At 60.7% G+C, this 55,224-nt stretch carries 52 protein-coding genes and 2 pseudogenes; 28 read left to right on the plus strand and 26 right to left on the minus strand.

Features of this window, described 5'->3' with window-relative positions:
* Nucleotides 1-674 precede the first annotated feature (674 nt).
* The 9 genes from mobC (at nucleotide 675) to QRN11_RS12635 (ending at nucleotide 10,758) form a co-directional block, all read left to right on the plus strand.
* Nucleotides 675-1,067 carry a plasmid mobilization relaxosome protein MobC gene (mobC, locus tag QRN11_RS12595; protein WP_285251246.1) on the plus strand — a complete coding sequence of 131 codons (393 nt, stop codon included), beginning with the start codon at nucleotides 675-677 and terminating at the stop codon, nucleotides 1,065-1,067.
* Nucleotides 1,067-2,626, plus strand: a complete 1,560-nt coding sequence (locus QRN11_RS12600) for a relaxase/mobilization nuclease domain-containing protein (protein WP_285251247.1) — start codon at nucleotides 1,067-1,069, stop codon at nucleotides 2,624-2,626. Before mobC ends, QRN11_RS12600 begins: the two co-directional genes overlap by 1 nt.
* A 17-nt stretch (nucleotides 2,627-2,643) precedes the next feature.
* Nucleotides 2,644-3,585 carry a hypothetical protein gene (locus QRN11_RS12605; protein WP_285251248.1) on the plus strand — a complete coding sequence of 314 codons (942 nt, stop codon included), beginning with the start codon at nucleotides 2,644-2,646 and terminating at the stop codon, nucleotides 3,583-3,585.
* 69 nt (nucleotides 3,586-3,654) lie between these two features.
* Nucleotides 3,655-3,903, plus strand: coding sequence for a helix-turn-helix domain-containing protein (locus QRN11_RS12610; RefSeq protein ID WP_285251249.1), 249 nt, complete (start codon nucleotides 3,655-3,657; stop codon nucleotides 3,901-3,903).
* 344 nt (nucleotides 3,904-4,247) lie between these two features.
* The gene (locus QRN11_RS12615; protein WP_285251250.1) at nucleotides 4,248-4,640 is read left to right on the plus strand and encodes a hypothetical protein; all 393 of its coding nucleotides are present in this window, start codon (nucleotides 4,248-4,250) and stop codon (nucleotides 4,638-4,640) included.
* A gap of 73 nt (nucleotides 4,641-4,713) precedes the next feature.
* The gene (locus QRN11_RS12620; protein WP_285251251.1) at nucleotides 4,714-5,451 is read left to right on the plus strand and encodes a vWA domain-containing protein; all 738 of its coding nucleotides are present in this window, start codon (nucleotides 4,714-4,716) and stop codon (nucleotides 5,449-5,451) included.
* A gap of 170 nt (nucleotides 5,452-5,621) precedes the next feature.
* Entirely contained in the window at nucleotides 5,622-6,446 is an 825-nt protein-coding gene (locus QRN11_RS12625; protein WP_285251252.1) for a protein phosphatase 2C domain-containing protein, read from the plus strand.
* Nucleotides 6,446-7,309, plus strand: coding sequence for a hypothetical protein (locus QRN11_RS12630; RefSeq protein ID WP_285251253.1), 864 nt, complete (start codon nucleotides 6,446-6,448; stop codon nucleotides 7,307-7,309). Before QRN11_RS12625 ends, QRN11_RS12630 begins: the two co-directional genes overlap by 1 nt.
* A gap of 89 nt (nucleotides 7,310-7,398) precedes the next feature.
* Entirely contained in the window at nucleotides 7,399-10,758 is a 3,360-nt protein-coding gene (locus QRN11_RS12635) for an NACHT domain-containing protein (protein WP_285251254.1), read from the plus strand.
* A 149-nt stretch (nucleotides 10,759-10,907) separates the two neighbouring features.
* Here QRN11_RS12635 and QRN11_RS12640 read toward each other — a convergent pair whose 3' ends face one another.
* The 3 genes from QRN11_RS12640 to QRN11_RS12650 form a co-directional block, all read right to left on the minus strand.
* A complete protein-coding gene (locus tag QRN11_RS12640) occupies nucleotides 10,908-11,597 on the minus strand; it encodes an RES domain-containing protein (protein WP_285251255.1) in 690 nt (229 codons plus the stop codon).
* 19 nt (nucleotides 11,598-11,616) lie between these two features.
* Nucleotides 11,617-12,009 carry a hypothetical protein gene (locus tag QRN11_RS12645; RefSeq protein ID WP_285251256.1) on the minus strand — a complete coding sequence of 131 codons (393 nt, stop codon included), beginning with the start codon at nucleotides 12,007-12,009 and terminating at the stop codon, nucleotides 11,617-11,619.
* An 83-nt stretch (nucleotides 12,010-12,092) separates the two neighbouring features.
* Nucleotides 12,093-12,686 (minus strand): hypothetical protein, encoded by a 594-nt coding sequence (locus tag QRN11_RS12650; RefSeq protein ID WP_285251257.1) that lies wholly within the window; start codon nucleotides 12,684-12,686, stop codon nucleotides 12,093-12,095.
* A 338-nt stretch (nucleotides 12,687-13,024) separates the two neighbouring features.
* On the opposite strand from QRN11_RS12650, the gene QRN11_RS12655 reads away from it, so the two are divergent.
* The 3 genes from QRN11_RS12655 to QRN11_RS12665 all read left to right on the plus strand — a co-directional run bounded on the left by QRN11_RS12655 (nucleotide 13,025) and on the right by QRN11_RS12665 (nucleotide 14,867).
* Nucleotides 13,025-13,252, plus strand: coding sequence for a hypothetical protein (locus QRN11_RS12655; protein ID WP_285251258.1), 228 nt, complete (start codon nucleotides 13,025-13,027; stop codon nucleotides 13,250-13,252).
* Nucleotides 13,253-13,299: 47 nt separating this feature from the next.
* Complete coding sequence (locus QRN11_RS12660) at nucleotides 13,300-13,521, plus strand: hypothetical protein (RefSeq protein ID WP_285251259.1); 222 nt, start codon at nucleotides 13,300-13,302, stop codon at nucleotides 13,519-13,521.
* Nucleotides 13,522-13,967: 446 nt separating this feature from the next.
* A complete protein-coding gene (locus QRN11_RS12665; protein WP_285251260.1) occupies nucleotides 13,968-14,867 on the plus strand; it encodes a DNA/RNA non-specific endonuclease in 900 nt (299 codons plus the stop codon).
* A gap of 339 nt (nucleotides 14,868-15,206) precedes the next feature.
* Here the strand turns inward: QRN11_RS12665 and QRN11_RS12670 are convergent, their stop codons facing one another.
* A complete protein-coding gene (locus QRN11_RS12670) occupies nucleotides 15,207-15,368 on the minus strand; it encodes a hypothetical protein (RefSeq protein WP_285251301.1) in 162 nt (53 codons plus the stop codon).
* A gap of 509 nt (nucleotides 15,369-15,877) precedes the next feature.
* Here QRN11_RS12670 and QRN11_RS12675 point away from each other — a divergent pair.
* Complete coding sequence (locus QRN11_RS12675; RefSeq protein WP_285251261.1) at nucleotides 15,878-16,501, plus strand: cysteine hydrolase family protein; 624 nt, start codon at nucleotides 15,878-15,880, stop codon at nucleotides 16,499-16,501.
* A gap of 45 nt (nucleotides 16,502-16,546) precedes the next feature.
* Here QRN11_RS12675 and QRN11_RS12680 read toward each other — a convergent pair whose 3' ends face one another.
* Entirely contained in the window at nucleotides 16,547-17,077 is a 531-nt protein-coding gene (locus QRN11_RS12680) for a MarR family winged helix-turn-helix transcriptional regulator (protein ID WP_285251262.1), read from the minus strand.
* 271 nt (nucleotides 17,078-17,348) lie between these two features.
* Here QRN11_RS12680 and QRN11_RS12685 point away from each other — a divergent pair, with 271 nt between their 5' ends.
* A complete protein-coding gene (locus QRN11_RS12685; RefSeq protein WP_285251263.1) occupies nucleotides 17,349-18,212 on the plus strand; it encodes an FUSC family protein in 864 nt (287 codons plus the stop codon).
* A gap of 281 nt (nucleotides 18,213-18,493) precedes the next feature.
* Here QRN11_RS12685 and QRN11_RS12690 read toward each other — a convergent pair whose 3' ends face one another.
* From QRN11_RS12690 to QRN11_RS12705, 4 genes are all read right to left on the minus strand, one after another.
* Entirely contained in the window at nucleotides 18,494-19,282 is a 789-nt protein-coding gene (locus tag QRN11_RS12690; RefSeq protein ID WP_285251264.1) for an ABC transporter permease, read from the minus strand.
* On the minus strand, nucleotides 19,267-19,932 hold the full coding sequence (locus tag QRN11_RS12695; RefSeq protein ID WP_285251265.1) for an ABC transporter permease: 666 nt from the start codon (nucleotides 19,930-19,932) through the stop codon (nucleotides 19,267-19,269). The genes QRN11_RS12690 and QRN11_RS12695 overlap by 16 nt, the downstream gene beginning before the upstream one ends.
* Nucleotides 19,933-20,078: 146 nt before the next feature.
* Nucleotides 20,079-20,921, minus strand: coding sequence for an ABC transporter ATP-binding protein (locus tag QRN11_RS12700; protein ID WP_285251266.1), 843 nt, complete (start codon nucleotides 20,919-20,921; stop codon nucleotides 20,079-20,081).
* A 41-nt stretch (nucleotides 20,922-20,962) separates the two neighbouring features.
* Complete coding sequence (locus tag QRN11_RS12705) at nucleotides 20,963-22,042, minus strand: ABC transporter substrate-binding protein (protein WP_285251267.1); 1,080 nt, start codon at nucleotides 22,040-22,042, stop codon at nucleotides 20,963-20,965.
* Between the two features lie 364 nt (nucleotides 22,043-22,406).
* Between QRN11_RS12705 and QRN11_RS12710 the strand changes: the two genes are divergently transcribed.
* The 3 genes from QRN11_RS12710 to QRN11_RS12720 are packed head-to-tail and all read left to right on the plus strand — an operon-like array spanning nucleotide 22,407 to nucleotide 25,914.
* Nucleotides 22,407-23,345 carry a PaaX family transcriptional regulator gene (locus QRN11_RS12710; RefSeq protein WP_285251268.1) on the plus strand — a complete coding sequence of 313 codons (939 nt, stop codon included), beginning with the start codon at nucleotides 22,407-22,409 and terminating at the stop codon, nucleotides 23,343-23,345.
* A 5-nt stretch (nucleotides 23,346-23,350) separates the two neighbouring features.
* Complete coding sequence (locus tag QRN11_RS12715; protein WP_285251269.1) at nucleotides 23,351-24,508, plus strand: CapA family protein; 1,158 nt, start codon at nucleotides 23,351-23,353, stop codon at nucleotides 24,506-24,508.
* Nucleotides 24,508-25,914: an MmgE/PrpD family protein gene (locus QRN11_RS12720; protein ID WP_285251270.1), complete on the plus strand. Its 1,407-nt coding sequence runs from the start codon at nucleotides 24,508-24,510 to the stop codon at nucleotides 25,912-25,914. The genes QRN11_RS12715 and QRN11_RS12720 overlap by 1 nt, the downstream gene beginning before the upstream one ends.
* A gap of 21 nt (nucleotides 25,915-25,935) precedes the next feature.
* Here the strand turns inward: QRN11_RS12720 and QRN11_RS12725 are convergent, their stop codons facing one another.
* Nucleotides 25,936-26,697 (minus strand): N-acyl homoserine lactonase family protein, encoded by a 762-nt coding sequence (locus tag QRN11_RS12725; RefSeq protein ID WP_285251271.1) that lies wholly within the window; start codon nucleotides 26,695-26,697, stop codon nucleotides 25,936-25,938.
* Between the two features lie 95 nt (nucleotides 26,698-26,792).
* Here QRN11_RS12725 and QRN11_RS12730 point away from each other — a divergent pair, with 95 nt between their 5' ends.
* The 4 genes from QRN11_RS12730 to QRN11_RS12745 all read left to right on the plus strand — a co-directional run bounded on the left by QRN11_RS12730 (nucleotide 26,793) and on the right by QRN11_RS12745 (nucleotide 30,998).
* Nucleotides 26,793-27,716, plus strand: a complete 924-nt coding sequence (locus tag QRN11_RS12730) for a transporter substrate-binding domain-containing protein (protein ID WP_285251272.1) — start codon at nucleotides 26,793-26,795, stop codon at nucleotides 27,714-27,716.
* Between the two features lie 6 nt (nucleotides 27,717-27,722).
* Nucleotides 27,723-28,646 carry an amino acid ABC transporter permease gene (locus QRN11_RS12735; RefSeq protein WP_285251273.1) on the plus strand — a complete coding sequence of 308 codons (924 nt, stop codon included), beginning with the start codon at nucleotides 27,723-27,725 and terminating at the stop codon, nucleotides 28,644-28,646.
* Nucleotides 28,643-29,443, plus strand: a complete 801-nt coding sequence (locus QRN11_RS12740) for an amino acid ABC transporter ATP-binding protein (protein WP_285251274.1) — start codon at nucleotides 28,643-28,645, stop codon at nucleotides 29,441-29,443. Before QRN11_RS12735 ends, QRN11_RS12740 begins: the two co-directional genes overlap by 4 nt.
* 61 nt (nucleotides 29,444-29,504) lie before the next feature.
* Nucleotides 29,505-30,998, plus strand: coding sequence for an MFS transporter (locus QRN11_RS12745; RefSeq protein WP_285251275.1), 1,494 nt, complete (start codon nucleotides 29,505-29,507; stop codon nucleotides 30,996-30,998).
* A gap of 14 nt (nucleotides 30,999-31,012) precedes the next feature.
* On the opposite strand, the gene QRN11_RS12750 is transcribed toward QRN11_RS12745, so the two are convergent.
* Nucleotides 31,013-31,450, minus strand: coding sequence for a PaaI family thioesterase (locus QRN11_RS12750; protein WP_285251276.1), 438 nt, complete (start codon nucleotides 31,448-31,450; stop codon nucleotides 31,013-31,015).
* A gap of 105 nt (nucleotides 31,451-31,555) precedes the next feature.
* Between QRN11_RS12750 and QRN11_RS12755 the strand changes: the two genes are divergently transcribed.
* The 5 genes from QRN11_RS12755 (at nucleotide 31,556) to QRN11_RS12775 (ending at nucleotide 37,305) form a co-directional block, all read left to right on the plus strand.
* Nucleotides 31,556-32,683: a CapA family protein gene (locus QRN11_RS12755; protein ID WP_285251277.1), complete on the plus strand. Its 1,128-nt coding sequence runs from the start codon at nucleotides 31,556-31,558 to the stop codon at nucleotides 32,681-32,683.
* Nucleotides 32,684-32,727: 44 nt separating this feature from the next.
* The gene (locus QRN11_RS12760) at nucleotides 32,728-33,912 is read left to right on the plus strand and encodes a 2-hydroxyacyl-CoA dehydratase subunit D (RefSeq protein ID WP_285251278.1); all 1,185 of its coding nucleotides are present in this window, start codon (nucleotides 32,728-32,730) and stop codon (nucleotides 33,910-33,912) included.
* Nucleotides 33,909-35,207, plus strand: coding sequence for a 2-hydroxyacyl-CoA dehydratase family protein (locus tag QRN11_RS12765; protein WP_285251279.1), 1,299 nt, complete (start codon nucleotides 33,909-33,911; stop codon nucleotides 35,205-35,207). Before QRN11_RS12760 ends, QRN11_RS12765 begins: the two co-directional genes overlap by 4 nt.
* Nucleotides 35,208-35,295: 88 nt before the next feature.
* Nucleotides 35,296-36,579, plus strand: coding sequence for a CaiB/BaiF CoA transferase family protein (locus QRN11_RS12770; RefSeq protein ID WP_285251280.1), 1,284 nt, complete (start codon nucleotides 35,296-35,298; stop codon nucleotides 36,577-36,579).
* A 45-nt stretch (nucleotides 36,580-36,624) separates the two neighbouring features.
* Nucleotides 36,625-37,305 carry a GntR family transcriptional regulator gene (locus QRN11_RS12775; RefSeq protein WP_285251281.1) on the plus strand — a complete coding sequence of 227 codons (681 nt, stop codon included), beginning with the start codon at nucleotides 36,625-36,627 and terminating at the stop codon, nucleotides 37,303-37,305.
* A gap of 95 nt (nucleotides 37,306-37,400) precedes the next feature.
* On the opposite strand, the gene QRN11_RS12780 is transcribed toward QRN11_RS12775, so the two are convergent.
* The gene (locus tag QRN11_RS12780; RefSeq protein ID WP_285251282.1) at nucleotides 37,401-38,315 is read right to left on the minus strand and encodes a zinc-binding dehydrogenase; all 915 of its coding nucleotides are present in this window, start codon (nucleotides 38,313-38,315) and stop codon (nucleotides 37,401-37,403) included.
* A gap of 320 nt (nucleotides 38,316-38,635) precedes the next feature.
* Nucleotides 38,636-39,826, minus strand: coding sequence for a cytochrome P450 (locus QRN11_RS12785; protein ID WP_285251283.1), 1,191 nt, complete (start codon nucleotides 39,824-39,826; stop codon nucleotides 38,636-38,638).
* A 152-nt stretch (nucleotides 39,827-39,978) separates the two neighbouring features.
* Here QRN11_RS12785 and QRN11_RS12790 point away from each other — a divergent pair, with 152 nt between their 5' ends.
* Nucleotides 39,979-40,875 carry a PaaX family transcriptional regulator gene (locus QRN11_RS12790; RefSeq protein WP_285251284.1) on the plus strand — a complete coding sequence of 299 codons (897 nt, stop codon included), beginning with the start codon at nucleotides 39,979-39,981 and terminating at the stop codon, nucleotides 40,873-40,875.
* Nucleotides 40,876-40,994: 119 nt separating this feature from the next.
* Here the strand turns inward: QRN11_RS12790 and QRN11_RS12795 are convergent, their stop codons facing one another.
* The 4 genes and pseudogenes from QRN11_RS12795 to QRN11_RS12810 all read right to left on the minus strand — a co-directional run.
* The gene (locus QRN11_RS12795) at nucleotides 40,995-41,606 is read right to left on the minus strand and encodes a cysteine hydrolase family protein (RefSeq protein WP_285251285.1); all 612 of its coding nucleotides are present in this window, start codon (nucleotides 41,604-41,606) and stop codon (nucleotides 40,995-40,997) included.
* Between the two features lie 14 nt (nucleotides 41,607-41,620).
* Nucleotides 41,621-42,733 carry an alcohol dehydrogenase catalytic domain-containing protein gene (locus QRN11_RS12800; protein WP_285251286.1) on the minus strand — a complete coding sequence of 371 codons (1,113 nt, stop codon included), beginning with the start codon at nucleotides 42,731-42,733 and terminating at the stop codon, nucleotides 41,621-41,623.
* A 206-nt stretch (nucleotides 42,734-42,939) separates the two neighbouring features.
* A complete protein-coding gene (locus tag QRN11_RS12805) occupies nucleotides 42,940-43,713 on the minus strand; it encodes an IclR family transcriptional regulator (protein ID WP_285251287.1) in 774 nt (257 codons plus the stop codon).
* Between the two features lie 96 nt (nucleotides 43,714-43,809).
* Nucleotides 43,810-43,959: pseudogene (locus QRN11_RS12810) on the minus strand (NAD-dependent succinate-semialdehyde dehydrogenase); the annotation flags it as partial.
* Nucleotides 43,960-44,141: 182 nt separating this feature from the next.
* Between QRN11_RS12810 and QRN11_RS12815 the strand changes: the two are divergent.
* Nucleotides 44,142-44,575: pseudogene (locus tag QRN11_RS12815) on the plus strand (DDE-type integrase/transposase/recombinase); the annotation flags it as partial.
* Between the two features lie 343 nt (nucleotides 44,576-44,918).
* On the opposite strand, the gene pntB reads toward QRN11_RS12815, so the two are convergent.
* The 9 genes from pntB to QRN11_RS12860 form a co-directional block, all read right to left on the minus strand.
* Nucleotides 44,919-46,394, minus strand: coding sequence for a Re/Si-specific NAD(P)(+) transhydrogenase subunit beta (gene pntB / locus QRN11_RS12820; protein WP_285251288.1), 1,476 nt, complete (start codon nucleotides 46,392-46,394; stop codon nucleotides 44,919-44,921).
* Nucleotides 46,391-47,944, minus strand: coding sequence for a Re/Si-specific NAD(P)(+) transhydrogenase subunit alpha (locus QRN11_RS12825; protein ID WP_285251289.1), 1,554 nt, complete (start codon nucleotides 47,942-47,944; stop codon nucleotides 46,391-46,393). The genes pntB and QRN11_RS12825 overlap by 4 nt, the downstream gene beginning before the upstream one ends.
* Before the next feature lie 639 nt (nucleotides 47,945-48,583).
* Nucleotides 48,584-48,874: a hypothetical protein gene (locus tag QRN11_RS12830; protein ID WP_285251290.1), complete on the minus strand. Its 291-nt coding sequence runs from the start codon at nucleotides 48,872-48,874 to the stop codon at nucleotides 48,584-48,586.
* A 152-nt stretch (nucleotides 48,875-49,026) separates the two neighbouring features.
* Nucleotides 49,027-50,391: an MFS transporter gene (locus tag QRN11_RS12835; RefSeq protein ID WP_285251291.1), complete on the minus strand. Its 1,365-nt coding sequence runs from the start codon at nucleotides 50,389-50,391 to the stop codon at nucleotides 49,027-49,029.
* Between the two features lie 25 nt (nucleotides 50,392-50,416).
* Entirely contained in the window at nucleotides 50,417-51,466 is a 1,050-nt protein-coding gene (gene dmpG / locus QRN11_RS12840; protein WP_285251292.1) for a 4-hydroxy-2-oxovalerate aldolase, read from the minus strand.
* A complete protein-coding gene (locus QRN11_RS12845) occupies nucleotides 51,463-52,407 on the minus strand; it encodes an acetaldehyde dehydrogenase (acetylating) (RefSeq protein WP_285251293.1) in 945 nt (314 codons plus the stop codon). The genes dmpG and QRN11_RS12845 overlap by 4 nt, the downstream gene beginning before the upstream one ends.
* A complete protein-coding gene (locus tag QRN11_RS12850; protein WP_285251294.1) occupies nucleotides 52,404-53,234 on the minus strand; it encodes a 2-keto-4-pentenoate hydratase in 831 nt (276 codons plus the stop codon). The genes QRN11_RS12845 and QRN11_RS12850 overlap by 4 nt, the downstream gene beginning before the upstream one ends.
* Nucleotides 53,235-53,283: 49 nt before the next feature.
* Nucleotides 53,284-54,231 (minus strand): 3-carboxyethylcatechol 2,3-dioxygenase, encoded by a 948-nt coding sequence (locus QRN11_RS12855; RefSeq protein WP_285251295.1) that lies wholly within the window; start codon nucleotides 54,229-54,231, stop codon nucleotides 53,284-53,286.
* 9 nt (nucleotides 54,232-54,240) lie between these two features.
* A complete protein-coding gene (locus QRN11_RS12860) occupies nucleotides 54,241-55,155 on the minus strand; it encodes an alpha/beta fold hydrolase (RefSeq protein WP_285251296.1) in 915 nt (304 codons plus the stop codon).
* Nucleotides 55,156-55,224: the final 69 nt, after the last annotated feature.

Raw genomic sequence — 55,224 nt, forward strand, 5'->3', positions numbered from 1 at the left:
CATCCCGACGCCGGCTGCGCCGGACGCGCCCATCCTGGCATGACACGTCTGAGGCAGCCGGAGGATCTTGTGCGAGGAGGTGGGCGTTGCGGGGATCGTTGAACCAGTCCCTCAGATAGTCGTCGGAGTAGCTGACGGTTCGTGCTGTGAACTGGAAGTATTCGGGGCCGATGCCGCGCCGCCGCCATTGCCGCAACAGTGTCGGGGAGACTCCGTATTGCCTGGCCACTGTGGTAGGTGAGATGAGAGCCAAAACTGTACCTTTCGCTTGCCCTATGCCGCGTTCCTTTCGGCACGCTTGCCGAAACTTGGCCGGTGAAGGAATTGGCCAGTCGGAGCGGCCGGACCGTGGAATACCGGAGCGGAGCGAGGATATGCCGCGAAAGCCGGCTGCGGAGACTTGCCAAGGAAGGACCGGGCAGTAGCCTCAACCAGCCGAAACGGAACGACGCAGTCGTTGTGAACAAGTCAGACGCGCAGCGTCCTGCAGGGCAGTGCCCAGGAACCACCAAGGCGCCATAACCGGGCGCAGGTGATTTTCCGGAGCAAGCTATGCGGTTATGTGCCATAATCCGCGTGTTGATCCGCGGCCTGCGGCCTTGGATGCGGCACACTCGTCAGTGTGGCCCGGAGATTCCGGGGCGCTGCGCTGGGCATTGGGGGAGGGGGCCGGGATGACTGCAGAGCCGAAGTCGCCGCGCCGGTTGTCCCGCCGCCGCCGCGCGAACATTGACGGTGACACCCAGTACGTGCGCGTGTCGATGTCGGAGTTCGAACGCGCTCAGTTGAAGGTGCTGGAGGAGCGGACCGGGCGCAGCCCGTCGGAAATCCTTGTCAGTGCTGCCCTGTACGCGGAGAACTCGGAGTCGCTGGCCGAGCGGCGGGCGGTGGCCGTGGAATTCATTGCGGCCCGCCGGTACCTTGCTGCACTGTCGAACAACGTCAACCAGCTCGCCCGGCACGCGAACGCCACGGACGAATTCCCCGAAGCTGCCCGCACCGCGTTGACCCGGGTTCGGGCGGTCGCTGACCGGATCAATACGATGCTGGATTCGATGGTGCGCTGATGATTCCCAACATCACCAAGGGCACCCGCATGCACGGGCTCATCGCGTACCTTGCCGGTCCCGGCCGGGCGAACGAACACACCGACCCGCACCTTGTCGCTGGCTCACCGTCGATCATGGCCTGGCACATCGACGATGAACTGAACGCCGACGCGGCGCAGGCCATTGCCAAGGAATTGGACCGTGCCAGGAGCGTCCTGGGTGTTGAGATTCCCGGCGGTCATGTCTGGCACTGCTCCCTGTCACTGCGTGCCGAGGAAGGCGATCTGACCGATCAGAAGTGGGCTGACATTGCGCAGGACTTCATGGATGAAATGGGGTTCACTGAAGCCAGCGGTCGGGCGCCGGCCCAGTGGGTGGCGATCCGTCACGGCCACAGCAAAGCCGGAAACGACCACATCCACATCGCTGCCTCCATGGTCCGCGAGGACGGCACGAAGTGGAGCAGCTGGCGGGACTTCCCCCGGGCACAACAGGCCGCCCGCGAGCTTGAGAAAAAGTACGGCCTGGAAGAACTTTCACCCACGCATTCCACCCGTGGCCTCCGGCCCGGTGAGCGCGAAGCATCCGAACGGCGCGGAGCCCCGGAACCGGAGCGCCGGTCCCTGGAACGCAAGGTCCGTGCCTGCGCGACTTCGGCCCAGGATGAGGCCGAATTCATTCGACGCCTGCGCCGCACCGGTGCCCTGGTCAGGCCGCGGTACGCATCCGGACGTGACGACGTCGTGGTCGGCTACAGCGTGGCAGAACGTCCCCCCAAAGGTGGCCGGCCTGTCTGGTTCGGTGGCGGTCACCTCGCCAAAGACCTTGCCTTGCCCAAGCTCCGTGCCGAGTGGCCTGACAGCCCGCAAGGTGCCGCCGAGGCGGTCGCAGAATGGCAGGCAGCTGCGCGTGGACGCCGCCCGGTCACGATCGGCCGCGAGGGCAACGAGCCGGACCCGCAAATGTGGGAGCAATACAGCGACGAAGTTGCCCGGCTCCGCGAAACGCTGCGCTCCGTCCCGCTGGACGATCACGCGACCTGGGCGCACGTTGCCCGCGAGACATCCGGCGCCTTCGCAGCCTGGTCCACGGCAACCGAGGCAACGCCAGGACCACTCGCAGCAGCAGCGGACGAGCTGTCCAAGACAGCACAACTGCGGCGCTACCCAGTGCGCCCCATCCGCAGCGCAGGACCATCTGCCCGCGGAGCCTCGCTCATGCTCATGGCAGCTTCGATGGGCGGCACCGGAACCGCCGCGCAGGCAATCATGCTGCGCCAGCTCCTCAACGTCGCCAAGGCCGTCCACGACATGCACAAGGCCTCAAATGATCTGCGCAGAGCACGCCAGATCAGCCACATGGTCAAGCACCACCTGAGCCAGGTCGCTGCCGCACTACCCAGCGTCCCAGCGGCCACGCCCACAGCGGACAGCGAAGCTGCCGCCGCGGTACGCGCGAGTACAGCCGGGCAGGTTGCCGGTCGGCCCGCGGGCTCCGTGCTGCCGCCCAAATACGTGCAGGCACGCACCCACGCGGGTACCCGAAGCGGGAGTACCCGCCCAGACATTGAGAGATAACACCAAGGAGGGGAACCATGAGCGAATCTGACGGCATTGATGAGGCTCTTGAGGGAATGTCGCGCGTTGCGCTGACCGTCGCCGGCCGGCTCGGGGAGCAACTGGCCAGGGCACGCGAGCAAGAGCTGCGCCGCGCCCAAGCGGGCGAGGAACAACAGGCTCGGGAACTGCAGGCCCGGTTCGATGCGGAACGGGCAGCGGCCCGTGCACAGCTCGCCCCCGTCATGGACAACCGGTGGTGGGACACAGCCACCGGCCGCGACATCGAAAGGGTCCATGAGGCGGCCACCGCGTGGAAAGACCACGACCCGGCGGCACGCGACGCCGCAGAAGTGATCCGCGACCAGGTGCAGCGCCGCTACGGCTTGGACGTGGACAACCTCGGTGCCAATGAAGCAACGGTGGCGGCGGCCCTGGCTAAAGCCGAGCGGGACCGCGAACAGGCAGAACAGGAACGCCGCGCCGGCGGTGATGAAAGCGCCCAAGCTGTGCAACTGCTGGCCGAGGCCGACCGGGAAGACGTGAAACGCGCGGAGGCCGTTGATCGGCCCTCAAAGGAAGACTTGGACGAAGCGCTGGCCTGGCTCCGGGAGACCAAACCCATCGAGGCACACAACTGGGAACAGCGGCACAATTTTGCGGACAGCGTGACCGAGGAGAAGGACATGGAGAGCCGGCTGATCACAGACTGGACAGCCGCCCGTGCCGATCACCGCCCAGAGCAGTTGCGTGACGAAGCAGGAGCCAAATACGACTCAGCCGAGCGCCGACAGGAACTGGCGGCCAACCTCGAAGGGGTTGCTGACCGCGAGGCTGTACAGGCACGCCTCAATGCCGACCAAGATCAAGCCACACCGCCCAGCGCAGCCGTACGCAAGGGATCAAGACCTGCAAATGCCCGCAAGACGCGCGGAGCCAACGGCCCGACAAAGCTCCTTCAAAAGGGCATGAGCCGGTAAGCCCTTCACCGGTTGGCCGGGGCCCCCAAACTGGCTCCGGCTCGGTGCTGCTCACATTAGGATGTCCGGGTGACCGCTGAACACGGCAAGCGCCGCTTTCTGACCATCGAGCAGGTCGCCGAAGAATTGAACTCCAAAAGCAGCCTTATCCGCAACCTCATTCATACTGGAGAGCTTCGCGCTTTTCAGGTTGGAGCCCGGGGGCTCTGGCGCGTCGGCCGCCAGGATCTCGAGGACTATATCGCAGATGCTTACCGGCGCACTGCGGAGCGGATCGCCGCGGGCGAACTGGGGGACGACGTGCCGGAAGGGGAATAGGGACACTGGAGGGGCGGAAACTCCTGCGCTCCGGGGCGGTCCGGCGTCGCTCCAGGCGTCCTACGCTGTCGTGCGCTCGTCCGCGGACACAGCCTCCCAACGTTTCTGGGCACCCTGCCGGCTGATCCCGAAGGCCCTGCCGATCTTTTTCCAGGAGACACCTCCACCGTTGCGGTGGCCACGGCTTCATCGAGCTGGGCATCGAGTTCCAGACTGAGCCTGACGTTCTTGCGGAAATGCGCCAGAACCTCCAGCAGGCAAGCCAGCAGACTCGAGTCGGCGTAGACGGTGCGGAAGTAGCCCCGTAGGGGACCGCCACCTGTGGGCGACGGTCCCTTACTAGCTTGCGGCTCTTACCCGGCGAGCTGTCGTTCGATGCCACGTATGGCAGTGAGTGTTTTTTCGGCCTCGTCGGTGCTGCGCTTGGCGTCGCGGCGCGCGTTTTCTGCACGTCGGTCGCACGCCGCAGCGTGTTCATAAGCCCGAGTCGGGTCCGTAGGGTTTCCTCGTTCGCGGACTGCCTGGTCGACTTGCGCTCTGGCGTCGTCAGCGGCTTCGAGATAGCCGCGCCTGATCGCTTCGAGTTCGGCTTTCCTGTGCTGGAGGTACTTCTTATCGTCGGCCATTTCTTTGCCTTTCGTTGGGCCGGCGCTCCTCATTTGGCCGGCATTGAAGGCGACTTTTTCACCTTCTCGCTGCCATTGGGAGAGGGCTTTCAGGGACTTGAAACCCTGTGACACCCCTGCCCTGCAGCTGCTGAAGTAAGGCTCAGATCCGGTTGAATGCGCCGGCCCTAGGAAAGGAATTGCAATGACTCAGGAAGCTACTGCTTACAAGGCTCCTCAGGATTCCGCGGTTACAGCGATCGTGCCGATTCTCGTAGTCTCTGATGTCAGCGCCTCAATGGGCTCAGGCCCTGGGACGATCTCTCCTATTGACGTTGTCAACACGGGAATCGAGTCGCTGATCAACACGCTCAAGGTACACCCCGAGGCGGCCGACTGCGCCTTGGTCGGGATTGCCAAGTTCTCAACAGCAGCCGAAATGGTGATGCCGTTCACACATATTGGCGCCGCCGCTATTCCCCCACGGATGCAAACCGAGGGTTCTACGGAGTTCGGCAATGCTTTTAGCCTTGCACGTCGAGAGCTGGAAGCCATGGTGACCTTCCAGAAGGCCTCTGGAGCCACGGTCTATCGTCCCACCGTGTACATGATTACTGATGGCGAACCTACCGATAACGGGCGTTGGGAAGCTGAGCTGGACGCCCTGGGCACCAGCTCTTACGCGCCTAACATCTGCGTGTTCGGAGTCGCGGGGGCAAGTGAGGGGACGTTGCGCAAAATTGCTCGTCGTGACAGGGGGCATGTGTGGTTGGCTGACCAGGGGACAGACCCTGCGTCGGCCTTCGCCGCGCTATTCCCTGCGTTGGTCAGAAGTGTGATGATGTCCGCGTCGGCGGCGGCAGCAACCCCAGGTGAGCATGCTGCTGTACCAGCACCCATTCCAGTTGCCATTCCTGGCATGACAACGCTGGACCCGATGTGAGCGCCTCTCATAGCCGCGCTGCGGTAGCTGATACTTCTGGCACTCCTCGAATCATACAAAGAGTGTTCGGACGGGCGTCCGCCGTCCCTACTGTTCCCCTCGCCCCTGCTCGTAAATCTCTGAGTCAGCATGCCATCGTTGCTGACAGTGGGACCTTCGTGGAGGGTGACGTGGCATTCTGTGCTGCAAGCGTGCAGGGACTCTCACACCAGACTGATGCTACGACGAGGCAGGACAACTACTCCTTCGGTGCCGAGGCGGGACGCATTGCGGTGGCGGTCGCCGACGGTTTGGGATCTGCTCGCCTTTCGCACATGGGGTCGGAAATTGCGGCCCAAACCGCTGTCGCCGTAGCTCTGGACGGTGGCGGTACAGCGGAGGTATCTGCGGCTGTCTCCGCTGCCCTCCAGCTGGTAGCCGATCATCATGGCCAGCCCGTCGATCAGTATGCGACCACGCTCTGCGTGCTCGTAGTTGATATTGGGGAACCGGCGGAGCCGTGGCAGGTTAGGACTGCCGAATGGGGAGATACACGAGCATCCGTTTACAGGCCGGGAATCGTTAAAGATGGACACCCTGAATGGGAAAGACTAACAGTCCTTGCCACGGAGGAGATGTACGCAAATTCCGTCCGGCCGCTGCCGCACTTCAGGAAACCAGGTGCCGGCGGCAGCTATGAGTGGATGCCAGGCGAGATGCTGATGCTGGCAACGGATGGCATAGACGGGCACCTTGTCACAACAAATCCTGTCGGGCACGGTTTGGCGACCGCTTGGGAGTCGTTGCCAACGATTTGGCAGTTTATTGCTGACGTCGGTTTCGACCGGGCAGGAGCACGGGATGACCGTACGGCCTTCTGTCTCTTCCGCTCCGAGGTGGCCGAACGTCGTTGCCGAGCGGCGGACGAGGCCCACGAATTGGGCGGTCGCCAGATGGTTGATGGTGAAAAGCCCAAGCGGCGTGCCTCGGTCAGAAGCGGAGAGGAAAATCCCTGATGCTCATTCTGCGCCCTGGTGTTGCAGTACGCTCGTCAGCACTCTTTTTCCAGTCCCTGCCTGCGGTTGCCGCGGCGCAGGGGCTGGAAGGGGCAGTGGTAGCGTGCTCAAACACCCCATACTTGTGCAAGCTTCTGACCCAGCCTCTGTCACCGCACGAGGCTGATGCTGTTCAATCCCTTATCGACTTTAGAGAATGGGCAGTTGTCGGTCCTGACAGGGAGATTTTGCGGACCTTTTTTAGCTGGCCCCTGCACAGGGTTATCGATGATGCCTCTGGCCTCACGGTCGGAGTACTCATTCCACGGGCAGAGCATCGCTTTTATTATGCGCATGGCGGTTCCTACCACCTTCGTGAAGGACAACATTTGCCGCGGCCGGAGAGCGCTGCCGGTTATTTTTCTCTCAGGGAACGCCTTGGTGTTCTGCGCGACCTCGCACGTGCAATGGATGTACTAGCCCGGCACAATTATGTCTACGGAGATATTAACTCACGCAATCTGGCATTCAGTCCTGATGGAGTGCCTGCGGTATTTCTTTTAGATTGCGATGGAATCCGCAGAGAAGGCGATCTGACCTTGAAACCTCGCCATCAGCAACGTTGGTCAGACCCGCACAACCCTGGAGTGAACTCCCTCGCCACCGACCAGTACCTCCTGGCACTGTGGATTTTGCGAGTACTAACCTCTTCCATGGCACAACCCCCAGTCGGGGCGTGTGTTGATTGGGGACAAACGTCTATCCCACTTGCAACCCACACTGAATTACAGCGGCTGCTGACGGCGGGGCTGGGTCCCTCCTTCGGTCGCCCAAGCCCAGCTGACTTCCTGCCGATTCTGACAGCCCTGCATCGCGTGGCATGAGAACCCTCGTCTGAACCTCGGTTCGTTTCGAGTCGCAAACTGAATGTCCTTTTGCTGTATGCCTCACCACCGCTGCATACTTCGTTGCTATGGGAAGTACCAGCGAGTACCGCGAGGAAAATCACCCGGAGGTGCGTCGATCTAATGCTGCTGAGCAGTTCGTCGCTTTGCTTCTTGTCCGGCATGCAGACACGCTAAAGGAGATAGCGGCTGCTGGCCGGAGAAGACGGCCCGGTTTTCCCTTCCCCAGCCATTGGATACCTACGGCAAGTTCACTTGCCGTCATCGTCTTGGCAGGGCGTGAGGAGCTCTCAATCAGCGAGGCGCTCAGCGAAACTCGGATCGTCAAAGGAAAGAAGTCCCGGCTTTCGAAAGCGATGGAAAACATCGCTAGTGAGATAGCGGAGGCCTTAGAGGGAGAGGCTCCCTTTAGCGCCAATTGGCTCTACCACCTGGTTAAAGGTTTGAAAGCTACCGGGGAAGAGGCTCGGGAGCTCCGGAGCTTCCAAGGACATACCAGTGAGGGACCCCTGAGCGCACGTGGACTGAAAAGTGCGTTGCGTCAGGCCTACGACATTGATTCAAGACAGCGGAACAACATTTTGATGGAGCATCTATCGAAAGCTGCTGAGAGCTTGCGCCACCTTCCTCCCTACTACCCGAAGCACCTCGAGATCCAAAAGTTAGCAGAGGTCCTAAAAGCCGGGGAAGTCCTCCGCTCGTCCTTGGTCACTCAAGGACGAGCGGAGGGACTTTACGCGGACGGGGGACCCCAACTCGGTGAACTTCAACCGGCCTTGGCGATGGCGGGGGGACACAGGCGCTGCGTGATCTTGGGAGATCCTGGCCAGGGTAAGACCACAGTTCTTGCGGCGTTGACGATGAACCACGTAATTCGTGAAAGCAAGCCAGGTTTGTTCACGCGGCTCGATGACGTGGGCAAAATCGCGGTTAAACGGCCACCTTCCAGCGTCCAGGAAGCAGTCGAGGTAGTAAGCATTGCTTCCGACGCTCGGCTAACTTTTTTCTGCCCCCAGGAGGCAAAGCCGGATTTGCTGCGTAGTGCAATTGAAAGTCGGGACTTCCTTTTCGCGTTCGATGGACTAGACGAAGTGTCCACACCGGAGCGCCGGGCCGCGGTTGAAAGGGTCATGCATATTCTTGCTGAATCCGTAGCGGGAGCGCTCGTTCTTACGTCGCGCTACGCCGGGTACTCGCGCCCTGCTGGAGTGGACTTAGAACTTGGTCTCGCCCCCATGTATGCGTGTGAACAGTTCGTTGAAGATTGGTTTCACGGGGGGTCTCTTGAAGCCAAGGATCGAGCTCTCGATGCGGTTCGCTCTTCAAACATCACGGAGCTGGCACAGATACCGCTGATCGCGGGTTTCATTTGCTACGTAGCTGAAACTGAACCGGTCCGCCTCACTAAGCATGGGGTTTACACACAGTACATTTCCCTATTCTTGGCACAGAAGTGGAAAGCGAAACAGCTCTGGCGGAACCGTTCCCGCATTTTGGAGCGCGAACGAATTGCGGCGGACTTGGCGTGGTTCATGGCTACGCGCCCAGATCTGTCCGCCAGAACAAGCACATCGGCGCCATTACCCCACCCCACGTGGGAATTCACCGTAACCATTAGGGATTGGGCCCGCGAAATCGATGTTTCCGACGAGATGAGTAGCTTCCTGGAAGAAGAGGGACTTCTCGTCCCCCACGGCTCTAGCCGGTCAGCCGATGACTTGGAGCAGCCCTATCGTTGGCTGCATCGCACTATCCAGGAGCACTTAGCCGGTAGGGCGTTAGGGCAAAGGATCGAAAAGCAGCCGGAAACTGCCTATAAATATCTAAAAGCGGCCCTCCTGCGACCGAAATGGGCGGTGGTTCTTGAACACGCGGCTGGCTATCTAGATGAACGCGCCGCCCTTCCGGGCATCGTTGACGAACTTCTTTGTTTCGTGGACGAAGGAGACGCAAAAGGCACCCTGCTTCGAGCGGTGGCAAGACTGCACGCGTACGACCATACTAACCATCGTCGCAGCGAGATAATGAAAAGACTTGTTGCTCAAATGTCTCTCTACGAAGCATTTGACCTGGATCACGTTTCACTTATCCGGGTTCTTGAAGATGCGATGCTTTCAATGTCGTACGATGAGCTCCAAACGGTGGCTTGGGCGACTAATGCTTGGCTACATGATGAAACGTTTGATGAGCGATGGATGTCTATTGTAGAAAGGCTGAATGCAAGCGGTTTGGGTAAACCGGCCTATTTGGCGCTTCTAGCAAAACGAGATCACAATGCGGCAGAACAGGAGGCAGTGGAACTGATCAAACAAAACCCTTATAAGTTTATGCCGCATGAGGCGGCAGGAATCCTTAAGAACGCCAGCCGAGCAACGGTAACCTCTCTCATCGAAGCAGTCAAAGAAGACTCGGGAAGTCCTCTTAGGCAGTATGAACTCCTGAGCGCGGCGCAGATGGCTAGACTGCCAGACTTTCCAGAAATCGTTCGATCTATTTTCGCTGAGCAAGAAGCGCCCAACGATGTCTGGCTCTACTTTACCCATCCAGATACACAGCACCCTTGGGACTACAGGGACCTCCCTTCCAAGGCGGTTTCTATTGCTCTTCATGATCCGATGGTTCCGGCGGAGGTCGCTTCACTTACGGCTGCTACTTGTCCTCCTACAGCTCTTCAGCCCTATGATTCCCTGTCGCCTTGGGCCCGTGTAGGAGCATGGAAGCGGAAACCTGAAGATTTAGGGCGTCCGGACTTTCCCGCCGGATGGACCGGGGAGCGTGCCAAGAGACTCCTCGTGCAACTCCATAATCGCAAGGACGAACCTGATATATCCGTCCAGGAGATTGAGGAGTACCATATTGCCCTGCAATGGGGAATTCATTTCCCCGGCGATGTGCCGGCGAGCCTCCTTTTAGGTGCCCTCGCCTTGAATGATACGATAATATATCCCCGATACTGGTGGATCGACGGTTTTCACTGGGTATCAGCGCATATAGGAGCCTCTTTTCCGGTTCCTTTTATAGTTGCCATGCTTGAGGAAGAATTTCCTAAGCAGGGAGACTACAAGTACCCCGTGAGCTCAGTAATATCCGAGGTTGTTTCTAAACGATCTGTTGCCGACATAGATGCAGTGTTATCCACCGTTTTGGAATTGCTTGCTAGGCATCCGGCTGACGACTCTCCTGTTCCGTCCTGGTACCGCCCTAACAACAAACAGCAAGCAATATTATGGGCCACGAAGTTCATAAACTTTGCCCTTACTGAGCCTGTATCGTTGCCGCTTTGTTCCGACTTGCTAATGGTCGCAGTTGGTTGGCTTCAATCTCATGACTCGTTACCTGCATATTGGGAGCATTGCTTGATGCTTTCCTCTAAAATCCGTTCCCTTAAAACAACCCCTGTGGAGGGGGAGAACATGGCAGAGCTTTGAGCTCGTTTGGTGCAGCCTGACAGCCGGAGGCCGGGTTTGCATCCTTTGGAGGGACCGTCTGGAGAGGAGGTACCCAGCTGGACCCGCCGCGAGGGGCGGTGATCCATGGACGAAGGATGGTTCGTGCAGATAGTGTCTGCAGGTTCTTTTTAGTCGTTCTCCCATTGGATGCCGAGGAGTTCGAATGCGGTGAGGAGTGCCGGGCTGTCGTGCTGCAGATCCTCGACCTCCACGTCCTGAATGTTGGGAGTGACAGTTGGGTCTTCGGGGCGTTCGAACACTGCCCAGAGCTGCAGATCATCGCCGTGCCGGGACGCGAATGTCACACCGTCGAAGTCTGTCGTCTCATAGAGCCAGGAGGCAACCGCCTGGGTCAGGCGCCGCGGCCGTGCGTCCTTCAGCGCCGCGGCGTCAAAATCGTCGAGCCCCAGGCTCAGTGCCAGGCCAATGAAGTGTGGGTGCAGGGCAGCGATAGTGCTGGAGGCTGTCACCGCGCAGTACCGGCCGGACAGTTCAGCGGAAGCTGCCATGCGTTCATCAAGCCATTCCTTGGGAACGCTGCCCGGTGTGATGGTGGGATGCAGGACGTTGTCCTCATCGTCCTCGACGATGTCATCGAGTTCCAGACTGAGCCTGGCGTCCTTGCGGAAATGCGCCAGGACCTCCAGCAGGCAGGCCAGCAGACTCGAGCCGGCGTAGACGGTGCGGAAGTTGCCGTGCAGATCATCCCAGCGGCCCGGGAACCGGCCGTCGGTGGCCCATTCCCAGCCGCTCCACGCCCACGGTTCCGGGCGGAATCCGACACGCCAAACCCGTCCCGCGGCTGCCTGCGCGGTCAATTCACTAGAAACCACCCGATCAGCCCGCCGCGGCAAATGCCCGGGCGGCGGCCAGGACCAGGGGGCCTGCGTCCTCGAGTTGTCCTTCGCGGAGTAACCGCGCCGGAGGGGCATCGTCCAGCTGCGGGTTCATCCCCTGGAACCAGGCCTGCACGACAGCCCGTGAATCACGCTCCGCGAGCAGGGCAGCCACATGGTAGGCGGTCCGAAGCCGCTGCATGACCTCCGCGGAGGGTTTCCGTTCCCCGTCCGCCCACTGCCGGACCGCGCGCGTTTCCTTCACGGACCCGATATAGGCGACGAGCTTCGCTCCTAACAGATCCCGCAAATCGCGGACCAGCTCCGGCTCGGACAATCGGATCGAGTCCTGATGGGCCTTCAGCCCGCCCCGGGCTCCTGTCACTGCAGTCATACTTCATTCTTACGTGCGCAACACCAAATATCAATGCTCGGAACACGGGTAGGATCACATGCCGAATCCCAATCTGCGGGTATTCAGTTATCTTCGGACCGGCTGGCCGCAGCGGCGGACACAGTTTCCCAGCGCTTCTGGGCTCCTTGCCGGCTGATCCCGAAGGCCCTGCCGATCTTGTCCCAAGAGACGCCCGCCGCCCTGGCGGACGCGACGGCGTCGTCGAGCTGAGCTTCGAGATCCTTCAGACTCCGGCTCAGGGTGCCGATGGTGTGCAGCGACAGCTCCGGGGCAATATGCCGGTGCCAGACGTCCAGGAACGCGGGCTCAAGGTCCTCCCGGTCGCTTATGTCAGCGGCGTCGGCGCTGGCCGGTGGCCCGGCGTAGATGCGCCCCGCGGCTACGTCCTCATCGGCCGGATCCCAGACCCGTGTCCACAACGGGTCCAGGATGACATGCTCCCGGAACGGAACACAGCTGCAGGCAACCCGCCAGCCAACCACCTGCGACGGCGGCCGCCACGCCTCGCGGGTTGGATCCTCCTCATGCCCGACCGGCCGCCCGTCGGGCGACATCAGGTTGACCTCCATCCACCTGCCACCGGACCCGTACATGCCGTCCGCGAAGACGCAGACCACATAGCCTTCATGCTCGCTGCCCTCGGTAAACCAGCCCATCGCGCTTCCCTTCACCGGCCGTCAATTGCTACAGTGACAGTATGAGCGTTAGCAACTCTTGTTGACAAGCGGGGTAGCTGTAGCAACTTTAGTTGACATAACGTCGGTTATCGGCCCTTTAAAACGAGCGGGGGAGTGGCCCCAGAAGGTACCGTTTTTGCCGTCCTTCCTGGCAATTTTCCCTGGGGGCACGGGAGGTCAGAACTGCTCCGCCAGTGCCCGGTTTACGGCAGGGATGTCGAGGAAGGCTGGGTCGAATGGTTCGGCAGATCCGCTGAGACAGGGTGATGGCGTGCCCCGCCATGCACCGGTAATTCTCCTGGTGGTACAATGAGTAAATGAGTATAGAGTCTGGCTCGTCTCCAGCGCTTAGAGGTCACTACCCTGCCACCGAGACGGCACGGGCGGAAGGCCATGACGATGAGGCCCCCACGGAGGAAATGCAGCGGGTGAACTTTGAGGTTCCCAGGAGCAAACGCATCAAGCTCAAGATCCTTGCGGCCAAGCGAGGCCAGAGCATCAAGGAATTCCTGACGGATTACATCGACTCCTTCCCGGATGAATAGAACTTAGGACGTAGTGGACACCAGTGGAACGAAGCGAAGGAGCAAACATGGCAACCAACCCGACTATTTTCGTCAACGTCGATGAAGAGTATCCAGCCTTCAGGATGGTCGAGGAACTGGATTCATACCCGGCCGCCGTAGCAATCGAAGCAGACCCGGCAACGGTGGAGCGGTGGCAGAAGGTCATCGACGCCTATGAAGACGTGCGAGCCGAGATTGCAGCGAAGGTCGCAGCCGCCACCGGCACGACCTACCCAGAACTCCTCTAAGCCGCTGGCAGCTTGACGAAAGATATACTATCGGCTCTTAAATCGGATAGCGGAAGGGGCTATGTCAGCTCCCGATTGCACGGCGAGTCCAGGGTTTTTCCAGCCGAAATCTGCGCGTACCCGGTAGTTACTGCCATGCTGCTAAGGGCTGCAGTCACTGAGGCAGGACATTCCGGCTTAACCAGGAACGGGCGCACGCCATTTCCAGGCTGGTCAGCCGGAAAGCCACCCCCGGTTGATACCCACCCGATGGGTGCCTGCCTTCGCGGGAAGTGCCGGCAGTTGCTATCCGGGTTACCTTGAGCTCGCGGCCGTACCTGGACAGCCGAGAGCTCGGGTAAAAGTCCCATCGAGACAGCGTCCCAAGCGGCCTCCCAACCACCTTCCGATTGGCGACAGCAGCTCCAGTTCGGCCCTGTGTCGTGTGCTGTTGGTAGGGTCCGGGCATGGACGAAGTCATGAAGCAAGAGGCATCAACCGCTGCTGCCCGGGATCTTCCCGGCCGGGCCGGGTACGACGCCAGTTTCCTTGGAGTCCCGGTCCCGATCCCCGAGCTGCCCGGCGTGGAAACCGTCCTGCTCCACTACACGCATTTCTCGGTCCTGATGCGGCCGGACAAGCGGCTTGCCGCGGTGACTACCCTGGCCATGGACGGGCAGAAGCTGATGGACCTGGACCGCGCCGGCATCCAGTGGCGGCTGGACCCACGCCTGCCGGAGGACCAGCAGACCGGCGAACGGGTGTACGCCCGCAACGACCTGGACCGCGGCCATCTGGTCCGCCGCGCCTCCGCGGTGTGGGGCGATACCGGGGCCGAGGCCGCCCAGGCGAACGAGGACACTTTCTACTACACCAACGCCGCCCCGCAGGCGGCCAAGTTCAACCAGGGCATGGAACTCTGGCTAGGGCTGGAGTCCTACCTCCAGGAGAACGCGGCGGACAACAGCAGGCGGATCGTCGTGTTCACCGGCCCGGTCTTCACCGACACCGACCCGGTCTACCGCGGCGTGGACATCCCGCTGCGCTTCTTCAAAGTCGCCGTCTTCCTCCACCACGGTGAACTGGCAGCCACGGGCTACGTCGTGGACCAGACACCCCAAGTGGAGGACCTGCCTGAGATCCCGCGCCCGGGAGTCACCGATGGCGCTCCCCCGCTCGGGCCGTTCCGGACCTTCCAGGTCCCCATCAGGGACATCGGCACCCTCACCGGGCTGGGCCTGGACCAGCTAGTGGCCGTGGACCGGATGCCGATCGCCTCGGCTCTGCCCAGCGCCCGGGTCACAGAAACGTGGCGGGAGCTGCATTCGCCGGAAGACCTGGACCTGGACTTCGACCTGGGCGAGTAAAGGTACGGCTGCCGATGATCTCTCCGCTTGCTACCGCTGGCGAACGCTGAAGAAGCCCTTCGGGGCCGTCGGCGGCAAGCAGGACATGGTGAAGGCAGCCGAGGCGATGACCGAGCCGCACTGCCTCGTTTTACCCGCCTCACCAAGCACTAAAGTTGCCGCCTCCCCTAGTGTGTTCATCATCGTCTTTGCCGCACCGCCGACAGCGCTTGTACACACTGCCGTCCTCGGCATGTTCGACGTGCCAATCGTGCCGGATGTTCAGCTTGCACAGCAGGGCCTGGATCATGGCATCCTCCGCTTCAAATCGCAATGGTCCATACCGCCCATGGTGGTCACCTACCACCACCGCCTCAGAGCCCAGTCATTGGCTGCCCCGTCCCCGCCGGCGCCGTCCTTGCCGCAATGCAGGCAACGTTTGTACAGGCCACCGTCGTCGTTGTGTTCGACGTTCCAGCGGTGATGGAGATTGAGCTTGCACAGCATGTCTGTGAGCATCACGATCCAGCACCCTAGTAGTAGTCGCGGGTGTGGGGCTCTTCGGGGTGATCACCGCTAGCGAGCCTTCCCGACCATCGGGCACTGCGGGAATCATCCTTCCCGCAGTGAATGCAGTGGCGACGAAACTCGCCGTCGTTCATTTGGGCAAGCCAGTGATGGCCGATGCCCCATCTGCAAAGCAGTTTTCGGATCATGGTGACGTCTCTTCTGGGACGTGCCCAGCTGTCGTTTGCTTGGCCGCATAACGTGGCTGTAAGGCTAATCATGGCCCTTGGGAAGCACCACGAGAAGAGGCAATCAGTAACGCATAGACCAGCTTGCGCCTACCCGCGAAGGGTAAAGAAGCCGCTCCTCGCCCTAGCTTGACGGAATCGCGGTTATCGGCGTTCAGTCAGGGGTGTAATCAGACGAAAGAATCTCGCGTTTGATGGTGCACTGGGGGCTCGACTCGCAGACGGCTTCACATCAAGTTATCCTCAAGCCCAACGAATAGATCAGGAGCCGGCTCAGTGAACACCCTCAACCCTGCTTCAACGGCACTCTTGGTCGTCCACCTGCAGGATGACATCGTCTCACCTGGGACCGCTCTTGGATCGCTATTCAGCCCAGAAGTTCGGTCACGCAACATCCTCGCAAAATGCTACAGCGCGATGGCTGCCATCCGAGGAGCCGGTGGGCTTGTGGTTCCGCTGCGACTCGCCTTCGCGAGCGACTATTCAGATCTTGACCCTACTGTTCCTCTGCTGCAGTTAGCTAAAGAGGCAGGTTGCCTAAAGGAGGGCAGCGAAGGCTCTGCCATCGTTCCGGAGATAGCCGTCCTCGATACGGATATCGTTGTCACGCATAAGTTGCCCGGCCCCTTCAGTAGTTCGTTACTGAACGACGTACTCAAGTCCCGCGGTATCGAAAATGTCGTTGTTTGCGGCGTAGCTACCAATGCCTCAGTGGAGGCCGCCGTTCGTCAGGCTGCCGACTTAGGGTACAAGACATACGTCCTGTCCGACGCCACCTCCGCAGCGAGCGAAGCAGCTCACCAGGCGTCCGTTGCTTCTATGACGTTGTTCGCTCGGGTCATGACGCTCCCAAGACTCAAAGCCTCATTGCTGACTGTGGCTGACGAGAGCAAGCAATAGCGCGTTCTTGCTGCCAGCCCTGCAATTTTCCGCGCCACGGCCCGTTCAAGCAACTGAGTTCTGGTGCGCACCGCGTTCAGTAGCTTCAGGCCCCCCCGATTCAAGGTCGAGCAGCAGGGTCCTTAGCGAATCATCGAGCGCGCCCCTCTCTTCGCGGGGCAGCGCGGCCACCACGCTTGTTTCCATGGCCGTGATCGCTTCCAATAGCGCGGGGAACATGTGCTGGGTGCGAGGGGTGATTTCCAGGAGTGCGCTTCTTCGGTCCTTTTGATGTGGCCTTCGTAACAAGAGTCCCGAGGATAGTAGCTTTTGCAGACGTTTGGTCATCCCGGCAGGCGATACGGAGAGCGTTGAAGCGATTTCGGTGGGCGCCATGGCCCGCCCGTGCCGTACCAGAACCGCCAGAACGTCGAACTCCCCGCGCGTCAACCCGGCCTTATCGAGGATGGCGGAGCTCCGAAGTTGGACCAGCCGAGAGATCCGATGAATGCGCCCCATGGTCGATGCCGGCTCAATGTTTACTGAAGGCAGCACCTCCCGCCACTGCTCGACCACTGCATCGACTGAATCATTCATCGCTCTACTCTAATGTAATGTACAAACTACTTCGCTAGCGAAACAGTTTGAACGGAGAGAGATGCCCGACCATGCGGCCACTGACTTACCTCGCCTCAGGCACCTCGTGTCCGTCGCCCCCCATGCCGGTGCCCACCGTGTAGCGATTCGAGCTGGCCTCTCCGCCCTCATCCCCCTTCTCGGGCTGTGGGCGATACAAAGGATAGACCTTGCCCCGTTCGCAATTCTGGCAGCTACCGGGGCGGTGTTCGGGAGGAACGCCCCGCTGGGCGTGCGTTTGAAAATGCAGTTACAGACAACAACCGTTCTTGTGCTTCTGATTGTTTGTGGTTCGGTCGCGGCTGCATCTGAAATGCCGGGGTGGGCAATTGTTCTGGCCACCGCTGTGGTTGCGGGTGTTGGTTCCGCCGCCGCGGATTTTCTCCGTTGGGCACCGTCAGGCTGCCTCTTTTTCGTCTTCGCCTTCGCGGTAAGTGCCGCAGCATCACCGGGGAACATGAAGATTTCTTTGATTGCGCTGACTGCAGGCGGCTCGGCAGCCATAACTCTGCTCGTTACCCTTGCAGGTGGAGCTATCGGGGCTGCCCGACGCCGGAGCGGTACTTTTAGCCCCCACAGTGCTGGCCATGCCAGTCTGCCGCGTTTGCCGCTGCCCGTGATCAGCGTTCACGCCTCCGTCTGTTTCATTGCCGCCGCCGCTGCCGGGATGCTGAGCTTGGGCGCAGGCCTGGCGCACCCCTACTGGGCAATGGTCTCTGCCATTGTTCCTGTTGCGGGCTCCAGTACTGCCGGGCAGCTGACCAGGGCCGTTCACCGACTGGTCGGGACATTCCTTGGCCTTGGAGTCACTGCCCTGATCCTCCTTCCGTCGCCCGATGTGGCCGTGCTGATAGTCGTGCTCGCTTTCCTCACGGCAGGAACGGAGCTGATGGTAGCGCGCAATTACGGCCTGGCGATGCTCTGTCTCACGCCCCTTACCATCGGCATGATGTTCCTCAACGATCCGCAACCCCTCGGACCACTTTTGGCCGACCGGGCCCTAGAAACCTGCGTTGGCCTAGCGGTCGTGAATGTACTGATAGTGCTGACCCATCCCGTGAGACATCCGGATGAACGAGCAGAAAACCCCGGCTAAACCCGAGCCATGAACAGCCGTAACGGTAAGAGGCGCCGGCCGGTCGCTCTGACCGGCCGGCGCCCTCTTGTCATGTGTGGAAGTATCTGGCCCCGATGGCCGGCCGGTCACCGGGCAGCCTCGCCAGGCCAGACGTGGCTAGGAGGAACATGGCGTCTGTCCCGAATGTTAGTGACTCTACGTAGGGCGCTTTTAGCACAGCTTCCGAGCAAGCCCTTTTGGCAACCCCGAACTCGCTGGCTGTAGCCTCAGCCTTGCCGCCTGCCCTGGTGGATCCGACCTTACGGCTGGTCGGCTTGCCAGCGTGAAAAGTAGGCCTGCACAAACAGGAGTGCGCGGTCGACCAGCACGGCAAAAACGATAGCGGCAAACGTTGCCGCCCAGACCACATTCACATCGAAGCTGTTTTGACCTTTCACCATCAGGAAGCCCAAACCTGAGTCGGCGCCGGTGAATTCTGCGACTATGGCGGCTTGAACTGCGAAACCGAAGGTGATTCGCGCGGAGGTACCTACCCAGAGTACGGCCGCCGGCAATCGGGTGTCCCTGATGACCTGCCATCGATTTGCGCCTAGGATCCGGGCATTGTGACGTATATCCGGATCCACGTCCGCTACGCCGGCAGCGGTGCTGACAATGATCACGAAGATGATGACGAAAGCGACGTGAATCATTCGTGATGCAACGGTGTAGCCCAGGGCCACTGCGAAGAAGGGATAGAAAACCAGTCTGGGGAATCCCTGCCAAAATGTGACGAATGGGGAGATGATTCGACCTATGGACGGGAAGGTTCCGGCGATTGTGCCGACGGTGACACCGATCAGCAATGCTGCGGTGTAGCCCGCAAGCGTCACAGCCATCGTTGTGACTGTGTGCCCCACGAGACTTCCGTCCTGCAACCAAGACCAGATGTTATCCAGGATCTTTAACGGAGTTCCTACTACAAACGCGTTAATGGTGCCGCGGCTGGCAAGGACCTGCCAGCCCACGAGCAGGCCGGCCACAAAGACGAGCTGGGCCAGCAGCATGAGCGCGCTGGAGGATTTGCGTGAACCTAGAATAGCCGCCATTGTGAGAATCTCCTTTCAACGACTGCCAGGAGCCGGTCTGCCGCGAGAGACAGCAACGCGATTGTCACCGCGGCGCCGAGCAGCATGTCCGGTTGACCCAAGATGTTGCCGCGGGCCAGGTACGAGCCCAGTCCGCGCGATCCAGCGAGGTACTCGGCGAGAGCGGCGCCCAGTATCGCCCAGATCAAAGCCAGCCGGAGACTGCTCATCAGCCAACCCATGACGGCGGGCACGTAAACCGAGCCGGCACGCCACAGCCTTCCGGCTCCGAGCACACGTGCGTTCTGGTCGTAAATTGTGTCGATTGAAGAGAGCCCGTTGTACACGTTGAGGTACACGATCAGGAAGATGATGGACGTTACGAACATGGCCGCGGACGTCGTTCCGATGCCGAACCACAGGATGAAGAGGGGCGCCAGCGCGACCCGTGGTACAGCATTGGCGATGATAAGGAAGGGCGCAAGGAACCGACGTATCAAAGGTATTGGCCATGTAATTGCCACGCAGATGCATGCGGCCGCAGCACCGAAGAAAAAGCCTGTGAGAGCGCTGTTGATCGTCGTTCCGACGTTGGCCCAAAAAGCCGGTTCCCGAACCCACTGACTAAGTCGCTCAAGTACCAGCCCGGGAGAACCGATCAGGGAAGCCATCCCAGCAATCGAGACGGACAAAAGGTGCCAAGCGAGGATCAGTGCACCCCAGATGAGTATCTGGGCCAGGACAACCTGAACCGTCGGGTGAAGACGCCTCGTTGTGGCTTTTGGGGGCGCCAGCCTGTCCGTGAGCGCAATGTCTGTCATGATCCGGCCGCCCGCCCTAAGGTCTGCCCGGGCGCCATGACCTGATCGCGCAGATCGCTCCACAGTTCTTCGTGCATATGGGTGAACTCGTCATCGAAGCGCAGCTCCAGCAGATTTCGCGGACGTGATATCTGTACTTTGCGGTCGGTGAGAATGGTCCCGGGACCACGGGTCATGGTGACAACCCGGTCGGAAAGCCCCACCGCTTCTTCGAGGTCATGTGTCACGAAAACGACGGTTTGCCGGCTTTCCTCCCACAGAGTCAGCAAGTCGTTTTCCATGAGGTTTCGTGTTTGTGCATCGAGTGCGCTGAAAGGTTCGTCCATCAGAAGTACCCGTGGCTTCAACGCCAGGCTTGCGGCGATGGACACGCGTTTGCGCATACCGCCGGAAAGCTGATGCGGATATGAATTGTCAAAGCCGTGAAGCCCTACACGGGCCAGCCATTCCTGCGCCTGTTGGTTGGCCTCGCGTTTCTGCATGCCACGGTAGCGCAGGCCGAGCGCCACGTTCTGCAGCGCGCTTTTCCAGGGCAGAAGGGCGTCGCGCTGAAAAACGAAGCCCACATCAGGGTGGGGTCCCTTCCGGGCATCCACGTCGGTTCCCAGGACAGAGATGTGTCCTTCCGAGGGCGACCGGAGCCCTGCGACCAGATACAGAATGGTCGACTTCCCGCACCCTGACGGTCCGACGATCGAGACAAACTCACCGTCCGCTATCGAAAGGTTGACGTCCTTAATGGCCGTGTGGGTTCCGGACTTCGAGACGTAAGTCTGGGTGAGACCGCTAATGTCTATCGCTGCTGTGTTTCCCGTGGCAGCGACCGTGGGCGCGTTCACTATCTGATTCCATGCCATTGCATTGCTTTCGTTTGGCTCGGTTAGGAGAGGTCGGACGGCAATTTGAGGGACAACTTCTCATAGGCCTTCACAACATAGGAGTTTTTGAAGAGGTCGGAGGGAGGAGTGAAATCTTCCTTGACCACTGCAACAAGCTTGGCGCCTGCAACAGTGTGTTCGACTTCATTCTTAGTGAAGCCGCCCGTTGCCCTGCTGAATCCGGTTTTCGAATACTCCCACTGGAGATCCCACGATTTTTCCACTGCGTTCTTGAACTCATCCGTCATGGGAGCCAAGGATTCGGAAGATGACTTCGCTGATGCCAGACCGGAGAGTTCCTCAACCAACGCAGTGACAATATCCTGCGTGAGTTCCGGGTGTTCATTGACGAACTTGGGAGAGGATGCAAAGACGGCGTTCAGCTGTTTCGCGATGCTCAGTGATTCGTTCTCCTGAGGATTCGCCACCAGGTACGCCGCGCCGGATGCAACCGCAGTAGCGGAGTTGTTCGGCGATGTTGACAGGACGTCTGCCCTGCCGGATTCGAGCACAGCCTGAGTTTCGGAGCCGCTGCCGAGCGGAAGCCGTTCCTGGTCCTCCCATTTCAACCCGGCGCTTTCGGCTGTGAGCTTGGCACTGATCTCGGAGATCGAACCCAGCCGAGTGAAGGCCCAACGTTTCTTATCAAAGACTTTGATATCGCCCGGTCCGCCGAGCTTGGATGCAGTGTTGCCGATCACTTGCTGTGAGGGGCCGTCGAACATATTCATCAGCGGGACGATCTGACCGCCCTGGGAAGCGACACCAAGTACAGACGTACCCGGAACGATGGCAGCGTCGACAGAATTGCTGGCCAAGGCGGCAATCAGATTGGAACCCGACGGTATGGTCTCGATCTTCAGTTCGATGTTTCGGTCCTTGAGAACTTTCGTCAGGGCGCCGTCCTTGCCAATAGAGGCATAGAAGGCACTGAAAGTGACGTCAGGGGAAAAGAGGCCCACACGCAGTTGTTCCGGATCGGCACTCCCTTCGCCAGCGGGCTCGCCTGCGCATCCGGTGAGAACGAGTGCAGATGCGGCGATTGCTCCGAGGAAAGCGGGCAACTTTGACCGGTTTTTCATTAGTGCTCCTGGATAAGTGTGATGCGCATTACGGAAGAGGCGCCCTCATATCATCGCAATGTTTGTAACGGCCGTCAATCCTTTAGCGGAGTATTGAACGGCCGGGGCGCAAAATGCTGTCTTCCCGGCGTCCCGCCATGCAGCAGGCGAGGCTCACAAGCGTCATAAGCATTGACGCTCGTCATGGAGCATGCGATGGTTTTGGGGTTGGTCACCAGAAGGTGGATCACCCGGGCTTATGGCTTTTCACACCGAACGTGCGGTGTGAGGCGTGGACCAATCGAGGAAAAATGACATTGAATCGTATGCAAGGCTGCGTCGAGCGGTCAGCCGCCTGCGCCCCTTCGCCGGGAAGGTGCTGACAATGGCTGCGGGCGTTGGTTCCCAGGACTTGCTCATCACACTTATTGGGACCTACTTCTTGGGGCAGGACCGGCCAATCCCTTCAGTATTTCTCGTTCGCTTACTGCAGGAGTTCGATGTGTCGCCGGTTGGCGCCCGAAATGGCCTAAGCCGGCTGGCTGCCCGTGGGCTACTGGTATTGCATAAGCCTGGCCGAAACACGTACTACCGGTTGAGCCCTGAAGCCCATAACCATCATGCGGAGCGGCTCAGCGAAATAGTCAACTTCGGGGAATACCCGATTGAGTGGGACGGGACCTGGACGGTGGCTCTCTTTACAGTTCCGGAGAAGGAAAGGGCGCAGCGTCACCTAGTTCGCTCCCGTCTAGCTGCCCTGCGGTTTGCAATGCTCTACGACGGCGTTTGGGTTCGTCCGGGAGCGCTCAAGAACCAGGTCAGTGCCACTCTTAGCAGCCTTAATCTGCAAAAGGTCACGGTTCTTTCGGGGGCCGCAGTGGATGGTGGGTTCAGAGGAGGAAACCCCGTTAGCGCCTTTGCTCTCGAATCTCTCAGAGAGAGCTATGAACAGTTCGCCGCGTCGCTTCAGACCCTACGGGCCGATATTGACGCCGGACGGGTGGGCGCTGCTGATGCACTGCTACAACGTGCCCGGGTCATGCAGGACTGGCGCAACTTTCCAGATCACGACCCGCTGCTACCGGACGAACTCCTTCCCCATGACTGGCCATTGCACGAGGCCCGCAAAGCTTTCACAGAGGTATACGACGGGCTGGCCGAGCTTGCGGACCACCGGTTTCGCAGCCTGCTGGCCGATTACTCGACGGATCTGGCCGGTGAGGTCCGTTCCCTGACGAGCGCTGAGCTGCTCGCATTGCATCTGCCGCCCAAGGGCCTTGGCCCTCTCACCGGAATGCCCGACCCCCTACTCACAAAGGAATGATCCCAATGGAAACCTCGCCCTCCACCACGCAACAGCCTGTAACCGTTCTCGCTGTCGGGGACATAGGACCTGACAGGGAAAATGCCGGTGAGCTCTTTGCCTTAAACCAAGACCTGTTGCGGTCAGCGGACGTAACGTTCGGGCAGCTGGAGTTCGTCCTGTCAGATCGCGGCTCCCGGCTTCCTCAGGTGCGGCATACAGTGCGGGCAAAGCCGCAGGATGCTCAGGCACTCGTCGATGCAGGCCTGGACGTCGTTTCTTTCGCCGGCAACCACTGCATGGACTTCGGAGCTGAGGCCATGCTCGACACAGCCGCTAATCTGTCCTCAGCCGGGGCGAAAGTTGTTGGTGTTGGCACGAACATCACTGAAGCCCGTAGGCCGGCAGTAATTGAGCGCGGAGGGACGGAAATCTCGTTCCTCTCCTACAGTTCGGTCTTGCCGCACAGCTTCTGGGCGACAGAAAACCGGCCGGGCTGCGCCCCAATGCGCGCCTTCACTGTCTACGAACAGGTCGAGCACGACCAGCCGGGAACACCGGCCCGGGTGCACACCTTTGCCCACCGTGAGGACCTTTCGGCCCTCGTCGAAGACGTCCGGCGCGAAAAAGCGCTTGGACGCTTCGTCGTCGTGTCAGTCCACTGGGGGATCCATTTCATTCCAGCCGTCATCGCCGACTACCAGCGTGATGTTGCCCATGCAGCCATCGACGCCGGGGCTGACGCCATCCTTGGCCACCACGCCCACATACTCAAGGGAATCGAGATGTACAAGGGAGTCCCAATCTTTTATAGCCTCGCAAACTTCGCGATGGACACACGCGTCACGCCCGAGCAGGTAGCAACAGTCGCGTTTCAGGAGATCCTCGCGCTTAACCCGGGATGGGTTCCCAACTTCAACTCCACGTTCAACTTTCCCCCGGACTCACGAAAGACCATCGTGGCAAAACTGACCGTTGAAGACGGAAAGTTGTCAGGCATCGGGTTCCTGCCTGGCTGGATCAACGACAACTCCCAGACAGAGATCCTCAATGGCGAGGACCCGCGCTTCGATCAGGTGGTTGACTACATGCGGACGATCACCCTTGAAGCGGGCCTCAACACTGACTACAAAGTTGACGGCTCTGAGGTACGCCCGGTTGCTATAAACGGCGACGAGCTCTGATGAGAGACCATACAGCGGGAGCCACGGCCCAGCTCGCCCGGTTCGCCTCAACACTGACATGGGACCAGGTGCCGCCATCAGTACGTGAACATGCCGCACGACAGGCCCTCGATGGTTTTGGGGCCATCCATGCCGGCAGCGGACGCCCGTGGACCAACTCAGCCCGCCAGTACGCCCTCCAGGAGGGAAAGACAGGGTGCAGTTCCGTAATTGGCACCGAGCTAAAATTGCGACCGGCTTTGGCGGCATTCGTGAACGCTACGGCTATGCACGGATTTGAACTTGATGACTATCACGTGCCGGCAGCCGTGCATGCCGGCTGTGCCGTTATCCCAACAGTGCTGGCGCTGGCGGACGAGGTGAACGCGGGCAGCCATGCAACACTGACGGCCATCGCGGCCGGAACGGAAACCATTATCCGCCTCGGGCTATCGATGTCACCGGAAATGACACAGGACCGCGGGTTCCACGTGACGAGCGCATTTGGCGCCATTGGAGCTGCTGTGGCCGCAGCTAACCTGCTTCGCCTGGATCAGAACAGCGCCCAAAATGCCATAGGCATTGCTGCCGCCCAAGCAGGCGGGACCACTGAATTTACGCGGTCGGGGGGTGAAATCAAACGCGTTCACGCCGGCTTTGCAGCCTCCAATGGCATAAGGGCTGCTGACCTGGCCCGGCTGGGACTCACGGCTCCTCTGGCAGCCATCGAAGGACCCAAGGGATTTGCCCAGGCATTTGGAGGGCGCTGCGTGCAGCTTGAACACATCACACGGGAACTCGGGAAACAGTGGCACCTGGACGGGCTAGGGATTAAGTCGTGGAGCACGTGCACAGGCAATCACGCGCCCATTGCAGCGCTGGAGATACTGCGCCGGAAGGGTCTTAAAGCAGCTGACGTTGCCTCTATAACCGTGTACACCGACCGGACGACAGCGGAACACTGCGGGCATGTCGGCGCCCACGCAACAGACGTTACCGGCGCCCAGTTCAGTCTGCATCTTAGCCTTGCTATGCGTCTGGTCATGGGGGGAAACGACCCGAAACATTATGCCGAGCTTGAAGCTGCACGCTTCGCCATCCCAGAAGTCACGAGCCTGGCGGAAAAGGTGGACATATTGGTGGGTGAGGAAGAAGAAGCCGCCTTCTCAACTGCGCCTTCTGCGCGTTTGGTAATCAAACGCTCCGATGGGACGGAAATGACTTCGACGGCAATCGCCCCCGGCGGGCCCTCCTCCCCTTTCTCTTGGGATGAGCTTAAGCAGAAAGTGCATGCATGTGCCGATCAGACTGTCGGTCCCGGTGCCGTGGAAGAAACTGCCCGGTACATCCGGTCATGGATGACGATGGATCAGCCCGTCCGCGGCCTGCTGGGCGACTCGCACTCCAGCGCAAACAGCCTAGGCTGAACGCAGCCTTTGGTGCCGCCGTTAATGTAAGGCCACCACTCCATGGGAGGAGGAAGGGAAGACAGTTTTGTCGTGGGAGCCGAGAACCGCGGCCCCGAGCTCCGAGAGGCGCAGAAGACTGAACAGCGCCTCCGAAGCGGAGGACACCACTCCGGGCAAAAGTGGGGGGTCGCATTCCAGATTGGACGCCACGGGAACAAGATCGCCCGGAAGGATGTAACTACCGGCCGCGGTACTCACTAGCAATCCCTGGCTTCCCGGGGTATGGCCCGGAAGGTGGAGGACCCGAAGACCGGGAAGCAGGTCGAGATCCCCCTTGATCGCTTGGACTTGAGCCATAAATCTTCCCCATGGCGGCATGAGGCCAATCGCCGGGGAGTCGTAGGCCCGCTCCTGGCCCTCGGGAGGGCGGAACACGGCGCTCAGTTCCCTTTCCTGCACGATGATCCGGGCGTTCGGGAAAAGTGAAAGATTCGAACAGTGGTCCCAGTGGAGGTGCGAGATAACAACCGACTGGACATCCAGGGGGTCGATCCCAAGCTCGCTCAGAACAGACCGCGGTGACTCCCCCGCATACCCCTCCTGCAGCCCGTGACGAAGGGCGGCAGGGCTTCCAGAAGGTGGGATGCCGGTATCAAAGACCACGATGCCGTGCGCAGACTGCAGCACCCACATGATGATCGGTGCCGAGGTGATGTCATCTCCCCCATTACTGGACAACAGCCGCGAGGGAACCCGGAGAGCTCCCACGCGCGCTGCTGTGATCTTCCACTGTTGGCCCACTTAGCAAACCCTTCGACTGAATTCTTGTAACGCAGATCACTGTAATGTTAGTATTCTAGCCTGTCGCAAATTCAACCCGCACAAGGACGTGTCACGTGAAATTTCGAACGAATCTCCCTGTTGCCGCAGTAGCCGCTACGGCCCTGCTACTAACCTCCTGCGCCTCAGGCAACACTCCGAGCAGCGCTCCGGCTTCGTCGGCGGGCTCGGACACCCTGTATAACGAGCTGCCCCAAAAAATCAGGGATGCCGGCGAGCTCATTGTTGCTGCAGATGCCCACCCGCCCTACAGGAATGTCGCGGCCGACGGCAAGGTGACGGGAATTGACCCGGATCTGTGGGATGCCTTGGGTAAGGAACTCGGAGTCAAGGTCACATTTCAGCAGGCCGCAGCACTTCCCGCTATTCTCACCGGCCTGGATACAGCGCGCTACGACGCCTACAACGGACCCATCGCCGCGACCGCCGACCGCGAAGCCAAGTACGACATGGTTGCCTGGCTGAAAAACGACGTAAGTTATCTTTTCCCCACTGCCGACGGCAAGAAACTCGGTGGCATTCAGGACGTCTGCGGGAAAAAAGTCGCTCACGGCGTAGGGAACATCATCGAAGGAGAAGTGGCAAAGCTCAACCAATGGTGTGAAAGCACGGGACGGCCGAAGGCCGAAACTATCCCCTTGAAAGACACCTCTGCCACAATCCTGGCTTTGGCTTCAGGTCAGGCGGACGTGGCTGCCATGCCCGAAACGTCGGCCGTTGACGCCATGACCGCGACACCGGACAAGTATGACTATGTGATCCAGGGAGCCGAGCAGGGCTCGACCACCAAGTATCAGTCCCTGATCACCCCGATCAGCTCTGGTCTTGGTGGCGTGATGCTCAAGGCCTTCGAACGCATCTTCGCCAACGGTTCCTACGATGCGGTCGTGACCAAATGGAAGCTCGATCGCGTTAAAGTCGACGCCCCCTCCATAAACCCCGAAACAAAGCGAGAACCGCAAGCGGTTGAAAAGGGCTAAACGGCGATGACTACTAAGACAGAACACATCCCGCCACCGTCCTCCCTGGATGATGTGGGCGCTGCAAAAAAGCGTTTCCGTCCGGTCCGGCTCGCGACCACTGTCATCGTGCTGCTGATCGCAGTGCAACTACTCGTTTTCATGACGACGAACGAAAAGTTCGAGTGGAATGTCGTGGCTGAGTACCTCTTCTACCCCACCGTTCTGATGGGCGTAGGTGTCACGCTCCTGCTGACCTTCGTGGGGATGGTCCTGGGCTCTGTGCTCGGCACGTTTATAGCGGCAGGCCAGTTGAGCGGGTCCCGGACCGCGCGCTGGTTCTGCAAAGTCTTTGTCGGCGTATTCCGCGGCGTGCCGCCGCTGGTCCAGCTCATCTTTTGGTTCAATCTGGCTTACCTCGTCCCCCGCATCGAGTTGGGCCTGCCCTTCGCCTCGCCATTCTTCTCGCTTCCCACCAACCAAGTCATGACACCGTTGATGGCTGCAGTAATTGGACTGACCCTGCATGAGGCGGCATACATGTCCGAAATCATCCGGGCCGGAATCATCTCCGTAGACCGCGGTCAACTCGACGCCGCGAAAGCCATGGGCTTCACCTCCGGGCAGGCATTCCGCAAAGTCACTCTGCCGCAGGCGATGCGGGTCATTATCCCGCCTACCGGGAGTCAGGTCATCGGACTTCTGAAAGGAACGTCCCTGGTCAGCGTCATCGGGATGACCGACCTGCTCCTCTCGACCCAGCTGATCTACAACCTCAACTACAAAATAGTCCCGCTGATCATCGTTTCCGTCGTATGGTACCTCGCTGTCGTTTCCGTCCTGACGGCTGTCCAACGGAAGGTCGAGGATAAATTCGGCCAAGGGCATGCTCTGACTTCACCCACCCGCGCAGCCCAGAAGCTCCAACAAGCGAAAGTCCTAGAACAGTGACCACATCAACAGGCAAGCCAGTGCTGCAGGTACGGAACCTCAAGAAGTCATTCGGTGGTACTCCAGTCCTGGAAGGAGTAAGCCTGGACCTGCACGAAGGAGAAGTGCTGGCGATCCTCGGCCCGTCGGGATCGGGAAAGTCGACGCTCGCTCGATGCATCCACATGCTCGAAACCATCGACGGCGGAGCGGTTTACCTCGACGACGAGATGCTCGGCTACGAAGAACACCACGGCCAACTGCGAGAGCGTTCTGAGCGGAACATCTCCGCGCAGCGGGCAAAGCTCGGAATGGTCTTCCAGCAGTTCAACCTGTTCCCGCACTGGACAGTACTGCGGAACATCACCGAAGCCGCCGTCACCGTTCACCGACAGCCAAAGGATGCAGCAAGGGAACGTGCTCTTTACCTGCTGCGCGAGATGGGTCTGGGCGACAAGGCCAACTCCTATCCCAAGCAGCTCTCGGGCGGCCAGCAGCAACGTGTAGCCATCGCGCGAGCGATTGCAACGCGTCCCCGCGTCCTTCTGTTCGACGAGCCGACCAGTTCACTGGACCCTGAACTGGTAGGCGACGTCCTTGGTGTCATGCGCAGGCTGGCTGAGAGGGGAACGACGATGATCGTTGTGACCCACGAAATGGACTTCGCCCGAGACGTCGCTGACCGCTGCATCTTCATGGCCGGCGGCCACATAGTGGAAGAAGGAAAGCCCGGTGCCTTCTTCCAAAATCCCCAGTCCGACAGGCTCAAGGCCTTCCTGGCCCGTCACATTGGTACAGCCAGCAATCAGCCGACATAGAACACGATTTCGTTAGAGCGCGAGCCGAACGGGCGTGGCGCCGAAGCGCGGGGGGCCAGCCATGACAACACCAGATACGAGCAAAAAGCCCCGGCTGACCCTCGCAGGCTTTGTAGTCGCAGTCGCGTTTACCGTGTTGTCCCTCGCCGACATGAGCAAGTTCAACGTAGCGATTCCCGACATCAGAGAATCAACAGGAGCCACCCCAACACAACTGCAGCTGATCGTGTCCGGCTACATCCTCGCATTCGGATTGACGCTCATCCCGGCAGGACGGCTGGGGGACGTCCGCTCACGCCGCGGCCTGCTCCTTTTCGGCATGGCGCTCTACACGCTGTCGAGTCTGGCATGCGCCGTGTCACCCACGCTTGAAGTCCTGGTCTTGTCCCGGCTTGCCCAAGGAATGGGGGCAGGCCTCCAGTCACCCCAGATCATAGGACTGATCCAGGACCACTTCACGGGCCCCGAACGTGGCCGCGCCTACGGGGCATTCGGGGCCCTGGTGGGCGTGGCCACAGGCGTTGGCCCGGCCCTGGGTGGGACAATCCTCTCTCTTGGAGGCGGAAACATCGACAACTGGCGCCTGTTGTTCTGGGCAAATGTTCCGATCGGAGCGCTTGGCCTGATACTCACACTGCTTCTCGTACCCAGGGGTACACCTAGGCCCAGAAGAGTGACGTTAGACCCGCTGGGTCTTCTCTTACTCGGTGCCACCATCGTCGCTTTCATGTTGCCCGTCATACTGACGACCGGAGCCCCAGAGGATAGCCCCTTACGATGGATCTGCGTGCCAGTCGGCTTCCTCGCCGCCTACAGCTTCATCAAATGGGAAAAGTCATACTCGGCTTCCGGCAGGCAGCCCCTGGTGCCCATGAAGATGCTGCAACTGCCTACTTTCCGCCGGGGAATTCTCGTCGCATCGCTATTCAATGTGGCCATGGCGGCAGGATTTATCGTTGTCATGATGTTCCTGCAGGAGACCGGGGTCGATCCCGTGTCCGCAGGTATTGCCACAGTTCCCTTCGCTCTCACGTCGGCTGCGACGTCCGCCGCCATCGGCCGACGCATCGATAAATCCGGACCAACGCTTATCGTCGCCGGCGTCGCCGTCATGATGCTCGGATACGCGCTGGTGGCAATCTCAGCCGTGTTGGCTCCTCACGATCTTCGCTGGATCTTCATCACAGGATCGCTCACGCTGGCAGGTGTAGGAGGAGGTGCGGTCACTGCACCGAGCCTGTCCGTCGCTATGCGCGACACCGACGCCGCCTTCGCCGGAGTGGCTGGATCTGTTGTCCAGACCGGACAGCGACTCGGCACAGCGGTGGGGGCCAGCCTGGGTATAGCCGCCTACTTTTTCCTACTCCAACTCAGTGAACCAGGCACTCCTGTCCTTGACACTCACAGGTTGGCAATCTCAGGTACCTTCATTGTCCTGGTCGCGATTCTTCTCCTGAGCCTGCTCATCGCCTGGGCCGGCCTGTCCCAAACGGGACAGAGAGGCGGAGGCAGAATGCGTTCCGAAATTGTCCAGGAGCGACACCAACGCCAGTAAGGTCACGGATTCCATCAGGACGGATTGAGGTACGTCGTCTGCACGGAGGCCAGAAGCCTGCCCTCATCCAAGGACGTCACCGTCGTATCAGTCACAATAAGGGTCTTCCCCGCCTTGATCAGCCGCGCTTTAGCCTCCGCCGTGCCGCTCCGGACGTTACCCAGCAGATGAACGTTGGACTGGACCGCAAGCGGAAATTGGTCCGGCAGCATCTGCTCCATGGCCAGGAAGGTCCCTGCGATGTCGGCAAGACCGAACAAGGAAGCGGCGGAAAACATCCCGGCGGGCTGGGAGATGGCCGGTCGCAGGGCCAGACGGAGGACAACAGATTTGCTGTCACCTGAAACGGCCGTAATACCCAGAGTGACGGCGATGTCCTCCCTGCCCACACAGAAACGTTCCCATTTGCGTACAAAGCTTTGATCAAGTCGGGCGCTAGCGGACATGTTCATCTTTGAAGTCCTTATCGTTCGCTCGATGTGTTGCTCACATCATACTGTAATGTTAGCATTACAGTGCCTTTGAAGAAACAGGTTTCGGCTCAACGGAGAGACGCAATGACCAGAACATCCACCGACGTAATGCTTGTCGGGGACCTCGTCCTTGACGGGCCCGACATCCACCGGCATTTCGACGACACCCGCGAGACCCTTTCTGCGGCCGACGTGACCGTCGGGCACGTTGAAGTCCCGCATACCCTTACTGGCGCGCAGGCGGTTTTCGCTTCACCAGCGCCCCTCATCGACCCTGCAAATCTTGAGGCGATTGGGGGCGCTGGCTTCGATATCTGCACGCTGGCAGGAAACCACATCTATGACCGCGGGCAGACCGGAATTGAAGACACCCTGGAGGCGCTCGAATCCCAGGGCATTTTGACGGCCGGAGCTGGGCTGAACATCAACCACGCCCGACGTCCGGCCATCATTACGCGGAATGGACGGAAGCTCGGCGTGCTGAGCTACAACTGCGTAGGTACCAGGGAAACCTGGGCCTCGGCCGGCAAGGCAGGGTGCGCGTTCGTCCGGATCCTCTCGCATTACGAACTGGACTACGCAAGTCCGGGCAGCCCCCCGGAGGCTTTCACTTTTGCAGAGCCAGCCTCACTGGCGGCCATGGAGCAAGACATACGCCAGCTCCGAGATCAGGTTGAGATTGTGATAGTCGCGCTTCACAAGGGTCTTGTCCACACACCTGCCACCATCGCCGACTACGAAAAGCAGGTTGCACACGCCGCCGTCGACGCCGGAGCGGACATCGTTATCGGGCACCATGCACACGTCCTGCAAGGCATCGAGCTCTACAAAGGGAAACCGATATTCCACGGCCTGGGGAACTTCGTGACCACGACGAAGGCGCTGAACGTCTCCCCCACCAACGACCCGGACGCACTCGCCTGGGCCAAACGCCGCAGGAAATTATTCAACTTCGAGCCCAGCCCTGGTTACGAGAAATACCCCTTCCACCCGGAAGCGAAACATGCGTTTATCGCCACCGTGACCATCGGAAGCACGGGCGACATTACTCCAGGATTTCTTCCGTGTGTCATCGGCCCAGACGCGATACCACGTCTCGTGGGCAGCACCCCAGAGGGCCGAGAGGTCGCCGACTATGTCAAGAAAATCTCTAACGAGTCGGGCTTCCACCCTACTTTCACTTGGAGCGGGGACCGGGTCTTGGTGGCCTGACGCCGAAGCCTAACACCCCAGCATTTAAGCAAAGGAGCACTACGATGCAGACCGATTCCACGTTGCCGGCACTTGAAACTCTGGTTGATCATTACGAAGACCCGGAGCGCGCTGCCCGGGAACATAAATCCGAGGGCGGAAAAGTCGTCGGATACCTATCAAACAATGTCCCCGTTGAACTCATCATCGCGGCGGGTCTATTCCCCGTCGAAATCAAAGGCGACCCACACAGGGGGACCGAGGCCGGGGACATCTATATGGAACCGTTCCACGATGGACACATCCGGTCCATCTTCTCCCGCGCCCTCGCCGGAGAATTCAACTACCTTGACCTGCTCGTGATCCCCAGGAGCTCAGAGGGTTACCTGCAGCTCTATTACTACCTGCTGGAAGCAAAGAAGTGGCAGCCGGAACTCCGGCTGCCGGAAATCCATCTCTTTGATCTACTGCAAACGCCGTTTTGGATCAGCGGGCGGTACGACCGCAAGCAAATCGACGGCCTCAAGGACAAGCTGACCGAAATTTCGGGTCTGCCCCTCGGGCCGGACGACGTACGCCGGGGCATAGAGACAGTCAATGCCTCGAGGGCACGTCTGGAGCAGATTAACTCCTTCCGCCGTGAGTTCCCCCCGAAGATTTCCGGTACGGACATGCTTCGCATCATCCGTACCGCAGGATTCACTGACCGGTCCAAGTACAACGCACTGCTGGACACAGTTCTTGAAAATTCTCAGCACAGGCCCGGAATCACGGGGCCACGACTGATGGTCAAGGGAACCCAGCACGACTCCACCGACTTCTATGCACTCCTTGAGGACCTCGGAGCTGTAGTCGTCGCCGATGATCATTTCTCAGGTGAAAGATCGTTTGAGTATCCCGTCGAGACTCACCACGACAGCCATCTGGAAGCAATCACCCGCAAGTACCAGCAGTTCAGCGCCAGCCCACGCTCGTATCCGCAGTCAGACCAGGACGCGAGGTTCATCCAGATCGCCAAAGAAGCCGCCGTGGATGCGGTGATTTTCTATCTCGAGGAGAACGACGACACCTTCGGATGGGATTACCCCGGCCAAAAGCGGCTGCTCGACGAGGCTGGAATACCTTCCCTCTATCTGAAGTACCAGCCGTATTTCTCGGCCGATCATCAGACACAGCGCAGCGAAGTCACCAAATTCCTGCAGCAGATCGAATCTGCACCCGCGCCGGCCTTCACCCAGGAGATTCAGTGAACAATCCTTCAGCCACCAAAGCCCCCGCCACAGAACGCCTCCACTCCAGCAAGCTGGCAGCAGACAAGCAGAAAGCGTGGTTCGGTGACTTCCGTACCCGTGCCATGCAGAACGGCGAGCCATACATCATCGCCGACGGCGCAGCTCCCCATGAAATCGCCCACGTCATGGACATACCGGTCGTCTCGACCGTCTGGTACTCCGCAATCATCGCAGCCAAAAAGCTCTCACCCCGGTACTTCGGACTCGCAGACCGCCTGGGCTATCACGAACGACTGGCACGCTACGTAAGCTTGCCTCTCTTCAGCACCCTGGACAATGACCCTGAAGTCGCGCCCTACGGGGGCCTACCCAAGCCGCTGCTTCTGCTGAGCCGGTTCCGGGGCGACTTCAGCCAGAGAATCTTCGAGCAGTGGGCACAGGCATACGGCGTACCCCACTACCCCATTGACTGCAGCTCCGTGGTGAAGCTCGGAGATAACTGGTGGGACGAGAACCAGTACAACTGGGAGGAATTCTTCGGTACTGAACGGCTGGACCATCAGGTTGAGCAGCTCGAAGGACTGATCCGGGTCCTGGAAACTCTTACCGGCAAAGTCTTTGACTACGACGAGCTCACACGGCAGATGCATCTGTCGAACGAGCTTGGTGAAGTCATCAGGGAAACCGCAGATTTGATCGCCAGCGCCGACAAACTGCCCGTCTCGCTAAAAGACCAGCTGCCAAACGTCATGACGCCCACCTGGCACCGCGGATCGCAGTGGTCTGTGGACCACCTCCGCACCTACCGGGATGAGGTAAAGAAGCGGATTGATGACGGCGTCGCCATCTGCCCGGACGAAAATGTGCGGCTCATGTGGCTGAACAATGGCCTGTGGTTCGACACCGACTTCTACCGTGCCTTTGAGGAGAAGTACGGCGCAGTCTTCGTATGGTCCATGTACACAGACTTTGTCGCCGACGGGTACCGCCGCTACTTCAAAAATGATCCGCTGAGGGCTCTGGCCGCACGACACCTCACGGTGAATGAACAGCTCCACCTTCCCGGCTGGATGAATGACTATGTCGTCAAAAAGGCAAAGGACTTCCGGATTGATGGGGCTGTGCTCCTCATCTCGGACGGCGACCGCGCCCAGGCGACAGCCGCCAATTTTTCCCGCCTGGCACTCGAAGCAGCCGGAATCCCCGTCCATGTTCTCCACGCCAACACAGTTGACGAGCGGCTATGGGACGCCGAAGGACAGAACGCAGCGATGGGCGAATTCATCGAACAGCGCATCCTGCCCCGGAAGTAACTCACCATCCCACCCCCGCCGCCTTGCCTGTTCCGGTGGACTTACGCCCTCGCCCGGGCACTTTTGGCACGATTTTAAGAGGAACAACATGGAACAAACGAAACTCGCTCCGGCCCCTGAGTCTCCCAAGGCCAGCGCCCTGCCTAAACCCCTGGAGGATGTCGTCGTCCTCGACGTAACCCTCGCGCTTTCGGGGCCGTACGCCACCTTGCTTCTGGCGGGCCTCGGCGCCCGCGTGATCAAAGTGGAGAATCCCGAGGGCGGTGACGCGGCACGTGAGAACTCCCCCTACTACGGGCGGGATGGGGTGAACCTGGGACGACAGCACCCGGATGACGTATCCCTGGCTGCGCTGAGTAGACTCCGCAACAAGGAAGCTGTGACGCTCAACCTCAAGTGCCCGGAAGGGCAGGCCATCTTCCGCCAGCTTGCCGCCAAGGCAGACGTTCTGGTGCAGAACTTCAGTTTTGGAACCATGGAGAAACTGGGACTTGGCTACGACGTCATCCGGGAGATCAACCCCAGAATTGTTTATTGCTCGATCAGCGGCTTCGGCTCGGAAATCACCCCCGGTGGCGGCAAGGCAATGGACTCCATCATCCAAGGCATGAGCGGGGCCATGCTCTCGACCGGAGAACCTGGTGATCCGCCCGTTCGGATCGGCTTCCCGATAGCTGACCTCGCAGCACCCCTGTTCGGGGTAATCGGCATACTTTCAGCTTTGCACCAGGCCAGGCGTACGGGTATCGGTCAGCATGTCGATGTGTCAATGCTTGGTGCTCTCACCTCCTTGGTTGCCGTGGAGCCCTGGGCGACAATGGAGGCGCTGAACATCCCAACCCGCACAGGCAGCAGCATGCCCCGTCTGGCTCCCTTCGGCAATTACCGGACCTTGGACGGCTTTGTAGTCATTTGCGCTCCCCTTGATGCATTCTCCCGCGGCCTTTTCTCCGCAATGGGACAAAGCGAGCTCATCAGCGACACCCGCTTCGCCAGCCGCGATGACCGTGTCCGGAATTCGCGCGAGCTTGACGCGTTGATCGAAAGGTGGACATCGTCGATGTCCACTGCCGATGCGATCACTGCGCTTCAGGCGGCAAGCGTCCCTGCAGGTGAAGTGCGGACTCCAAAGACCGCAGTATCAGACCCTGTAACCGTGCGGCGCGGTGAGACTGCACCACTAACTCATCCGCTCTACCCGAACGGGGACCCCGTATACGGCCCGGGTGTACCAATCGTGTTTTCGGGTGCCACCGTGGGCTTTGACCAAGCCCCTCCCCAGCTGGGCGCCCACACCGAGGCCGTTCTTACTGAACTGCTGGGACTCAGCTCGGCGGAAATCAGTACCCTGCGGGGCCGAGGTGCCATATAGACTGACGGTCGTTCATTTCAACGAGAAACCAGCGGCGGTACCACGATGACAGACGTAAACGAGTTCGCCTCGACCGCAGGGACATTGTCCGGCAGAATCTACGCAGTTATTAAGGACAGGCTGCTTCACGGCGTCTATAAACCCGGACAACGGCTACCGATTGAGACTCTGGCCCAGGAATTCGGTGTGAGCAAGCAACCCGTACGGGAGGCCTTCAGAGCATTGTCCGCCGACGGGCTGCTCGACATCAAACCCCAAATTGGCTCAATTGTGGCCGCCTACTCCCCCAAAGAGTTTGCGCTGTTCTACCGCGTCCTGGCCGGCTATGAACGGGCCGCTGCCGAAGCTGCGGCCGTGAACGCAACTGATGAACAAATCAACCAACTCCGGGCCTTCCTGCACGGTGCAGAAAGCCGTCAACTTCACGCCAACCCAACCGATCAGCTCCCCGAGTTCCGGCGCAGCAACAGGGAGTTTCACGCCATGGTGCATGCCATGGCCAACTCGAGGCTGCTGACCATCCAGGGGCAGCGGTTGTGGGACCTCAGCGATTTCCTGCTGAGTTCCTTGCAGGGCCAGGACGGTGTACGTGCACTCGCCCCGAAACAACATGATGAACACTGGGAAATTATTGAAGCATTCGAAAGTCGGGATCCCGAACGCGCCGGTCTCATAATGCTGGAACACGTGAACAGGATCGCCGAGATGACCGCACACAGGGTATAACCAAGCCAAGGGCCAAGGCCTTTTCGGCGCCGGTGGATGATCAGCGGCGTCAAAGCCTCAAAAGGGATGACCACCGGCTGCCCCGGTACTGGCTGTCACCCCGGGATTGCGATGACAATCTTCCCGGTAGTGTCCCCGTTGATCATTGCCCGGAACCCCTCGTGGATCCGGGTGAGTGGGAGCACCCGGTCTATGCGCGGCCGAATCCCGGATACCTCCAGCAGTGCCAGCATTGCCTCCGTCTCCTGCTTTGTGGCGCCAGTGGACCCTAGGATCCTCAGCTGCTGGTAGAAGACTCGGCCGAGCTCGGCCTCGGGATTCATGCCACTGGTCGCTCCTGCGACGACAACCGCGCCACCGGGACGGAGGCAGCGCAGCGAATGCGCCCACGTAGCTTCACCAACGGTCTCGATTACGGCATCCACGCGTTCAGGCAGACGGGCGCCAGGTTCAAAGACCTCCTGGGCACCCAGCTCCAGCGCGTACACGCGTTTGGACTCGGTTCGGCTAGTTGCGTAAACAATGGCCCCTGCGGCGGCCGCGAGTGCAATGGCCGCGGAGGCAACACCGCCCCCGGCTCCTTGTACAAGCACGCGGTCACCCGCTGAAATACGTGCTTGGGTAAACAGCATGCGGTACGCGGTGGACCAGGCGACCGGGAGGCACGCCGCCTCTTCAAAGCTCAAGGAGGACGGTTTCGTGATGAGGCACCGGTCGGGCACTGCCAGATATTCTGCGAATGCTCCGTCAATCGTTTCCGAGAGCAGAGCCCGGTTGGGATCGAGCGTTTCATCCCCGCGTCCGGCTGCGGCGTCACCAATGATCGGATAAACCAGTACTTCGCGTCCGTCATCAGTGATCCCCGCGGCGTCTCCCCCCAGAATGATGGGGAGGTTTTCGGGATTGTGTCCTACGCCCCTGAGCGTCCAGACGTCATGCATGTTCAGGGACGAAGCCCTGACCCGGATTCGTGTCCAACCGGAACCGGCGGCAGGGATGGGAACGTCCATTAACTTCAGGCAAGAGAGCGGATCGGCCGCGTTCTGGGCAGTTGCTACGGCGGCTAACATCGAGGTCCTTTAAAATGGGTGCGTAGTTTGTGTGTCCTGGACGGTAGGACCTTGCATCGCATTTGGGGTGCCAAACAGGCTCGCGGCGGAAATGGCCCACTTCTGGAGCTCCCCCGGGCCATCGGTGCAGAATCCTGCAGGCCGCACTCTTCGTCCCTGGAACCGATGCGAACGGGGCAGCACCCCTGCGCTGCCAGCCGGTGCCACCAGCCGATGCACGCTGAATACTGCCCCCGCCGGCGCGGCTTCGTGAAACCTGTTTATGCCGGTACGGCTCTCAGTGGCGTTGAGGACGGGCCGAACTCGAGCCAGTCGGTCATTTTGACGTCCCCAGCCAACTCAAATGATTTCGTCTTACGCAGGAGCGCCTCCACCCCGATACATAGCTCCAGTCTCGCCAGGGAGGCCGCCGGGCAACGGTGCGGACCCCTGCCGAATGCGATGTGCTTATTGGGCTTTCGGTCCATATTGAATTCGTGCGGGTTTTCAAACACGTCCTCATCCCGGTTCGCCGAGGGGAAGATCATCGCAATCGGCTCCCCGGCTGGGATCTGGCGATCCCGAATTTCTACATCATGTGTGGCTGTGCGGGCAAAGACTCGGTACGGCGAGTAGAGGCGCAGAAACTCTTCCACAGCATCGGGAATGCGATCAGGGTTTTCACGGAGGCGCTGCTGAAGCTCCTGGTCCCGTGCCAGATGGGTTGCGATGCTTCCCAGAACTGCGCCCGGGGCAGCCTGAGACGCTGAGAGGAACTGACGGATGCTGGCGACAACCATGTCATCAGGGATTGCCTCGCCTCTCTCGCCGGCAAGGAGGAGCGCGGAAATCAGGTCCTCATCCGGATTGAGCAGGTTCTGCTTGCGCGCAAAGACGATCTCTTTGGCCACTTCATAGAGTCGGTCACTCCATTCAACGACCTTTAGTTTATCCATTGCCATTTGGGCCCGGTAGTACTGCACCTGGACCTCACGTGAACGCAGCATCATGTCCAACGGCAACTTCAGGATCAACCCAAAAGCCCGGGCAGCAAAGTACTCAGCGAAGTCGAGTGTGTAATCGAAGTGGCCGGCGGCGATCAGGGGGTCGATCAGCTCGTCGGCAAAGCGACGAAGCTCCGGCTCAAGAACGGCCATGCGGCTCTTGGCGAAAACTGGAGTGACCGGCCGTCGGTAGGTGTCATGTTCCGGCGGATCAAAGTGAAGCGGGGGTCGTTTGCCCTGGTTGCGGGTGGCAGGCGGGACGACATTCTTTTCCGCAGTGCTGAAGGTTTCATGCTCCGTTTGAACACGGATGATGTCCTCGTACTTGAAGACCGCCCAAAAGCCCCCGAATGACTCACTGTGTGCCACGGGGCACTTGGCGCGCATCTCCTCGTAGTACACGTGCGAATTGTCGAATGTCTCCTCGTAATGAGGGTTGAACTCGTTCACGGCTTCCTGTTGAGCCACCGTTGCCTCCTAATTGCCGGGCCCTTCGCAAGCCCTTCAGCGGACGTGCTCCGCTTCACGTCCAATAAGCTTCGCATGCGCCGTTACCACCGTCAAGATAATTGACAAGTAACTGGGTGGGCAATGGTGCGGTCTGTACGAAAGACTTAGACATGAGCAACCTCAAACCGGTCCACGGCTCCCAGCAGTTCCTGCTGACGCTTCTTGGTACCTATTTCCTTGGAGTTGAGGACGATATCCCGTCGACGTTCTTCGTCGATGTGTTGGGCGACTTCGGCCTTAGCGAAACGGCAGCCCGAAACGCCCTAAGCCGGGTAGCACGTCAGGGCTTTCTCGAACCCTCCCGGCGGGGCCGCGCCACTTACTACACGCTGACTGAGCCAGCACGCCGCCGTCACCAACACCGCCTTAAGCAGATCGTGGATTTTGGGCGTGAGTACCGCGACTGGGACGGGCATTGGACCGTTATCACGTTCTCCGTAAGTGAGGAGCAGCGCCACCTTCGCCACCAGGTCCGGCAGTTGCTTCGGCAGTTCGGTTTCGGGCTACTGTACGACGGGGTCTGGGTACGACCCTGGGCGCTGGACGAGGAGTCCCGGCGGGCACTGATGAACGTGGGTATCAACCGCATGACGGTTTTCAGCGGTGCCCCTCAGGCCGATTTCGGGGCCGAGGGAAACCCCGCCGCCGCCTTCGGGCTCGAGGACCTCAGGCCGCGCCTGGAATCATTTATCAGCCGTGCCGCGGACATAGTTGACGCCATTGAAGACGATGCTGTTTCGCCAACCATGGCATTGAGACTGCGGATCGAGACCCTGCGGGACTGGCGGGAAATCGGCGAAGCCCATCCGGACCTCCCCTTGGCGCTCTTGCCTTCCGACTGGCCTCTACCCGAGGCGCGCGCCCTATTTGAAAGGACGTATGACGGACTTGCAGAACCGGCGGAGGCGCGAATGCGCCATCACATGATGCAGAGCACGGCCGATCTGGTTCCCGCTATCGGATCCCTCAGTACGAGCGAAGTAGCGCAACTGGAACCCGCCAGCTGATTAACTGACCCGGCCTCCGGTCTTACGAAATCATCATCGAGACGAATTGGCGCGGGCCGCCCGGGTGTGGGGCGAGCCGGGCGACCCGCGCTCAGCACCTCGTCGTATGAGGGGCCCGTTTAGGCCACGTGGCTGGGCAGCGCGGCAGTGAACTCCTCAAGGGTAATGACCTGGGCAAACAATCCCATCGACGCAAGGGACGCCTGATGGGAGTCATTGTCCGCCGCCGAGGTGGCATCGGAGAGGACGTAGGTGCCGTATCCCAAATCCGCAGCCTGACGGACAGCGGCTTCCACGGATGCATTGGTCGCCACGCCACAGATGACTACATTCTCCACGCCGCGGGATGCAAGGATTTCCTGCAGTTTTGAGCCGCTGAATGGACCCGGCAATTGGTGGATGACCACTTCATCGGAATCGTGGACGTCCACCTCCGCGACAATGGCGCTGCCTTCGCTTGCCTCCTTGAGGCAACCGGCCTGGGCGACCATCTGTAGCAGCGGGAGCGCGCGGTTCAAGTCCGAGTAGTTGTCCATGAAGGCTATCCGAAGCGGTACAACCAGACCTCCGGCATCCCGCAAAGATTGCATGGCTTTCCGGCATTGGGTGAGCACGTCACGGGACTGGACTTCGGGGTGGAACATCTGGCCAAAGGCAGTTCCTGGTGACACGATGTCGTGTTGAAGGTGGACAGCCAAAAGGGCAGTCGTTGCAGGGTTTAGGGTGACCACGGAAACCTCCCCGTCTAGTCGTTGGGCTTGAGGATGATGGAGGTGAAGCCGCCGGCGCGATCGGTGGCAGCGTCGATGGCTTGATTGGCCTCCTCGAGGCTATAGTGCCAGGCCTCGAAATGGCTGAGGTCAAGGGTTCCTGCGGCGGCCATCCGCGCCATTTCCTCTCCTTCCGCCACGCTGAACCACAGCGAAGTCAGCAGGCTGATCTGCAGCGTCATCAGCCTGTACATCGGAATAGGCAGGTCCTCCGGCATCGCTCCTATGCTCACCATCCTGCCGCCCCGGCGCAGCGCCCAGATCCCCGCCATACTCACATCCGCCGTAGCTTTATCGCCGAGCGCATCAAGGTAGACGTCTGCGCCAAGCCCGTCGGTATTCTGCCGGACCCAGTCGCCAACATCCCCGTCGCCGTAGGCCATCACCTTGATGCGATCCGGAGCGATCTGGCGGATTCGTTCCAGCAGGGCCCTGTTGCGAGCGACACCGAAAATCTGCGTCGCCCCCATCGCCAGGGCCAGCAGCACAGCGCTCAGGCCCAGCGTGCCGGTAACACCCTGGATGAGGAGATTGGTGCCAGCCCGGACGTCCCCCTTGCGCAAACCCGAATATGCGGTGCCCAGGTATCCGAAGCGGGACGCATGGTCCAGCGGAACGTTGTCCGGTATCCGGATAATTCCCGACGCTGGCCCTTTGACGTACTGGCACATCCCGCCGTGGGGGTAATCCTTATGGATCTCCCTGGACTCGGGGCCGAAGCCGAAATACCCCTGGAAAGTGTATGCAGTGTCGCTCAGGGGATCACCTGTACGGGAGGCCCACGAGTCCACCGAATGCCGGCCGGGGTTGAGGTAGACACGGTCGCCCACTTTCAGGTTCCGGACACGTGCCCCGACCTGGCTGATAGTGCCTGCTGTGTCCATGCCGAAGATAGCGGGCAGCTCGGGCAACGGAAGGAACGATTTGAGAGACGGGTAGGTAGTGATGACATTGCGCAGATTCTGAACCAGATTCGCCGACTCAACCTTGATGATGACGTCGTAGTCATCTGGAACCGGAATAGGTACTTCATCCACTTCAAACTTGCCGCCTACCTGGTGCAGCCGCGCTGCTCGCATTGTGCTCATGGTGCTTCTCTTCATTCCTAGAGGTGATGGTCACGGCAGTGTGACGCTCGTCCCATAGTGAGGAAAAAAATCAGAAGCCGCTAGCGAGCGTTCCAATCACCGGTACGCAGTAGGGGATGATTTTCCTGCTTGCTTGGTTCTTTTCGGAACACTGCCACCATTCACGAGCCGAAGCACAGAAAATTTGAGACCTGCCATCACCCTTTTCAGTCTTCGATTAGCGCACTGTTTCGGGGAAGCTGGCGGCCAAGGGCCAATGCTGCCGTTCGGACAGCGGGCCCAACCCGGTCGACGTCCAGAAGGCCAACAAATCCGGACACCGAAAGAGATGCGACCAGCGCTCCGCCGGAGTCCAAGACAGGACTGGCCACGCACGAGCTGCCAGGCGCTGATTCGTTATTCTCATAGGCAAGGCCGATGGCCGCTACTTCGACGAGTTCTTTTTGCAGCGCATCTTCATCCGTGATGGTTCCCGGGGCAACTTTTTGCAGACCCGCAGCAAGAATTTCGTCCGCAACAGCCGGGGGCGAAAAGGCAAGCATCGCCTTGCCAACGGCCGTCGCGTGAGCTGGCATACGGCCGCCAACGCGGGAGGGCAGCGGAGGTGCCCCCCTTCCCCGCAAGATTTCTATGTAAACCACCTCAGTCCCGTCGAGGACGGCAAGGTGAACGGTCTGTCCCGTGGCATTGCGCAGGTCGACCATAATCCCCATGGCGCGCCGGCGGAGCTCCTTGGGTGTCACGACCATCTGACCCAATTCGAACAAGGTGATGCCAAGCCGGTATGAGGAGCCCTGCCGCTCCAGAAACTGCAGCCGCAACAGCTCGGATGTCAGACGGGCAACCGTGGACTTCGCCAGCCCCGTTCTACGGGCTATTTCGGAAACCCCCAAGGAGCGGTCCTCGCTTCTAAAGGCACCAAGAACTTGGGCGGCACGCTCTAGCACAGACGACGAAGTGTTCCATTCAGCGGTACGCATGGCTCCAGTATGGAAGAAAGGGACATCACAAGCAAGGTCTTTACAGGCAGCCTGCGCAGTGGCTGCAAGGGAAATGGGCCACTGCGCAGGCTTCTTTTATCCGACGTAGGGGTCGGCGATGCCGATGTACTGGGTGTAGAGGTATTCCTCCATGCCTTCGAGGGCGCCTTCGCGCCCGAGGCCGTACTGCTTGATGCCGCCGAAGGGTGCTGTGACGTTCGAGATGACGCCGCCTCGGGCTCCCATTCGGATCACCATGCCCGCAAGTCTGGCCCATTGGACGACCGCTCCCGTGTTGACGCGGAACCGTCTCGCCGTTTCCTGCGCAGAAGCACCCTGCAGGAGCATCGAATACGCGATGCTCCGATCTTTCCACGACACCGTCACGACGCCCTCCGATGAAAGGTGTTGCGCTGCCTCCTTGAAACCGCCACATCTACTCCGGAAGGATCGTCGGGTACTCGATGGACTCCCGGATGAAGTCCTCACTGGCCGTCACCGCACTGGAGAATGCGGTGACGGCACGCCGCCTGGCAGCAACCGTGGTCCACTCGGATCGCGGGTCCCAGTTCCGTCACGCCGATTCGTCGAATTACTCCGTCACCACGGGCTCATCGGCTCGATGGGCAGGGCCGGTGCGTGCGCGGGCAACGCCGCGATGGAATCGTTCTTTTCGCTGCTGCAGAAGAACGTCCTGGACCGTCAGCGGTGGATCACCAGACATGACCTCCGACTGGCCATCACAACCTGGATCGAAAGAACCTACCACCGCCGGCGAAGGCAAAGACGGCTGGGAAAACTCACGCCAATCGAATATGAAACAATCAACCGGACCGCGCTCAAAGCGGCCTTAGACCCTTAGTCAACAAAAGCCGGGGCAGTCCCCTCCAACAGCTCGTGCCTGTAGTGGAGTAAGAATTCGTGCCTGTAGTGAAGACCAATCCAGGGGGATGCAGTCAGTTCGTCGATGTTCAGGGCCTGACGGGGTACCGGTGGTTCTTCCGCGCAGGGAGTCCGATCCGGCACATAGCGTCGGAAAGTCTTCAGCAGAGGGTACTTGGGAGGAACCCGGCGATTGGGCATGGTCTCGTCTCTTTTCACTTCTGTCGTCTTCCTCGGTACACGGATTTGGTTGTGTAACCCCGACTAGCGCCGCCCGGGTGTTGTTATATCGACCAGCAGAAAGGCTACGCGGGCGCCATCGGTTAGAACGCGCGGAGGATGTCTTCGACGCGTTGTTTGGCGTCACCGAAGAGCATCTGGGAGTTCTCGCGGAAGAACAGCGGGTTCTGGACGCCGGCGTAGCCGGCGGCCATGGAGCGTTTGAACACAATGACGTTCTCGGCTTCCCAGACTTTGAGGACGGGCATGCCGGCGATGGGGCTGCCGGGGTCTTCGGCGGCGGCGGGGTTGACGGTGTCGTTGGCTCCAATGACCAGGACTACTGAGGTGTCGCCGAGGTCGTCGTTGATCTCGTCCATTTCCATGACGATGTCGTACGGGACTTTGGCTTCGGCGAGGAGGACGTTCATGTGTCCGGGCAGGCGTCCGGCGACGGGGTGGATGCCGAACCTGACGTTCACGCCCTTCTCGCGGAGCTGGTGGGCGAGTTCGGCCACGGGGTACTGGGCTTGGGCTACGGCCATGCCGTAGCCGGGAGTGATGACGACGGACGAGGCGTTCGTCAGCATCTCAGCCGTTGCCTCGGCGGTGATCTCGCGGTGCTCGCCCTGGTCCTCGTCGCCCTTGCTGGCGGGGGCGGCGATGCCGAACCCGCCGGCGATCACGGAGATAAAGGACCGGTTCATGGCCTTGCACATGATGTAGGACAGGTACGCACCCGAGGAGCCGACCAGGGCACCGGTGATGATGAGCAGGTCATTGTTCAGCAGGAAGCCTGCCGCGGCGGCGGCCCAGCCGGAGTAGCTGTTGAGCATCGACACGACCACGGGCATGTCGCCGCCGCCGATGGAGGCCACGAGGTGCCAGCCGAGCCCGAGGGCGAGGACGGTGACGACGATGAGGAGCCAGAGTTGGGAGTCGTTGACGTACCAGACGGTCAGGGCGATGAAGGCGGCGAGGGCGCCGAGGTTGATCCCGTTTTTGCCCGGCAGCATCAGGGGTGAGGATTTCATCCGGGCGGAGAGTTTCAGGAACGCCACGATCGAGCCGGTGAAGGTCACTGCGCCGATGAAGACGCCGATGAATACCTCGGCGTGGTGGATCGCTGTCAGGTCCGGGGACAGGTCCGGGGCTTCGAGGTGCCCGTTCCAGCCGACCAGGACGGCGGCGAGGCCCACGAAGCTGTGCAGCAGGGCGATCAGTTCGGGCATGCCGGTCATTTCGACCACGCGGGCGCGCCAGAGCCCGATGGCGCCGCCGACGATCACCGCGGCGACGAGCAGGCCCAGCCCGGTGAGGGCGTGACCGGTGCCCCAGGCGTCCTGCAGGGTCAGCCAGATCGTCGCGGCCAGGGCGATGATCATCCCGGTGATGCCGTAGATGACCCCGGCGCGGGCTTTCTCGTGTTTGCTCAGCCCGGCGAGGGACAGGATAAACAGCAGGGCAGCGACGACGTAGGCCGCCCCCGCGATGGAGTCGGCGGTCAACGGACCGGAGACGGTGTCAGACACGGTAAGGCTCCTCGATAGAATTCCTGCTGCTTCAGTGGCCGCGCTCATGAACGTGCCTTCCCGGCCGAGAACATGGCGAGCATGCGCCGGGTGACGGCGAAGCCGCCGAAAATGTTAATGCTGGCCAGCAGGACCGCGACGGCGGCGAGGACCTGCATCACGATGTTCTCGGAGGTGACCTGCAGCAGAGCCCCGACGACGATGATCCCCGAGATCGCGTTCGTGACGGACATCAGCGGGGTGTGCAGGGCGTGATGGACCTTCCCGATGACGTAGAAGCCGACCACGATGGAGAGCATCAGCACCGTGAAGTGCTGCGGCAGCGGCGCCGGGGCGACCGCGTTAATCCCGAACAGCACCGCGATCCCCGCGGCGAAGAGCCCGGCCTTGCCGGCCGGGCTGAGGCCTTCCTTCTTCTTCGCGGCGGTGCTTTCGGCGGCCGGGCCCTGGGTCGTGGCTGCGGGTGCGGCTGAGACCTGGACCGGTGGCGGGGGCCAGGTCTTCTCCCCTTCCCGGACGACCGTCACGGAGCGCTGCACCACGTCCTCGAAATCGATCCGCAGCTGACCGTCTTTGTCCGGGGTCAGGAGCTTGAGCAGGTTTACCAAGTTTGTCCCGTACAGCTGGGAGGCCTGGGCCGGGAGCCGGGCCGGAAGATCCGTGTACCCCAGGATCACCACACCGTTATCCGTAACTATCCGTTCTCCGGCGACGGAGCCTTCGACGTTCCCGCCCTGGCCGGCGGCCATGTCCACGATCACGCTGCCGGACTTCATGCCGGCCACGTCTTCGGCGGTGAGCAGTTTCGGCGCGGGACGTCCAGGGATCAGGGCGGTGGTGATGATGATGTCCACATCGGCTGCCTGCTCCGAATAAATCTCAGCAGCCCGGGCGTTATACGCCTCAGAGGTGGCCTTCGCGTACCCGTCGGAGGACTTCATCTCCTCCTCCACCTCAACCTTGAGGTAGGTACCGCCAATGGACTTCACCTGGTCGGCTACCTCAGGGCGCGGGTCTGTCGCCCGGACAATTGCGCCCAGGCTGGACGCGGCCCCGATCGCCGCCAGACCGGCGACGCCGGCGCCGGCGACCAGGACCTTGGCAGGCGGGACCTTGCCCGCAGCGGTCACCTGGCCGGTGAAGAAGCGGCCGAACTCGTGGGCCGCCTCGATCACGGCACGGTATCCTGCAATGTTCGCCATCGAACTGAGCACATCCATCGACTGCGCCCGCGAGATCCGCGGCACCGCATCCAAAGCCAAAGCTGTAATGGGGCGTGCCGCCAACGCCTCCACCAGCTCCGGCCGCAGACCAGGGGCCAGCATCCCGATCAGCGTCGCACCTTCGGCCAGCCGGCCGATCTCCTCCTCAGTAGGCGGGTTGATCCGAAGCACCACCTCACTGCCCCACGCCTCATCGGCGCCGACGATCAGTGCACCGGCTTCGGCGTACATGTCGTCTCTGAAGGAGGCGGACTCGCCCGCACCCTTTTCGACCACAACTTCGTAGCCCAACCCCAACAACTGCTTGACGGTGGTGGGCGTCGCCGCCACCCGCCTCTCGTGACCCAACTCGGCCACAACGCCAATACGTGCCACGTATAACTCTCTTTCATCCAGCCGAGGCAAGCAGAAATTACTGCCCAGGCGCGGTATCGATTTATTTCTCTTTCAGGGATCGTCAGAAAGGCTTGACGTGTCACTGACCCTCCCCCGGGTGTTGTGGGAATGCCATTGGGCCGAAGCCGGACCGTGGAGCCTCTCGGATACAAGAGCCGTCATACGTCCAGCATCCTGACACCTGGATTGCAAAGGCAGACTGGAACGACGGTTTCAACCGCTGCCGCAGCTGCGCGTCGTGGGTGACTTGTGCAAGTCCGGAACGATTGAGTGACCACGGGGGGCATGGTTTAGAGGCCGATGATGAACGCAAGCCCGTCAGGTGACGCTCGTTTCGGCGTCCGTTAGGCAGCTCCCCCGGGCTCCGCCTGCCACCAGCCTTCCCAGGCGGCGGCGGTGATTTGTCCGGATGGAAAACCTCTTTCCGGTACTGCGTCGGCTGATTGGCCATAGTCGACCGCACTCTCGATCGGAGCACGTGCTGGATCATGACTATGGCTGTCTGCAGCACTACCTCTTAGGGCGGCCTGGCGGAAGCCGCAGGTGCCACTTTGCTCCGAAGCCGTTGTGCAGAATGGGAGGACAGCGAGGGTTTTTGCCACCGCTGTCCGCGGAGGATTATTGCAGTGCTTGGACGATCGCAAGTTTATAGCCCTCTCGTTTGTCAATCATGGTTCTGCTGTCGAACCCATCTGCCGCTAGCCAGATGATGTCTCCGGATGCGGTGACGTCGTCGACGAGCCCTGTTCGGAGGACCCGTCCCTCCCGTCGGACCTCCACCACCGCGCCGACCAGCAGATGCCAGTCCTGGACAAAACTTGTCCGCTTCGCAGGTGTTGTCTCCTGCCACGCAAGAGTCGGAATTTCATCTGGTCCAAAAACGCGGTCGGGGAAATCTGCGCGTGTCATTCGCGTGACCTTTCAGGCGTGACCGGGGACAGGGTGACCTGTGATGAAACCGGAATAGGGGAACTTCGTCACCCTGGAGGAGGCCGCCTGAGCCTTGTGGCAGCAGGGGCGGCCGGAATGTGCCGGCAGCCCCTGCTGTTCAAAAGGTCTGGTTAGGCTTCGGCAGGGGTGTTTGCTGCGCTTCGTTGAGTTTCAGCCAGTTCTTCCCCGTTTTGGCGGGCTGCTTCCTTGCGCCCCCAGCCACCGGGCAGGAGTGCAACAGAGATGATGGAAATGGCAGAGACGACGAGCAGGTAGATGACGATGGAGTCGCTGGATTTGGTCGCAGCGAACAGTGCTGTGGCAATCGTCGGGGCGAACGCGGAGCCGGCGATCTGCGAAATTGTGTAGCCAACTGAGGCGCCGGTGTAGCGGACTTCCCGGGAGAAGACCATGGAGAAGAGGGAGCCGGTCACGCCCGCTGCCGGTGCCATGGCGATGCCGAAGACCATTACCACCGCCAGGACGAAGTTGGCTGCCACACCAGTGTTGATGAGCATGAAGGCGGGGCCGATGGAGACACCCATGGCTACGGCACCAGCGAGGTACATGGTCTTGCGGCCGTACCTGTCCGAGAGTGATCCGAAGATCGGGTAGAGGACGACGGCGACGATGCCTGCGACGAAGACGCCCATCAGGACGGTGGTGCGGTCAATCCCGGCGACGGCGGTGCCGTAGCTGACCAGGTAGGCCATGGTGATGTATGCAAAAACGCCCTGGCTGAGGTAGGTGCCGGCGACGAGGAAAATTTCCTTGGGGTGCCGACGGAAGGCTTCCTTGATGGGGAGCTTCACCAGCTCCTTCTTCTCGCGGGCCGCGGCGAAGGCGGGGCTTTCAGCGATGGTGAGGCGGATGACCAGGCCGACAACGACCAGGACTGCGCTGACCAGGAACGGCAGCCGCCAGCCCCAGGCGAGGAACTGGTCGCCGGGCAGCTGGGTGGCGCCGAGGAAGGAGACAGTGGCGAGGGCTACGCCTGCCGGGGCGCCCATCTGGGGGAACGCTCCATAGAAACCCTTCTTGCCCTTGGGAGCGTGTTCTACGGCCATGAGTGTCGCGCCTCCCCATTCACCACCGACACAGAACCCCTGGAAGAGGCGCAGGACGGTCAGCAGAATGGGTGCGACGATGCCAATCTGTGCATAACCGGGCAACAGGCCCATCAGGAACGTTGCGGCGCCCATGCCCACCAGGGAGATGATGAGCATCTTCTTCCGCCCGACCCGGTCACCGAAGTGGCCGAAGACGATACCTCCAAGGGGACGGGCGAGGAACCCCACGCCGAAGGTGGCAAAGGACAGCAGCGTGCCCATCAGCGGGCCGGCTTCAGGGAAGAACAGCTTGGGGAAGACCAGCGCTGCTGCTGTCCCATAAATGAAGAAGTCGTAGTACTCGACGGTGGTGCCGATGAAGCTTGCCATCGCAACCTTCATGGGGCCGGTGCGGCCCTCTGCGTTCGGGGCTGTCTTCGTTGACATGTCTGATTCCTTGGAGGAGGTGGAGCTAGCGGACGGGAAGGGGTTGTTGGTGCTTCGCAGCGGCGTGCTGTAGGTCGAGGGCGACGTCGGTGATCATGTCTTCCTGGCCGCCGACGAGTTGGCGTTTGCCGACTTCGACGAGGATGTCGCGGGTGTCCAGGCCGTAGCGGGCGGAGGCGCGTTCTGCGTGGCGGAGGAAGCTGGAGTAGACGCCGGCGTAGCCGAGGGTGAGGGTTTCGCGGTCGACCTGGACGGGACGGTCGTGCAGTGGCCGGACGAGGTCTTCTGCGGCGTCCTGAAGGGCGAAGAGGTCCGCGCCGTGTTCCCAGCCGTGCAGGGTGGCGACGGCGACGAACGGTTCCACGGGGGTGTTGCCGGCTCCTGCGCCGTGGCCGGCGAGGGAGGCGTCAATACGGTAGGCGCCTTCTTCGACGGCGACGACGGAGTTGGCGACCGCGAGGGACAGGTTTTGGTGGGCGTGGATGCCGATTTCGGTTTCGGGGTTCAGGATGTCGCGGTAGGCGCGGACGCGCTGCCGGACACCTTCCATGGTCAGGCCGCCGCCGGAGTCGGTGACGTAGACGCAGTGGGCACCGTAGGATTCCATGAGCTTTGCCTGTTGGGCGAGTTTTTCGGGTTCGGACATGTGCGACATCATGAGGAACCCGGAGACATCCATGCCCAGTTCGCGGGCGTAGGCGATGTGCTGGGCTGAGACGTCCGCTTCGGTGCAGTGGGTGGCGACGCGTACGGACCGGACTCCCAGGTCATAGGCTTGGCGGAGTTCGTGCAGGGTGCCGATCCCGGGCAGCAGCAGCGTTGTGAGACGGGCGTTTTTGACGACGGAGGCGGCGGCTTCGATCCATTCCCAGTCGGTGTTGCTTCCAGCGCCGTAGGTGAGGCTGCTGCCGGCGAGGCCGTCACCGTGGGCGACCTCGATGGCGTCCACGCCGGCGGCGTCCAGGGCGCCGGCGATCTTGGCGACATTGTCGGTGCTGAGGCGGTGGCGCACGGCGTGCATGCCGTCGCGCAGGGTGACGTCCTGGATGAAGACGCGGGTGGGTGTCTGGCTCATGATGATACTTCCTGTTTTGTGGAGACCAGCTGCTCGGCGACGCGGAGCGCGGCAGAGGTCATGATGTCCAGGTTCCCGGCGTACTCCGGGAGGTAGTGCGCGGCGCCTTCGACTTCGAGGAAGACGCTGACCCGGGTGTATTCTCCGTTTCCGTGGCCGTCCGGGATGAGCCCGCTGACTTCGGCGCCTTCGTCCTGGAACTGCACGGCCTGCTTGAGCCGGTAGCCGGGGACATAGCCGGCGACCTCGTTGACCCGTTCCTGCACAGCGGCGGCCACCTTGTCCTGTTCGGCCTCGGTGAGCCGGTCGACCAGGCATAGGACCGTGTCGCGCATGATCATCGGCGGTTCGGCCGGGTTCAGGACGATGATGGCCTTGCCACTGGCGGCCCCGCCGACCTGAACGATCGCATCGGACGTCGTTTCGGTGAATTCATCGATGTTGGCCCGGGTTCCCGGTCCGGCGGATTTCGATGAGATGGAAGCGACGATTTCGCCGTAGTGCACAGGTGCGGCACTGGCAATGGCCGCGATGACGGGGATGGTTGCCTGCCCGCCGCAGGTGACCATGTTGACGTTCCCGGCGTCCCGGTGCTGCTCAAGATTCACCGACGGCACGACGTAGGGGCCGATGGCGGCAGGGGTAAGGTCGACGAGTTTTTTTCCGTAGGGGGCCAGGGCCGCTGCGTTATGGCGGTGGGCTCCGGCGGACGTTGCGTCGAAGACGACTTCGATGTCTTGGAATTCCGGCATGGCGATGAGGCCTTCGACGCCCTCGGCCGTGGTGGCAATGCCGAGCCGGGCGGCCCTGGCGAGGCCGTCGGATGCGGGGTCGATGCCGACCATGACGCCCATGTCGAGCTTGTCGCTGAGCCTCATGATTTTGAACATGAGGTCGGTGCCGATGTTTCCTGAGCCGATGATGGCTGCTTTTGCGCTCATGAGAGCTCCTTAGATGCTGTAGCGGTGACAGTGCCCAGCCCGCTGATGCGGGCTTCGACGACGTCGCCGGCTTTGAGGGGGGCCATGGGGCCGAGTGCGCCGGAAAGTACCACCTCACCGGCGCGGAGGGGACGGCCCAGTGCCGCGGCGGTTTCCGCGACCCACAGCAGGGCGTTGATGGGATCGCCGAGGCAGTCGGCACCGGTTCCCTGGGATACCTGTTGGCCGTTGATGGTCATGACCATTTCCGCCGCTGCAGGTACGTAATCGTTCAGTGTTGCTTTGCCGCTGCCCAGGACGAAGTAGGCGCTGGATGCGTTATCTGCGACCGTGTCCACGATCCCGATATCCCAGTTCGCGATGCGGCTGTCCACGATTTCCAGTGACGGAACGACGAAATCCACAGCGGAAAGAACTGCACCACGCTCGGTGTCTTCGACGTCACGCCCCATCACGAAGGCAATCTCCGCCTCGATACGGGGCGCGATCAGCTGCGAGTACGGGATTTCCTCGTCTTCGCCACGCTGCATCTCCGAGAGCAGCACGCCAAAGTCGGGCTGGTCCACGCCCAGCTGACGCTGCACCGCAGGCGCAGTCAGCCCGACCTTCCGGCCAACCCGCCGGTTACGAGTACTGACCCGGCTCTGAATCAGGAGCTCCTGAACTTCATACGCGGCGTCAAGATCTCCGCCGAGCACATCCCGGACGGGCTCACAGGGGCGTGCGGTGTTCAATGCCCCTAACAGGGTGTTGGCCACGGTCCTCAGGTTCGGTGAACTGACCGATACCGCTGCGCCCTCATTGGCGCCGCTGGTTTGATTTGTCATTACGTCACTCTCAATCGTGCAGCTTTTTCGTCCGGGGTCCGGCGCTGCGCTAGCTGTGGTCCAGGGTGGCGGTTGTAACACCGAACCCTGCAATGTACTCGCGGATGGGGCGGTAATAGCTGTACTGCACCGTGTAGGGACCAACAGCTCCCAAAGCTGCATAAGCTGCGATCCAGGTACGGACCTCATGGGAAGAATTCCCCGCGATTTCGGTCATCTCCTCTGGTGTCCAGGCATCGATGGGCGAAAGGTCCCCGGAAGCGAGAATCTTCATCAGCTGCTGATCCCACTCAGGCGCGAGGTCCTTAATGTTCGCTTCACCACGGGCGAACGCGTCCGCCGTGTCATAGACCCTCTGCTGCCGGGCTGCCCGCGCCTCGGGCGTCTGCTGACCATCCGCTCCAATCAACATCCGGCGCTGGGCTTCGGTGGCGGTGGCCAACCTGGGCACCGGCGGGTCGTGGGAAAGCCCACCGGAAGCAATGAGCAGCACTTTCTGGTCAAGGGTCTTCAAATACTGTCCAATGGCTTCTCCAAGCAGCCGGACACGCTGGAGGGGCGTGAAGGGCGGCGCTACAGAGTTGATGAACACAGGGATGAACGGCTTGGCGGTGATGTCGCCGTAGACGATCTCCATGGGCTGGACGGCGCCGTGATCGACCTCCATCTTCAGGGAGACGGCAATATCAATACCTCGACCGATCACGAACTCGGCCAGGCCTTGTGCGATGTCCTTCGGGACGTTCAGTGGGCCCGCCTGGCTTCCGTAGTCACCAATGCTGACAGCGTCATAACCGACACAGAACGCCGGCATCAACTGATAAAAGAAGCCGTTGTAATGGTCCGGGCCCAGATTGATGACCACGTCGGGGTCGTAATCGTGGACAAAGCTGCGGGCAGCGTCAAACGCGGCCTCCACTTCGGCCTTAACTTCCGGCCCCGGATCTCCATGTTCGAGGAGAGGACTGTGGGACATGGCAAGCAGAGCAACGGTCATGGCAGTCTCCTAGCCTTGAACTTGTGCAGAGGTCAGTTCCGTGCCCGCGCCCTCGTCGAGGCCGAGCAGGAAATCCAACTGGATCTTGTTGAAGATCTCGGTCTGCTCGTACTGGGGCCAGTGACCGGCGTTTTCGATAACAGCCAGCCGGCCGTTGGGGATGAGATTAGCGATGCGGCGGCCCTCATCGACCGGCCCTGAGGGGTCCTTGGTGGTCCATACAACGAGGGCGGGCGCCTGGATGGAACGAAGGTCATCGTCGGTGAGCATGTTCCGGCGGCGCGTTTCGGGATCCTGAAGGGCCATGTTTGCTTCACATGCCTTGAGCCAGTCCGGCTGCTGGAAGATCGCCTGACGGGTACGGATAAGGTCGTCCGTCACCATGGAAGGGTCAGCCATGAGCCACTCGAGCCGGGTTTTTACCCGCTCCCAGGACGGATCCTTTGCCGCTTCCATCGACAACGTGTACAGGCGTTCCATCACGACCGGGTTCGCCATGGTGCCGCCCATGGTGTTCAGGACGATACGTTCGACCCGCTCAGGGAAATCGATGGCGAAACGGGCGGTCACCCATCCGCCAAGGGATTCACCTGAGAAGTAGGCTTTCTCAGCCCCGATGGCGTCCAGGAAGTGGTTGACCTGCTCGATGTAGTGCTTGATCTCCAGCGGGTGGTCAGGCTTGCTGCTGTATCCGTGGCCGATGAAGTCGATGGCATAAACGTTGAAGTGCTCCGCGTGGGCCTGCAGGTTCCGCACATAGGCTTCGGCATGGCCGGTGATGCCGTGGAGCATCAACAGTGTGGGCTTGCTGCTGTCGCCGGCGTGCAGGTATCGGGTGCGGTAGGGGCCGGACTGGATGAAGCCCTGGCTGAATTCGACCTGTGCAAGGTCGGACCAGACGCTAGTGTACGGGCGTGAATTCACGGGTTTCTCCTGCGGTTTCGGGGGTGTTCTGTTTGGTGTTGCCCAGGACGGTGTCCAGTGCCGAGCGCA

Source organism: Pseudarthrobacter sp. fls2-241-R2A-168 (assembly GCF_030209335.1).
Classification (GTDB): Bacteria; Actinomycetota; Actinomycetes; order Actinomycetales; family Micrococcaceae; genus Arthrobacter.

What these genes read in the sequence shown, in the direction of transcription:
- mobC (WP_285251246.1), top strand. Translation starts at nt 675, where the DNA reads ATGACTGCAGAGCCGAAGTCGCCGCGCCGGTTGTCCCGCCGCCGCCGC.
- QRN11_RS12600 (WP_285251247.1), top strand. Translation starts at nt 1,067, where the DNA reads ATGATTCCCAACATCACCAAGGGCACCCGCATGCACGGGCTCATCGCG.
- QRN11_RS12605 (WP_285251248.1), top strand. Translation starts at nt 2,644, where the DNA reads ATGAGCGAATCTGACGGCATTGATGAGGCTCTTGAGGGAATGTCGCGC.
- QRN11_RS12620 (WP_285251251.1), top strand. Translation starts at nt 4,714, where the DNA reads ATGACTCAGGAAGCTACTGCTTACAAGGCTCCTCAGGATTCCGCGGTT.
- QRN11_RS12630 (WP_285251253.1), top strand. Translation starts at nt 6,446, where the DNA reads ATGCTCATTCTGCGCCCTGGTGTTGCAGTACGCTCGTCAGCACTCTTT.
- QRN11_RS12635 (WP_285251254.1), top strand. Translation starts at nt 7,399, where the DNA reads ATGGGAAGTACCAGCGAGTACCGCGAGGAAAATCACCCGGAGGTGCGT.
- QRN11_RS12645 (WP_285251256.1), bottom strand. Translation starts at nt 12,009, where the DNA reads ATGACTGCAGTGACAGGAGCCCGGGGCGGGCTGAAGGCCCATCAGGAC.
- QRN11_RS12650 (WP_285251257.1), bottom strand. Translation starts at nt 12,686, where the DNA reads ATGGGCTGGTTTACCGAGGGCAGCGAGCATGAAGGCTATGTGGTCTGC.
- QRN11_RS12655 (WP_285251258.1), top strand. Translation starts at nt 13,025, where the DNA reads ATGAGTATAGAGTCTGGCTCGTCTCCAGCGCTTAGAGGTCACTACCCT.
- QRN11_RS12660 (WP_285251259.1), top strand. Translation starts at nt 13,300, where the DNA reads ATGGCAACCAACCCGACTATTTTCGTCAACGTCGATGAAGAGTATCCA.
- QRN11_RS12665 (WP_285251260.1), top strand. Translation starts at nt 13,968, where the DNA reads ATGGACGAAGTCATGAAGCAAGAGGCATCAACCGCTGCTGCCCGGGAT.
- QRN11_RS12680 (WP_285251262.1), bottom strand. Translation starts at nt 17,077, where the DNA reads ATGAATGATTCAGTCGATGCAGTGGTCGAGCAGTGGCGGGAGGTGCTG.
- QRN11_RS12690 (WP_285251264.1), bottom strand. Translation starts at nt 19,282, where the DNA reads ATGGCGGCTATTCTAGGTTCACGCAAATCCTCCAGCGCGCTCATGCTG.
- QRN11_RS12695 (WP_285251265.1), bottom strand. Translation starts at nt 19,932, where the DNA reads ATGGCTTCCCTGATCGGTTCTCCCGGGCTGGTACTTGAGCGACTTAGT.
- QRN11_RS12705 (WP_285251267.1), bottom strand. Translation starts at nt 22,042, where the DNA reads ATGAAAAACCGGTCAAAGTTGCCCGCTTTCCTCGGAGCAATCGCCGCA.
- QRN11_RS12710 (WP_285251268.1), top strand. Translation starts at nt 22,407, where the DNA reads ATGGCTGCGGGCGTTGGTTCCCAGGACTTGCTCATCACACTTATTGGG.
- QRN11_RS12715 (WP_285251269.1), top strand. Translation starts at nt 23,351, where the DNA reads ATGGAAACCTCGCCCTCCACCACGCAACAGCCTGTAACCGTTCTCGCT.
- QRN11_RS12720 (WP_285251270.1), top strand. Translation starts at nt 24,508, where the DNA reads ATGAGAGACCATACAGCGGGAGCCACGGCCCAGCTCGCCCGGTTCGCC.
- QRN11_RS12735 (WP_285251273.1), top strand. Translation starts at nt 27,723, where the DNA reads ATGACTACTAAGACAGAACACATCCCGCCACCGTCCTCCCTGGATGAT.
- QRN11_RS12745 (WP_285251275.1), top strand. Translation starts at nt 29,505, where the DNA reads ATGACAACACCAGATACGAGCAAAAAGCCCCGGCTGACCCTCGCAGGC.
- QRN11_RS12750 (WP_285251276.1), bottom strand. Translation starts at nt 31,450, where the DNA reads ATGAACATGTCCGCTAGCGCCCGACTTGATCAAAGCTTTGTACGCAAA.
- QRN11_RS12755 (WP_285251277.1), top strand. Translation starts at nt 31,556, where the DNA reads ATGACCAGAACATCCACCGACGTAATGCTTGTCGGGGACCTCGTCCTT.
- QRN11_RS12760 (WP_285251278.1), top strand. Translation starts at nt 32,728, where the DNA reads ATGCAGACCGATTCCACGTTGCCGGCACTTGAAACTCTGGTTGATCAT.
- QRN11_RS12770 (WP_285251280.1), top strand. Translation starts at nt 35,296, where the DNA reads ATGGAACAAACGAAACTCGCTCCGGCCCCTGAGTCTCCCAAGGCCAGC.
- QRN11_RS12775 (WP_285251281.1), top strand. Translation starts at nt 36,625, where the DNA reads ATGACAGACGTAAACGAGTTCGCCTCGACCGCAGGGACATTGTCCGGC.
- QRN11_RS12780 (WP_285251282.1), bottom strand. Translation starts at nt 38,315, where the DNA reads ATGGACGTTCCCATCCCTGCCGCCGGTTCCGGTTGGACACGAATCCGG.
- QRN11_RS12790 (WP_285251284.1), top strand. Translation starts at nt 39,979, where the DNA reads ATGAGCAACCTCAAACCGGTCCACGGCTCCCAGCAGTTCCTGCTGACG.
- QRN11_RS12800 (WP_285251286.1), bottom strand. Translation starts at nt 42,733, where the DNA reads ATGAGCACAATGCGAGCAGCGCGGCTGCACCAGGTAGGCGGCAAGTTT.
- QRN11_RS12805 (WP_285251287.1), bottom strand. Translation starts at nt 43,713, where the DNA reads ATGCGTACCGCTGAATGGAACACTTCGTCGTCTGTGCTAGAGCGTGCC.
- pntB (WP_285251288.1), bottom strand. Translation starts at nt 46,394, where the DNA reads ATGAGCGCGGCCACTGAAGCAGCAGGAATTCTATCGAGGAGCCTTACC.
- QRN11_RS12830 (WP_285251290.1), bottom strand. Translation starts at nt 48,874, where the DNA reads ATGACACGCGCAGATTTCCCCGACCGCGTTTTTGGACCAGATGAAATT.
- QRN11_RS12835 (WP_285251291.1), bottom strand. Translation starts at nt 50,391, where the DNA reads ATGTCAACGAAGACAGCCCCGAACGCAGAGGGCCGCACCGGCCCCATG.
- dmpG (WP_285251292.1), bottom strand. Translation starts at nt 51,466, where the DNA reads ATGAGCCAGACACCCACCCGCGTCTTCATCCAGGACGTCACCCTGCGC.
- QRN11_RS12845 (WP_285251293.1), bottom strand. Translation starts at nt 52,407, where the DNA reads ATGAGCGCAAAAGCAGCCATCATCGGCTCAGGAAACATCGGCACCGAC.
- QRN11_RS12850 (WP_285251294.1), bottom strand. Translation starts at nt 53,234, where the DNA reads ATGACAAATCAAACCAGCGGCGCCAATGAGGGCGCAGCGGTATCGGTC.
- QRN11_RS12855 (WP_285251295.1), bottom strand. Translation starts at nt 54,231, where the DNA reads ATGACCGTTGCTCTGCTTGCCATGTCCCACAGTCCTCTCCTCGAACAT.